Below are 57,671 nucleotides of genomic sequence, written 5' to 3' on the forward strand. Positions count from 1 at the left end.
CTCGCCGTAATGGTTCAGTACAAGCTGATGCCCATTCTTGTGAAATAAGGGCGTTTCCAGCGATTCTTCCATGGTCTTGATCTGCTGTCCGACTGCGGCAGAGGTAAGGCCGATTTTCTTGCCGGCACTCGTATACGAGCCGCATTCAGCGACCGCGACAAACACCCTGAAAGTACGCAACGTAATCATGATATTTAAAATTTAATTTTAAATTATTAAAAAATTATTGCTTTTACTTTAAATTAAATTTAAAGAATAATCAAACAAAAAAACGACACACCAGGGCATGAAAGTGAAATATCACGATGCCGATTTTTCTGCCAACCCTGGCGCCCTCACTGCGTCAGACAACAAGGAAGAGACAAATGAAAACCCTATTGAATGGAGGTTGTTTTTTAATCAGATGTGCAGGGCTGATACTTGCCTGTACCCTGGCCACATCGGTACACGCCGCGCAGTGGCCACAACAACCCGTGCGACTGGTTGTGCCATTCGCTGCCGGTGGCGCCACCGACATCATTTCCCGTGTCCTGGGGCAAGAGCTCGGAGAACAATGGAAGCAAAGCGTGGTGGTCGAAAACAAAGTCGGCGCCGGGGGGGCGGTAGGTGCTTCGCAGGTGGCACGCAGCAAGGCTGACGGTTACACCCTGTTGATGATTTCCGGCAGTATGTTTACGGTTAACCCGTATCTGTACAAAAAACTTCCATATGCAGTCAAGGATTTTCGGTCGGTAAGCGTGGTCACCACCGGGCCATTGCTGCTGGGTGTCAATAAAAAAGTGCCCGCCGACAATCTGAAGACATTTCTTGCTTACGCAAAAAAGAACGAACCGGCAACCAATTTCGGTTCTGCAGGCGTCGGCAGTCAGGGACATATGGCATCTGAAGCCATTATGAATGCCACGGGGGCCAACATGACGCACATTCCATACGGCGGTGAATCGGCTGCACTGACGGATCTTGTGGCGGGTCAAATCCAGGCCATTACAGCCAACCTGTCCGCAGCACTGCCGTTTGTGCGCTCGGGGGATATCAAGGGTATTGCCGTTACGGGCAGTGAACGCTCCAAAAGCCTGCCGAACGTTGGCACCGTCAAGGAGCAGACAGGCAAGGATTTTGACGTGATCGGCTGGTTTGGCATCGCCGTGCCCAAAGGTACGCCCGACGATATTGTCCAGCGGATTGAGAAAGGCATTGCCACTGCTATTGCCTCAGATCGCATGAAGAAAAAATTTGAAGAGCTTGGATTGGAGCCGGCAACCACCGGTCCGGATTATATGAATGAACGAGTGGAAACAGAGTCGGTTTTCTGGAAGAAGGTAATCGCCGAGCAAAAAATCGATTCGATGTGATTGTTTGGAAAATGGATATCAGTGTTTGAACGGGTGGGATATGGAAAAGATGCTAGCGGTAAAGATCTGGCGTGGTGAAGAGGATGGAGAATATGTCACTTATCATATTCCGTCCAGAGAAAACCAGACGGTATTGGACGTGGTGACAGAAATCCAGCGACAGGTTGATCCGACGCTGGCCTACCGTTTCTCCTGTCGTGTCGGCGTCTGTGGCAGTTGCGCCATGACTGTTAACGGCAAGCCGAGATGGACCTGTCGCAGTCATGTAAAAAATGTAGTTGAAAACGGCGTCATCCAGCTGGAGCCGTTAAGAAATATGCCGCGCATCAAAGACTTGGTGGTGGACATGACCGAGTTTTTTGACAAATGGAAAAATGCAGGAGGGGAGTTCATCGGAACCCGGACCCGCCAGGACAGGCCGGCGCTGGTAGATCCCGCGAGCAAAGCCAGGAAACAGGCCGATGCCGCCATTGAATGCATCAATTGCGCCGTATGCTATGCCGCCTGTGATGTTGTTGAATGGGATAAGGACTATCTGGGACCCGCTGCACTGAACCGTGCATGGAGCCTGGTCAATGACGAGCGTCATGCCGACCCCAAAGGCGTACTCAAAAAGGCCATGGCTGATGGCGGGTGCAACTCCTGTCATACGCAAGGCAGCTGCATGAAACATTGCCCTGTCGGGTTAAGTCCCACCGGCAGCATCGCAGGACTTAAAAAACGCTCGCTGTTTGAGCTTTTGAGCGGGAAGTAGCCATGGAGATGAAATTATTTCTGTTGCAACGGCTCACCGCCATGATCATGGTGCCGTTCATCTTTGTTCATATCGGCGTCATCGTCTATGCAGTGCGCGGTGGCTTGAGTGCCGAAGAAATTCTGGGTCGCACGCAAGGCAACTGGCTGTGGATCGCCTTTTATTCGCTGTTTGTCATCAGTGCGTCGATTCACGCTCCCATCGGGATCCGCAAGGTGCTCAAGGAATGGGCCGGCATGCGTGGCCGGACGTTGAATCTGGTGGCGTTGGTACTGGGGCTCCTGTTTCTTGTTCTGGGCCTGCGTGCCGTGATTGCGGTAGGAGGTTTGTAATGGTCAAGAGCGTTCATCGCCATAAAGCCTATTTCGCTTTTTTGGGACACCGGATATCGGGTTTGCTGCTGGGCATCTTTCTTCCTGTGCACTTTTATGTTCTTGGATTGGCATTGGGGCAGGTCGATAAGTTTGACGGTTTTCTCAAGTTTTCGGAATTGCCCGGTGTCAAGATCGCCGAATGGGGCCTGGTTCTGCTACTGGCGATCCATCTGGGATTCGGCTTGCGCATCCTCGTTATCGAATTTGTACAGTGGCCAACGCCAGCGTCTATCCGTCTGAACTGGATCAGCTGGAGTGTGGTATTTAGCGTCGTGATCGGCGCAGTATTTCTTGCGGGAGTATTCGGGTCATGACAATTGAAACTTTAAGGACGGATATTCTTATCCTTGGCAGCGGTGGAGCAGGATTATTTGCCGCATTACATGCCAAACAGGCCAATCCGGCTCTGGATGTGACCATTGCCGTCAAAGGTTTGATCGGCAAAAGCGGCTGTACACGGATGGTGCAGGGCGGATACAACGTGGCCCTGGCCGAAGGCGACTCGATAGAGCGCCACTTTATGGACACCATTGAGGGCGGCAAGTGGCTGCCACGGCAGGACCTTGCCTGGCGACTGGTCACTGGGGCAGTGGAACGTGTTCAGGAACTGGAAAACGAAATAGGCTGTTTTTTTGACCGCAATCCCGACGGCACGCTGCATCAGAAGGCCTTCGCGGGCCAGTCGTTCGATCGTACCGTGCACAAGTCGGATCTGACCGGTATTGAAATTATCAACCGTCTTATGGAAAAAGTCAGGGCACTGGATGTCAATCGCCTTGAAGAGCATCGCGCCATTGAACTGATTCCCGCCGCCGATGGCTCAGGTATTGCAGGTGTGTTATTCATTGATATGCGCACCGGCCAATACCGTTTCGTGCAAGCCAAGGCCGTCCTGTTGAGTACCGGCGCGGGTCCGACCATGTATCTCTATCACACGCCCTCCGGGGAAAAAACCTGCGACGGCCTGGCCATGGCATTGCGCTACGGGCTCAAACTGCGTGATATGGAAATGGTGCAGTTTCACCCGACCGGCTTGCTGGGCGGCCCCGGTACCCGTATGACAGGAACCGTGCTTGAAGAAGGTTTGCGTGGAGCAGGCGGCCACCTGATCAATGGCGCCGGTGAACGCTTCATGAGCAATTATCACGAACGTGGCGAGCGGGCCACCCGCGACGTAGTCAGTCGCGGCATCTATGCAGAAATGCGCGCCGGCCGCACCAGTCCCATGGGTGGGGTCTATATACAAATGTCGCATCTGGGTGTGGAACACGTTCGCCGGTCATTCCCAGGCATGGTCCAGCGGTGTGCCGATTGCGGCTTTGATCTGGCGGGCGGGCGCGTAGAGGTGGTGCCTACCGCGCATTACCTGATGGGAGGGGTGGAGTTTGAAGTGGATTGCTCCACCACGTCTGCGGGCCTGTATGCGGCGGGAGAGGATTGCGGCGGCGTGCACGGCGCAAACCGGCTGGGAGGCAACGGCGTGGCCAATTCGACCGTCTTTGGCGGCATTGCGGGTGACTCCATGGCTGAGTATGTCAGAAAGCACGGGGCCTGGAAGGATGCAGACCAATCGGTCATTGAAGCGGGTATTGCCCGTGCAGAGCAGCCTTTTTCCAGAAAGGCGGAATCGACATTGCCCCTGCGCGAAGCGCTTGCCGAAACCATGTGGAATGACGTTGGCATTTTGCGCAATAAAGCAGGTATTGAAAAAGGGCTGCTGAGTATCGATGGTCATCTTGAGGCGCTACGCACGATTGGTGTGGCTGACGGGCAGCGCCGGTTCAATTTGAGCTGGCATGACTGGCTCAATCTGGACAGTCTGACAACGATTTCAAAAGTGATTGCGACCTCGGCACTGGCGCGCTGTGACAGCCGTGGTGCGCATTTCCGGGAAGATTATCCGGAAACGGGAGATCTGAATACGACGGCCTATACGCAAGTCGGTGCACGTGACGGTGATATCACGCTTGAGATGGTGCCGGTCAAATTCGATATTGTCTCTCCGGGTCAGACACTGATCAAGGAAGAGGCAGAACAATGCGTGTGATTGCAAACAGATATGCAGGAGGCAAAATATGGCAATTGATATAAATACCGTCGAGGAAGCGGCGCTGGAGATTATGAAACGTGCCGCCATTGATATCCCCGAAGACTATAGTAATGGTATCTCAGCGATGCAAAAAACCGAGACCGGCAAGCTGCCGCGTTTCGTGCTGCATGCCATGGTTGACAACTGGGAGGCAGCGAGCAAAGACCGGCGACCCATGTGCGCGGATACCGGCGTGCCGCGCTACTACGTGAAAATGGGCAATCACGCCAGCGTTGAAACCGGCTTCATCGGCATAGAGCGTGCCCTGCGCAAGGCGACGGCTGATGCTACAGTTGCCATTCCATTGCGTCCGAACCGCGTGCATCCGCTGTGGCGCACCGAGCACAACAACAACGTGGGCATCAACGCGCCGGAAATCGACTGGTCATTCGAGCCGGATGCCGACTGGATTGATATCACAACCGTGCATAAGGGCGGTCTGTTCGGGACAGACTATCGCATGCTGTTCCCGGGCGATGGCATTGACGGCATCAAGCGCTTTGTACTGGACGGCCTGATCGCATTCGGCAAGCGCGGACTGGCGTGCCAGCCCGCGATCGTCGGCATTGGTATTGGCGGCTCCAAGGACACCTGTATGCAACTGGGCAAGCAGGCTGCATGCCTGCGAACCGTGGGTGACCGCAATCCAGACCCGAAAATCGCGGAGCTGGAAATGGAGTTGAAAAAACTCGGCAATTCGATCGGCATGGGTGCCATGGGGTTCGTGGGTTCATCCATGGTGGTCGATTGCCATATCGAGGTGGGCTATACCCATACGGGTGGAATGCCGGTCAGCATCCACACATTCTGCCTGTCATCGCGGCGGGCGACCGCCAGAATTCACGCAGACGGGCGCATTGAATATCGAACCGATCCGCAATGGTTTACGCCCTATACACGAAGGGAGACAGTCGAATGGAACCGATAAGCAGTCAGGATAAAGACAGCAGTCAGGACGAAGACCTGAAGGTCTTCAGAATCAACCTGCCAGCCACGCCCGAAGATATTGCCAGTCTGGAAATCGGGTCGGTGGTTTATATGAGCGGGGTAGTCTACACCGCCAGGGAAGGCGTCTATCAAAAGGTGTTGGGTAACGGCGAAGCCTTGCCCGTCGACCTGAAAAAGCTCAGCAACGTCAATTTTCATTGCTCGCCGGCAGCGGCGGTGACGCCCGACGGAGACTACAACGTAGGCGCCGTCACCGCCACGGCCAGTTTCCGCTTTTCCAAATGGATGAGCAATTGGCTGGAAATGACGGATACCAGGATTGTGATTGGCAAGGGCGGTATGCCGCATGATGATTATGCCAACATCATGGTGCCCCATGGCGCAGTGTACCTGACCACCGTCGGTTACGGCACCGGTGCCTTGCTGGGCCGTGGCATCAAGCGCGTTCGCGATGTCTTCTGGCTGGACGAACTGGGCATCGCGCAAGCCATGTGGCTGTTTGAAGTGAAAGACTTCGGCCCGTTCATTGTTGAAAGCGACATTAATGGGAACTCGCTTTTCCATCAGCATGGCGAACAGGTCAATGCCCGGATCGATGAACTCTACGCGGGACTCAAGGAGCCGGCACTGCACCGGTTCGGAGAAACCAGCGACCGTAAAAATGAAGTGATGTAGGAGAATAATGCATGACAATCATAGACTTTCGCTTGCGTCCGCCCGTTGGTCAGTTTTTATCGACGTTGATGTATGCTCAGGGAGAGCGCCGCGATGGTTTTACCAGAACGGTTGGCTTTGAACCGTCACCGGCAGCGCAGCAACAGTCCATGGAGATGACGCTTGCTGAAATGGATACCGCAGGTGTGGGCCAGGGAGTTGTGGTCGGCCGGCTCGCAGGCATGCTGGGCAGTATTTCAAATGACGATGTGCTGGCACTGATGAACGGACACGGTGATCGGTTTATTGGGGCGGCCTCCATTGATCCCACTAATAGAATCTCAGCTTGCCGCAGTATTGACGATTCAATGGCAGCGGGATTCCGGCTGATCAATATTGAGCCGGGCGCTTATCCTGTGCCCATGTACGCCGACGATCGGCGCCTGTATCCCATCTATGCGCACTGCGAGGACCGAAATATCCCCATTATTCTGATGGTGGGTGGCACGGCTGGCCCCGATCTGAGTTATTCGGACCCCATCCGCACAGACCGAATGTTGGCCGACTTCCCCAATTTGAAAGTGGTGCTTGCTCACGGTGGATGGCCCTGGGTAACGCAGATTTTGCACATTGCGTTTCGTCGCAGCAATGTCTACCTCTCACCTGACATGTACTTTTCACGAATGGCGGGATGGGAAGAATATGTGAAGGCGGCAGACGGGTTCCTTGCAGACCGCATGCTTTACGCCAGCTCCTTCCCGTTTTGCCCGATAAAGGGGTATAAGGAATGGTTTGAGAGCTTGCCCATACGGCAAGAGAATCTCTGCAAAATTATGGGGGGGAACGCGAGCCGATTGCTGGGATTGGGCAGTTAAACGACTCCACCAAACTCAAGGGGGGCAGGATGCGTCGAACCTGTTGCGCCCCGATTTTTGTCAGTATGCTGGGAAGCTGTGCGAGTCAGAGAGTTTCTTTTTTTCTGACAAATTCCTTAATTGTTGATTTTTCAACTTTTTTCCTTGTGCAACAATAATCCCCGGACTGGGAGTATCATAATCACATAAAATTCACATCTGTAATGTATTCTTTCCGCTCGTATGAACATCACCGACACACCCTTGCTTGAACAGTTAATTGTTATCTCAACGTATCCTGCAGCAAGGAGCTATCATGATTAATAAGTTAACAAGCATCGTCATCGCGCTCGTGGGTCTGGCGATGTTATACATGGGCGGTCAACTGCTGATGGCAGGCGGCTCGCCGTTCTACGCCATCCTGGCAATCGGGCTTCTGATTACCGCTTTCCTGCTTTTTAAAAATCGCGCCGTGGCCTTAACGGTCTATGCAGTCATCATGTGGATCGTGATGGCCTGGATTGTCTACGAAGTCGGTTTCGATAAATGGCAGTGGATTCCGCGTGGCGATATTATCGGTCTGATCGGTCTGTGGCTGGCATTACCGTGGGTGGTGCGTCCTCTGTTCAGGAAACAGGACCCGGCCGCTGACCGCGTTTTTCATCCCTTCCTTGGTGGCACCGTCATTTTTGCGATCATACTTGTGATTGGCATGATGTTCTACGATCCGTATCCGCAGCAAGGCAATCTGACAAGCAACCGCAATGTCGCCGATGTTGCCGTCGCGCAGAATGACTGGACGGCCTATGGTGGTACAAACAACGGCTTGCGGTTTTCCGCACTCAAGCAAATCACCAAAGACAATGTCGGCGATCTGGAAGTGGCCTGGACCTATCACACGGGTGATCTGCGTCAGGACAAAGACGCCAGCGAGTATACCTTTGAGTCTACGCCGCTGAAAGTCAACAACACGGTATACCTGTGTACCGCGCATAATGAAGTCCATGCCCTGAACCCGGAAACCGGTGAACTGAAATGGAAATATGCGCCGGAAAAAGATCGCTCTTATTTGCAGCAGCACCAGACCTGCCGAGGCGTAAGTTACTACGCTGCTAATAGCGTTGCAGGCACATCGCCTGCCGATTCAACACCCGCGGCCGCACCCGCTCAGGCCCAGGCAGCCGTATGCAGCAAGCGCATCCTGAGCGCCACGGCAGGTGCCGACCTGATCGCGCTGGACGCCGATACGGGCAAGCTTTGCGCGGATTTCGGCAAGGATGGCGTAGTTGATCTGCGCGCCAATATGGGCGAAGTTCGTCCGCATGCATTGATGCAAACCGCGGCGCCGCTGGTAGCCGGTAACCTGGTCATTGTGGGCGGCTCTGTCATGGATAACGGATATGACAAAGGCAATCCTTCGGGCGTGATTCGGGCCTATGACGTAACAACCGGGCGCCTGGTATGGAACTTTGATCCGGCCAATCCCGACAACACGCAGCCTATTGCTGAAGGTCAGACTTATCCTCAGGACACGCCAGTAGCCTGGGCGACGCTGAGCGCAGACACCAAAAATGGCATTGTGTACGTGCCATTCGGTAACGCGTCCCCGGATCTGCTGAGCGATCAGCGTGACCCCAATAGTAATACCGAGAAGTTTCGTGATGCGTTGGTTGCCCTGGATTTGAAAACCGGCGCACTTAAATGGCGCTTCCAGTCCTCTGCGAACGATTTGTGGGATCGGGATAATCCATCGCAGCCCTCGCTGCTGGATATCGATTACCAGGGCCAAAAGCAGCCAGTTGTCGTGTTGCCCACCAAAGTCGGCAATCTGTTTGTCCTGAATCGCCTGACCGGCGAGGCCGTGTATCCCATCAAGCAGGTTGATGTTTCGACCAAAGGTCTGACAGGTGAAACCTATGCGCCAACGCAGCCGGTGTCGGCCCTGAATTTCATTCCTGAGCCGCTGACTGAAAAATCCATGTGGGGCATGACCCCATTCGATCAGATGGCGTGCCGTATTGAGTTCAATACATTGCGCTACGATGGCAACCCCTGGACGCCTTCCACCGAAACCGGTTCCCTGATTTTCCCAGGTAATATCGGCGCCTTCAACTGGGGCTCAGTGGCTATTGACCCCGAGCGCCAGATTCTGATCGGCGCACCGGTCCGTCTGGCCTATAAATATAATCTCATCAAGCGTACGCCCGAAACGGCCGACAAACGTTTGTTTACCAAGGATGATACCCCGTACTGGAACGAGAATTTTGAAGGCACGTACGCCACCCAGATTCGGCAGTTCGCCTCAGCTCTTGGGGTGCCGTGCATTGCACCGCCGTGGGGTCGCATGGTCGGGGTTGACTTGACCACCGGCAAAACGGCCTGGATGCGTCGCATCGGCAATACCAAAAATCTGCAGACCACCTTTCTGCCCATGCGCTTTCCCATTGGCTTTCCGATGGGCATGGTGGCGCACGGCGGTCCGCTCACAACAGCGGGTGATATCGTGTTCCATGGCGCAACGGCAGATAATTTCTTCCGTGCTTATGATATCAATACCGGCGAGATGCTTTGGGAAACCGAATTGCCGGCCGGCGCCCAGGCCACGCCATCTACCTACATGGGAGCGGATAACAGGCAGTACGTGATTATCGCAGCTGGTGGTCACGGTTCGCTTGGCACGCAGCAGGGCGATGTGGTGGTAGCGTTCCGATTGAAGAAGTAGTATTTCAGGCGCGATTGCGGGTCATCGACTCCAATACTCCATCGCGCCTGATCAACCCATGGAACAACCCTGCCGCCAGATGCAGCAATACAGTCGCAAACAATAAATAGGCCAGGTATCGATGGGTTGAACGCAGCACGGCGAACACATTTGCATTATCTGGTGCGATGGGCGGCAATGTCCAGCCGCCGGCCAGGGTGACGGGCGTACCGCTGGCCGAAACCATCGCCCAGCCGATGAGTGGCATGGTGAACATAAGCAGGTAAAGCAGCCAATGTGAAGCGAGCGCTGCGCGTTTCTGCCACCCTGGCAAATCCGCCGGCAATGGTGGTGTGCCCTTGATCATGCGCACGATGAGTCGCAAACACACAAGTAATAGCAGCAGGGCGCCCAGCGGTTTGTGGACGGCCAGCAGCCAATTGTGTTTTTCGGAAACGGACGTGACCATGCCAACGCCGATAAAGAGCATTGACAGAATGCCAATGGCCATCAGCCAGTGCAGCATTCTTGCGATGAGACTGAAGCTCGTATTCTGTGTTTGATTCATAGATTGATTCATCTTGAGTGCTCCGAAGCGGCTGACGAAGAGGATGGCATGGGGCGGCTCAGTCCTTCGTGGGTGCGCCGGTCGACCGAGACGGCGTACACGGAAGATCGTGCAGGCAACAATGGATCGTCCGAGATGGCCATGCCTTGCGGCAAAACGGTTGGGTCGAAGTTGATATCGCGACAAGGTCCGTTGTCCTGGGGCTGACTTTTATCGATCACAATTGTGCCTGCCTCAACCTGCCGGCGTGATGCCGGCCATGGTCGGGTAGCGTCGTTGCTTGGGTCGCCGGGATCGGCCACGGTGACAATCAACTTCCAGCGCAGGGGGCCCGCTGACAGGCGCTGATTCAGATCCTTGTCCAGATAGTTCTGATCATGCTCCGGGGTGGCATCGGCCGCAGCGGGTTCGCCCACGGGCACCACGCGCCAGCGCACGTTCTGGCGGGTGCCTGCATCATTGATAAACACAAATGCATTCAGACTGTAATAGGCTTCGGTGGCAAAGCTGGCCGATGGCCGTGCTGTCTTGACCCACTCGCGAAAATTGGCCGTTTCAGGATGCGAGGCAAAAAAGGCCTTGATTCTGGCCGGATCCGGCTTGCCTGTTTTCGGATCGGGTGCGCCGGCCAGTTGTTGTTCATAGAAGCTTTCCGGTGTTGCAACCGGGAAAACAGGCATGCTGTTCATTGCGGCACGCCATTGCTGACCGTCGGGCATGGTGAAACGCAGTGCGAAGCTGCGGATAGGGACACTGGAATCAGGTGCATAGGGGTTGGGTCCGGGTAGTGCCAGCCGCCCAACTAAAGGGGTGGTGGTTCCGGGTGAAAATAGCGGCGCGCTCGACAGCGCCTGCGCCTGGCCGCTACTTTCAAAGTGACCGGTCACACAAACGCCTTTGGCGTGATTGCGGCGGAAACCCGGGTGGCTCTTGCCGCCGGGTTCGAATGTATTGGCAATACGATCCGCTGTCAGGCGTTGCGGGGCCAGCCAGCCCCCGGTATAGCCAAAGGCGGCGCCAATGCCCAGCACAGCAACGCCGATCACGGCGAGTCGCATCAATTTTTGCCCGGTGGTCATCGCGGGCGGACGAGATCCTTTCTTTTCCAGCATCGTACTTCTCCGGCCTGTCGGCCTGTTGCACATGTGGATAAAGACGTTCTCGCATTTTTTTTATTCCGAAATGGAATAATATCGAATCACAAACGTCTTACAGGGGCCTTGCATTGTTTGCAATCACCCGGGCAGGACATGAACACGCACTCTATTTTCAACCAAAAGGACGGGCAATATGATCTGCCCGCAGAGGATGTACCGCTGATGCCGGATACCAAAAGCGAAGGTGATATCACGGATGACATGTCCGATGCATCGCTGCGCGAGTTGTTGCCCCGGCTGTATCGTTTTGCGCTGTGGCTGAGCAAAGACCCGTCCACTGCCGATGATCTGGTGCAGGCGAGCATCGAACGCGCCCTTAAACACCAGCATACGCGCCGGCCGGACGGGGATTTGCGAGCCTGGCTGTTCTCGATCCTGTATCGGCAGTTCATTGATACCACGCGTAATGCCAGGCGCTACGCACGTCTATTGGAATGGTTCCGCAAAGCCGATGATGCGCCATCGGCCGAACGCCACGTGCAGGCGCGCGCTTCGCTGCAGGCATTCGAACAGTTGCCCGAAGCGCAGCGAACCCTGTTATGGCTGGTCAGCGTCGATGGGCTCAGTTACAAGGCTGTCGCCGATATGTTTGATGTCCCGCTGGGAACAATTATGTCTCGCCTTTCGAGGGCGCGCGGCGCGTTGCGCGATGCCTGTGACGGTGAATCCAGGCCACATCTGAGGATATTGAAATGAGTAACGATCTACGCATTGATGAGAGGATGCGACACGCCTATGTAGACGGACGGTTGAGCCAGCAAGAGCAGAAAGCGATGGCCATCTATCTGGCTGCCCATCCGCAAGAGGCTCGGGAACTGGACGCCTGGCGCAAGGACGCCGCTCAATTGCGGGCGGCATGGCAAACGGCCGAGCCTCCGTTGAGTCCTGCGCTGGATCCGGCCGCGATCCGTAAGCGCATGCAAGAACGCAACCACATGCGCTGGAAACTGGCAGCCAGCGTTTTCGTGGCCCTCTGTGTCGGCGGCTTGACGGGGTGGCAGCTCAATCCTGGAACCGCATCGCAATCGAGTCTGATCGCGCGCCCGTTGCCTATGCAGGACGCGATCCAGGCATACCGCGTCTTCGCCGACAATCCGGCCCTGCGTGCCGATGCGCTGGCGACTGAGACCGATTTGCAACAATGGATGGCAACGCATTTTTCAAATGCGCAACGCCTGCCTGACCTGACCAGCAAGGGCTTTTATCCTGCCTCTGCCCGTATGCTGGTGACCGAAGAGGGGCCGGCCGCCGTTGTAATGTATAAGAATGACGTGGGCCGGCAAACCGGATTCTACATCCGGCCTCCGGGCCCGGGAAACAAGCTGCTCCCGGAAGGGCAACGACAGGAAGGGGCGCTGCTTACGCGCTACTGGTCGGACAAGGGCTACAATTATGCGCTGGTAGGCAGCGATGCTGTGGTGATGAATGGGGCGGGCTGAATGGAGAGGGTTCTGTCATTCAAGGAACTGCAACGTTCGCATTCTCGCCGTAGATGCAGTAGTGGGTGGCCGACCGAAACTATAACTCACCAAAAATAAAGTGCATTTAATTGAAAAATACAATCATCTGTGTTCGAATGATATAGATGGTTCAATAGTCGCGCCCATTCCTGCTTTCGTTTGCCACGCTATAAAACAGCGGCTAAAACTTGTAAAGAGGAGGTGTTTATGACTGCCCCGATACAGCGGCCACGGTCATCATTAGCTCATTCCATATATCAGTTGCTCAATCCCATTCCGTTCGGATTCTTTGTCGCTGCATTGATATTTGACATCGTCTATTTCCAGACGGCAGAAATGATGTGGAGTAAAAGTGCTGCATGGCTTATCACAATTGGCTTGTTTTTTGCCATCATTCCACGCCTGATTAATCTTGTCCAAGTGTGGATTCCCCGGGGGCGTGTGGTACCGGGCGCCGAAAAAGCGGATTTCGGCCTCAATTTCATTGGCATCCTGGCCGCCATTCTCAATGCATTTATCCACAGTCGGGACGCCTATGCAGTCATGCCGTCAGGTTTGATTCTGTCTGTCATTACGGTCTTATGCATTGCTTTGGCCACCGTCATCGCGTCGACGTTCTATGTACCAGGGAGGCAGAGTCATGTCTAAGATCAAATGGCGTTTACCCCTCGCTTTGGTACTCGGCGCCTTGCTTGCGGCATGCGGTGACAAAGCATCCATGGGTCCGGACGATCAACTTGGTGCCAATCCTTCGCTTCCTGAGCCGAAGAATTTTTTCTCTCCGCCCATGCAAGTGCCTGACGGTGTCGGCTGGCCTGCCGACAAGACCCCAACCGTTGCCAGCGGACTGAAGATCGAAAAGATAGCAACGGATCTGGAACATCCCAGACAGCTTTATACGCTGCCCAATGGGGATGTATTGGTTGTAGAGACAAACTCACCAGGAACGGCCCCTGTGACAGCACCCAAGAAGCTCTTCGCCAGCCAGGTGATGGGGCGCTCGGGCAAGGGCGGCAAAGGAGGGAATCGCATCACGCTTCTCAGACAGAAAGGTGGGTCCGGCGAGTGGGAAAAGCACACTTTCCTGGAGAACCTTGATTCGCCCTTCGGCGTTCAACTCATTGGCGATACCTTGTACGTTGCCAATACCGGCAACATCATGAAGTACCACTATGTGTCCGGCGAGACCCGCTTGTCGGATCCAGGTACCGAGTTCACCGATTTACCGAATACGATCAACCACCATTGGACCAAAGCACTGCTGGCTAGTCCGGATGGCTCAAAACTGTACGTCGGTGTGGGCTCGAACAGCAATATCACCGAGAACGGGCTGGCCGTCGAGTATCGTCGCGCGACGGTGCTTGAAGTCGACGCAAAGAACGGTGCAAGCCGGATTTTTGCTTCTGGACTGCGCAATCCGACCGGACTGGACTGGGAACCCCAAACAGGCAAGCTCTGGGCCATCGTGAACGAACGCGACGAGATCGGGCCTGATCTGGTTCCGGATTACATCACGTCGGTGAAGGACGGGGGCTTTTATGGCTGGCCTTATAGTTATTACGGCCAGCATATTGATACGCGGGTCAAGCCGCAACGTCCGGACCTTGTCAGCAAGGCAATCGTTCCGGATTACTCCCTGGGCTCGCACGTGGCACCCCTTGGTGTGCATTTTTACACCGGCCAGAACCTGCCGGAGAAATACCGGGGCGGCGTCTTTGTAAGCGAACATGGAAGCTGGAACCGATCGCCATTGAACGGCTATCGGATCAGCTACATCCCGTTCAGCGACGGCAAGCCAGCCGGAAAGGCGGAGCCTGTTGTGTCCGGCTTTGTGTCTGAAGACGAAGAAAATCTTTTTGGTGCACCGGTTGGTTTGACTCAGGGCAAGGATGGCGCACTTCTCTTTGCTGATGATGTGGGCAATACTGTCTGGCGGGTTACGGTCGCGGGTCAGTAGTGTTTTTTGTCTTGTGCGGGCACGTCAATGACGTGTCCGCAGCAAACGGGGCAAGTGATTATTCGAGCCCCGTAGCAGGCGACCGCTGTTCATTGAATGCTTCGATAAATTGAACACTTGGCAATTTTTGCCAATTCCTGGGCAGTAAAGTATTGCGTCAACTAAATATACTGATTACTATTCGCATTTAGCCAGAATTCAGAAACTGTAAAGTAAAATTACATTTTCCGGTTTTCATCAGGAATCGTCAGTGTTCATTCCATTTCTGATCATGTTGCGCGAAGGTATTGAGGCTGCGCTCATTGTAGGTATTGTGGCGGGCTTTTTAAAGAAAGGCGGCCATGGTAATTTGATGCCGGCGGTCTGGATCGGCGTTTTGCTGGCCGTCGCGCTCTCGTTGTTTGTCGGAGCGGGCCTGCAACTGTTTGCTGCCGAATTTCCGCAGAAACAGCAGGAACTGTTCGAGGGCGTGGTCGGACTCATCGCCGTCATTATGATCACCTCGATGGTGTTCTGGATGCGCAAGGCGGCACGCTCCATCAAGGGTCAACTGCATGCTTCCGTGGATCATGCCCTGGCGCGCAGCCACGGCCAGGCCTGGGCGCTCATCGGCATGGTCTTTCTGGCTGTTGCGCGGGAGGGTCTTGAATCGGTCTTTTTTCTGCTGGCCATTTTCGAGCAAAGCGCTGATTGGCAGGCCCCTGTTGGTGCACTGGCGGGTATTGCACTCTCAGTTGCCGTTGGCTACGGGCTGTATACCGGCAGTGTGCGTCTGGACTTGCGCCGATTCTTCAAACTGACGGGTATATTTCTGCTTTTCGTGGCAGCAGGCTTGCTTGCGGGCGCTGTGCGCAAATTTCATGAAGCGGGTATCTGGAACCAGTTGCAGCAGGTTGTCTTTGATTTCAGCGACACCTTGCCCCTGGACAGTCCGCTTGGCGCGCTCCTCTCGGGATTGCTCGGCTACCAGGAGGCACCTGTGCTGGGCGAGGTGATTGTCTATTTTGGTTTCCTGTTCATCAGCCTGTTTATTTTCCTGCAGTCGCAGCCACAGGCATCCGCTCCCGCACCGGCCCGTCCGTAAGTCAATCATAGGTCCATGATGTCGAATTCATCTCCCCGTTTATCACTCTGGATGCGTCTGGCAGTAATCGGTTCTGCTGTTCTGGTCGTTGTCGCACTGGCCGCATTCTGGTATGCGTCCCGTCTTGCCGGAAAGTCACCGACCAAAAAGAATGGCGACGCGGTGGTCGTAACAATCCGCGACAACGTGTGTGATCCCAACGAAATCACCGTCCCCGCCGGTCGCACCACGTTTACCATCGTGAACCAGTCCCAGCGGGCGCTCGAATGGGAAATCCTGGATGGTGTCATGGTCGTCGAAGAACGCGAAAATATTGCGCCGGGCTTTTCGCAAAGTATGACGGTCAAGCTTGAGCCTGGCAAGTTTGATATTACCTGCGGTCTCCTGACCAATCCTCGCGGCGTTCTTCACGTGACGCCGTCAGAAGCGTCTGCAGCCGAAGCAGCCCGTCCTTCACTGGTCAGGTATGTCGGTGCGCTCGCAGAATACAAAGTATATATGGCGCTCGAATCCAAAGCGCTTGCTCGGGCTGCAGAAGAACTGGCGGCGGCGATCAAGGCCGGCGATTTGTCGCGGGCGCAGGCTGCGTACCCGCAAGCCCATCAGGGCTATAAGCGCCTGGAACCCGCGGCTGCGCTTTTTTCTGATCTGGATACCCGTCTGGAAGCGGGGGCGCAATATTTTGAAAAGCGGGAAAGTGATCCCCAATTCATGGGTTTTCACCGGATCGAATATGGCCTGCAGGAAAGCAGCTTGACGGATCTGGCTCCGGTGGCCGACCAGTTGACTGCAGATCTTGGCACACTGAGCACACGTCTGCAAAGCCAGGGCCTGCAACCACAACAATTAATCGGTTCGGCCGCAAAAGTGCTGCGGCGTAACGCGGATGATCTCGCAACACAAGGGAACAAGACCGATGACAGGTATCGCGTGTCGGACCTGCAAGGTACGCTGGAGGGGACCCGGAAAATTGCCGACCTGCTGCGTCCGTTGCTGAACAAGGCGGCGCCGGCCCTGCAAAAAAACCTCGATCAACATTTTACTGAGCTGGACGCAGCCCTGGGCGCACAACGCAAGGACGGACAGCCCGACCCCGTCGTGCTGTCCAAAACGCAGCAGGACACCTTGTTACAACCCCTGCGTGCGTTAACCGACGATTTCGAGCGGATGAACGCGGCGTTAGGACTTGAGTAGTCATACTGTCATGGCAACAAAAAATCACCTTACCCACAATGTCAATGAAACCGAACCGACATCTCGCGCGCGTCGCCGCGTGTTGGGCGGACTTGGCGCGGCCGGGGCTGCTCTGACCGGCCTGTCGATCGCCAACGCCCAGACGGCCGCTCGTTCAGACAACGCGCAGGCGGCCGATGCGCCGCAGATTACACACACAGAAGACCGGGTTCCGTACCTGGGCCAGCATCAGGCGGGTGTGGTTACCCCGCATCCGGTGGCCGGTATGGTCGTCTCTTTCGGCGTGCTCGCCCAGAACCGGGACGAACTGGAACAGATGTTTCGCACGCTCACCCAGCGCATTGCCTTTTTGACACAGGGTGGCACGCCGCCTGCGCTGGACCCGAAACTGCCGCCGGCTGACTCCGGTATTCTTGGGCCCGTCGTGCGCCCGGCAGGCCTGACCATCACGGTTTCGGTCGGCGCATCGCTCTTTGACGAGCGGTTTGGCCTGGCAGCGCACAAACCCCGGCACCTGCAGGCGATGACCGGTTTCCCCAATGACGCACTTGACGCCTCCCTGTGCCACGGAGATTTGTCCATACAGTTCTGTGCCAATACGGGCGACGTCATTCTGTACGCATTGCGCGATATCATCAAAACCATGCCCGGGTTTCTTCTGGTGAACTGGAAGCAGGAGGGCATCGTGCCGCCGGTCAAGCCGGTCGCAGGCAAAAGGCCCGGCACAGCACGCAATTACCTGGGATTCCACGATGGGTCGGCCAATCCTAATTCCAGCGATGCAGAGCAGATGGACAAAATCGTCTGGGTCCAGGCCGACAGTGGGGAGCCCGGCTGGGCGATCGGTGGCAGCTATCAAGTGGTGCGGATCATTCGCAACTTCGTTGAGCGCTGGGACCGTACTCCCTTGCAGGAGCAGGAAGTTATTTTTGGGCGGGTCAAAGCCACAGGCGCCCCTCTTGATGGGGGTAGCTCTGAATTCGACGTGCCCAATTACGAAAAAGACCCCAAGGGGCAGCTCACTTCGTTTGATTCCCATATCCGGCGCGCCAACCCCCGTACAGCCGAATCGCAGGCCAATCTGATCCTGCGTCGCCCCTTCAACTATTCCAACGGCGTGACCAAATCAGGCCAGCTGGACATGGGGTTGCTGTTCATCTGCTACCAGGCAGATTTGCAAAAAGGGTTCATTACTGTGCAAAAGCGTCTGGATGGCGAACCACTGGAGGAATATATCAAACCGGTAGGTGGAGGCTATTTCTTCACCCTGCCGGGCGTCCGGGACGAGCAAGACTGGCTCGGCCGGGCGCTTTTGGAAAAAAGTCGTGTTTCTTAACGCTCCTTCGGAGCAATAACCCATATAAGGACGTATGATCGCCATGAAGACATCCCATACCTTACTTGCCACGCTTTCGGCCATCAGCCTTTTTTGCGGCAGCGCGTCGGCTGCCGTATCACCGCTGGACCTGGTCGCCCCTATTTCCGATTACAAGATTTACGTGATCGAAAATGTGCAGACGCTGGTAAAAGATACGCAGGCTTTCACAGATGCCGTCAAGGCCGGCGACGTGGACAAAGCCAAAAATCTGTTTGCCACCACGCGCATGAGCTACGAACGCATCGAACCCGTAGCAGAACTGTTCAGCGACCTGGATGCGTCAATTGACTCACGCGCTGACGACCACGAAAAAGCGGAAAAGGACCCTGGTTTCACCGGATTTCACCGTATCGAATACGCATTGTGGGAGCAGAAAGATACCAAGGAAGTGGGTGCGGTTGCAGACAAGCTTCTGAAGGATGTTCAGGAATTGGAAAAACGCCTGACCGGACTGACCTTCCCACCTGAGAAAGTGGTTGGGGGCGCAGCCGTCCTCATGGAGGAAGTGGCAGCGACTAAAATTTCCGGGGAAGAAGATCGCTACAGCCATACCGACTTGTACGATTTTCAGGCCAACTTCGAAGGCGCGTACAAGATCGTACAATTGTTGAAGCCGCTTATCGAAAAGGAAGACAAAGCTTTTTATAAAAAGGCCGATGGCAACTTTAAAGTCGTTTTTGATACCCTGAGCAAATACAAAAAATCGGATAAGGCGTTCGAAGAGTACTCCAAGCTGAGCGAGAATGATCGCAAGCTGCTGGCCGGCCGGGTCAATGTATTGGCTGAGGATTTGTCTCAGTTGCGCGGTATGATGGGTTTGAATTGATTCTCTTGTGACTATAAAGATTGTGACGTCAGCATTATTTTTTTGAAGAATAATGCTGACGATTGGCTGGGCGAGGGACAGAGCCAGGAATTCATTTGAATTATCCTGTGCGCATTCAGAGGCTGCACGATGCGCCCGTAATTCACTTTGCGCTGGCCATGTGCAAGCCTGATGCAGAAAATCGCCCGCTTGAAACCATGCAGGCAGTGCTTTCGGAAATAATCCATGTTTACGTTGAGAAACGTTATAAAAGTGCGGAAAAGGGAGCGCTGATTCACCGCATTCCGCGTCAAGAGGAAGAGCGGTGAACATGAATGTTCAAACTTCAATCGCCAGCATCGGATCGAAGCATTTGTTCTCCTGCGTATTTTTCTTTTTCGTATAACCACGAGGGTTTGCGATGACCCGGATCGGATGCCCGGAATCCCCCAGCGTGTAGTCGACCGAGTCGTGAACGTGTCCGTGAATGACCAGCCGGGGTCGCCCCGCCATAAGCAGCTCGGATAGATCGCTCACGAACGCGCCATTTGTGGGACTGCCAATAAATTTCTGGTTGACGGAATGGGGCGCAACACCGTGGTGGGTGACGATCACCATTTTCCTGCCTGCGGCGCCTATTTCTGCCATGCAGTCGGCCATCCACCGGCAGGATGCACGGTGTTCTTCCAGAGCGTCCTTAGGGGAAAAACAGTCCGTATCTGAAAATGGGCGATATGGTCCCGCCTTCGCATGCGTGCCAATCATTCTGAAGTCATTGATATAGCGCTGGCAGTGCATCATCGAAAGCGGGTTTTCGTTCTCGAAATCAGACCACAGTGTCGCACCAAGAAAAACAACATCGTCGATTTCGATGCTGCTTTTTTCCAGAACATGAAAATTATCCGGCAAGGTCCAGCGTCTCAAATCATGCAGCGCATCCGGCCAGACGGACCGGTAGTATTCGTGGTTGCCAAAGACCATGACGACGGCCTTGAATTGAGTCGCAGCGAGCTGCAAAAAAGACTGCAGCGGCTTCTGGTCGGCAACTACGCCGATATCGCCTGCCAGCACCAGGACTGTCTCCAGATCGTCGGGCAGGCGAGGGATATCGAAGGGAAAGAATTCGATATGAATGTCAGAAAGAATGCGGATTTTCATGTCGGTGGTCGCGGTCCGCTAGAACCGCATCGTGCGTTCGATTTCAGTCATCAAATAATCGCCTGCCATTTTGACCTTGAGCGGAATCGTTTTGGAGGCAGGCCAGATCAGGAATGTTTCTACAATATACGGTGGAACCCTTGGCAGCACACGTTGCAACCTGCCGTCCTGCACATAGCGGTTGACAAGCCATTCGGGCAGCCAGCCGATGCCGACGTCGTCGCAGACGGCATCGCAGAGTGTCTCGACGCTATCGACCATAAAAGCAGTCGGCGGATCCAGTTTGATGGTTTCTCCGCCGTAATTCAGATACCAGCTGCGGGGGCGGCCATGGCGACTGTATCGCACCGTTTTATGAAATCGGATATCGTCAATTGTCTTTGGCGCACCGTTGCGGCTCAGATAGCCGGGTGACGCCACCAGGAACAGTTTTTGGCGGACCAGCAGGCGCGCAATCAGGCTGGCTTCGTTGCCCAGCAAGGGTCCGCTGCGCACCGCCAGGTCGTATCCGCCCCTGACCATGTCTTCCAGTTTGTCCGAGAGCTGCAGATCGACCTGCAGGTTTTCATGCAGAGCGGCAAATTTCCTGAGAGCCGGCGCGATATGGTGCCGGCCGATGCCCAACGGTGCGGAGATATGCAATACGCCGCTTAGCTGACTCTTGCGGCTGGCAAGATTATCCAATGCCAGCATGCTATCGAGCACATCGGCAGAACGCTTGGTCACCTCGTGTCCCAGGTCGGTCAGTGTCTGCTGGCGTGTGGTGCGCAACAGCAGCGGTGCGCCGAACCAGGATTCAAGTGCACGGACATGATTGCCGACCATGGCAGGTGAAATGTCCAGATCGCGTGCGGCCGCTGCGAAGCTGCCCAGTTCCACCACACGCGTGAATACGGCAAGCGAGTCAAAGCGGTTCATTCGACACTCACATTAATGAATGAAATTATTGTACCCCCATTTATCTTAACGCGTCTCCCTCCCTATAATGCGTGTCATCAAGCCCAACTAACAGGGAGCAGCAAATGAACCGAATCGAATTTGTCATGGCCGTGGCCGTCGTCGTGTTGGGGAGCGTGTTCCCGTTGTCTGAAGCCGTGGCCGGTACCGCCTCGCCCGCGAAGACGCAGTTGCACTCTTCACCGCAGTCCGGGAAAGCCATGCCTTTGCAGAACCTTGAAACATCGTTTTCGGCCATGGCGGCGAAAGAGAATCCATCGTTGCGGGTCTATCCGCTGGATTGCGGCCGAATCCGGATCAAAGACATGGATATGTTTGCCGATGACGGCTCTTACAAAGGGGTGTCAGCGCAATTGGTCGTGTCGTGTTATCTGATTCGTCATCCCAAAGGAGACTTGTTGTGGGATACCGGGATAGGCGATCAATTTACGGGTCCCAAGGGGGTCGAACTGATGCCGGGAAACGTGGCGTACATGCCGGTCACCTTGCGCAGTCAGCTTGCCTGGCTGGGAACCCGTCCCGGGAAAATCCGCTATCTGGCCTTTTCCCACGAACACATTGATCATATCGGTAACGCCAACTTGATGACAGGTGCAATATGGCTGCTGAACCCCAAGGAACATCAGTGGACGGTGCGCGAAGAAGGACATGACGGGGCGCCTCCGGCATTGCTCGCGGAATCGACAAAAGCAAAGATTCAATGGGTGAAGGATGACTATGACGTGTTCGGCGACGGTACTGTGCGCATCCTGCAGACGCCAGGGCATACTCCGGGACACCAATCCCTGTTTGTCAGGCCTTCAGGGGAGCAACCGTTGATTCTGGCCGGCGATGTATGGCATTCCCGTGTCAATTTCCTGCATAATCGCGTGCCGCGTTTTAACACCAGCCGTAGCCAGACGATTGCTTCCATGCAGCTGTTACGGGATCTGGCACGCAAGACCGGCGCTCGTATCGTGATTGGTCACGCGCCGGAAGATTTCGCGCCGCTCAATATGGGCAGGTAAAAACGGCGCATTATTTCTGCTCGGGGTCCTTGTGGCTGGGGCTCAATCCCATACCCATTCCCATGCCGGCTCCGCCGCCCATGTTTCCTCCGCCACCGCCACCGCTGCCTTTATTGCCTTCGTTCCTGCCCCGATTCCCGCCGCCTTGCACCCGCGTCGGCCCTTGAAGGGGGATGTCAACCTCGCTGGGAATGACGCCCAGATCGAGGGCGGTACGAATAAAATTGCGCAACGACACTACCAATTCTGCGGTATGAATCGGGCGACCGGCGACCATGTCGACAGCGGCCTGGCTGGCCAGACGAACGTGCTCCTCGGTGCCTAACAGGATAATGTCCGATAGTGCTGCTTCCACCGCATCGCGGACGCGGCGGGAACGCTCAGAATTGCCCATTTGGGACTGATCTGATGCGTCTTCCTGTTCCGTCGCCCGAAAGTCGCGAAGATGCGCGGGCGAGACCGTGAGCCGGCCGGTAAAGGAGCCACCCAGTACTTTATATGCTGCGATCAGGGTTCTGAGCCGTTCATTGATCTGGCGGTTCATGCGTTCGCGGCGCTGCTGGATGGTTTGCATCATCAGCATGCGCAGCCCCACACCAAGCAGGGTGAAGACGGCCAGTCCCACAATCGTTGTCAGGATGCCGTGCCATGAGTTGAAATCGATATAGCGCATACTCACCTTCGAAACGTACAGTGAACGATAGGCCAGCATCCGCGTCAATGGACTGAACCATCCTGCGGGATATTATATCAACTCTGTCCAATCCGGCATCCGACCTGCATTCGGATCGTATTCTTAAACGCGAAGGGAAGCCCAGGCCCGGCATTCGCCAGGGCAGGGCGATCATTTATCAACCCTTGATATCGTAGGTTTTGATCATGTTTTTCATAATTGAAAAGCCGTTGTCGATATAGGTTGAGAAATCCGCCGCACTGGCAGGATAGCTTTTGATACCGAATCTGCTCACCAGGAATTGTCCGTATTCCCCGCTAGAGACAACCTTGTGGATCGCTGCCTGCAGCCGGGTTTTCACGTTCTCGGGAATTCCTTTTGGTGCTGCAATACCAATGATGCCGGTGATGCCGAAATCATATCCCTGTTCTTTGATGGTTGGCGTATCAGGAAACCACGGCAGCCGATAATTGCTCGCGGAGGCAATGACTTTGAGTTTGCCTCCTTTTACAAGTTCAACATATTCAGAGGGTCCCTGAAGAGCGACATCGACGAATCCGCCGATAACGGCATTGATTGATTCTGCCGATGATTTGTAGGTGATCTGATCAAACCGGCCGCCCGTCACTTTCTGCAGCTGCAAAAAAGGGAAGTTGTTCGGCGCGCCCGTGACACCAAAGAACACGCCAGACTCAGACTTGGCTTTGCTGACCAGATCCTTGATATTGTTAATAGGGGATTCGGGTCTGACAACCATGCCATAGCTGAATTCAGCGACACCACCCAGCAGTTCGAAATCGTCTCTCTTGTACGGGACCTTCAATAGCTGCGAAGTGAATGTTGCGGTGCTGTACGAATAAAAGCCGATGGTATAGCCGTCGGGCCTGGCTCGGGCCAGATTGCCCAGTTGCAATGTGCCCGTTGCACCTGGCTGATTGAGAATGACGACAGGCTGGCCTAGTTCGGCTTCCAGAAGCCTGGCAAATTGTCGCGCAATACCGTCTGTGGAGCCGCCGCTGCCGTAAGGAACGGAAAGGGATATGGATCTTTCGGGATAGTCGGCGGCCTGGGCGTTAACGGCGACCGCAGTCATCATGCACGATATGCCGAATATCATATGGCTGAATTTCATTACTTGTCTCTTCACTGTGTTCTATTATGTCCAAATTAGCACTCAATCATACGTGGACACTCTAAGCTTCACAATGTAAGAAACTGAATATCTGAACTGCAGAAAATGAAGGATACGCCGTTCGGTGTCGACATTGCGACCTCCCGGCGGGTCGCGTAGCACGTGTGCCCGCCGGAAGATAATGACCGATGGCCTGAGAGAATACGGTCTGTTGGTTTTGCGGCGTTTTTCACAAGCTCCGTCAATGGGATCGCCATGAAGGTGATCTCGGCAGACAAACAGAGTAAAACCGATCATTAACGCGGGCTGGCTTCCATCCTGGCTTATCTATTTCTCACCGCCCGTTGCATGGACAACATAGGCCGCAATAGCATCGATGGATGCCTCATCCAGGGAGTCGGCAAAGGAGGGCATGGCCCCCATGCCTTCCTGCAATACTTTTTTGATCCGTGCCGCATCGGGTTTCAGTTCATCCAGGTCAGGGCCGATGGTTCCGGTTGAGCCCGAATCTTTCAGAGTATGGCACACGGCACAGGCAGGAGCTGCCTCCGATATGAACAGGGCTTTCCCCTTTTCCAACTGGGGATCGGCTGCAAAACTGGCGCCTGCCACGCCCACCCATAAGACTGCCGCTGCAGCCGACGATACAACGTGCTTCATTTTTTTCCTCAGGCGACTTTGACTGACACCATGTGGTCGCGCCAGCTATTGTTGATATAACCGCGATTATTTTCACGGCGTGCTTCGGGCTGGCTATCTCCAGCTTCATTGGTGGCGCGGCAGGCAAGTTCGTGCGTGCCAGCAGCCAGGTCGGCGCTAAAGACGAATTCACGCCAAGCGTACTTGCCCAGATCAGGTCCGACGAACTCGGCCTTTTGCCATTCTTTACCACCGTCGACGGAAACTTCAATCGACTTGGCTGCGCTCATCCCGCCCATGGCAATACCACTGATCTGTACACGCCCGGCCGTAACGGTTTGATCCGGGTCGGACGGGAAGTTGATCCAGGACTTGACCGGTAATTCCCAAATGGAATCCTGGCTGGGACTGGGCTTCTCGCCTACCGGCGTCCATCGATAGCTGGTTTGCTGTATTTTGGCTGGCGACTGCTCTTTGGTGAATGCCAAGTGCTTGATGTACTTGATCGAGTTCACGCCGGTATAGCCAGGCACGATGATGCGCAACGGTCCGCCATGCGCCAGCGGCAGGGACTGGCCGTTCAGTTCCCACGCCAGAATGGCATCTTCGACAGCGGAAATCGGCACCGAGCGTTCGACGCGGATAAGGTTGGGATCCAGGCCTTGCGGAATGGGTTCGCCACCTGTACTGGTCATGTAGACCATGCCGTCCGCCATGCCTCCCACCGCTTCCAGCAGTGCCTTGACAGGAACACCGGTAAAAATGACACAACCGGCGGCGCCTACGGTCCATTGGGTGCCGCTGGGCTTGTGTGGAAACCAGGCCCGGCCGTTGCCTGAACACTGCAGAACCATGGGTACGGCCGCCAGGCCCAGGGTTTTTAGCTCGGCTACGGTGAAACTGCGTGGCTTGGCAACGCCGCTGACTTCAAGCGTCCAGCTGTCGGGCTCTTTCATCATGCTGGCGTCGGTCGGAGGTGCCACGTTGTTGCGGACGAACAGGCGATCTGTTGGCGTGATAACACTGTTTCCAAAGGCAGTACGCCGGGTTTCTATCGTGTTCGCGCTATGGACGATCATGCTGTCGGCATCTTTCCAGTTGGCGTAGCCGGGCAAGGGTTTGGCGGTTGAGCTCTTGGCGGCACCGGCGTCTGCGGTGCCGAGATCGGCGCGGGCTACACCGGACAGCCCCGCCATTGCAGCAATACTACCCGCTGATATCAGCATTTGACGGCGGCCTGCATTAGTCAGTTTTTCCATTGTCATCCTCCTGATGTTTTTATATCTATGAGTTATATGTTTATGCTTTCTTAAAAGATAATAGCACAAATGAAATAAATATCAGCTAAATGTAAGGTTATGGAGGAACTGCAGATGGGAGGAGCATCGCGCGATTATTTCGCCTCCTTATCGGAATTATGATCGGCAGTGAAACTTGCATGGATCTTAAAACCAGCGGCATGTCGTCGCTATACCAATTTTCAAATGACATACAATATGCCGCTGTGGTATCCAAAGGCCTGTTTATGAAAAATTGTTATAGAGCGTTTTTTTTCTGAGGTATCCTTCGATCCCGTGTTTGCCGTCTTCTCCCCCGATGCCGCTGAGCTTGTAGCCTGCATGAAAGGCATGTACGCTTTCTCCAGCGCCGCGGTTTATAAATATTTCGCCAAACTGCAGCTCTGCAACACACCGCATAATGTTTCGGTTGTTCTGCGTAAACACGTAGGCGGACAAACCATATTTGCTTTGGTTTGCATAGGTGATCGCCTCGGTCAGGGAAGATACTTTCATGATGGGTGCAATGGGCCCGAAGGTTTCTTCCTGCATGATTTCCAGATCGTTCGATGTGACTTCCAACACTGCCGGATAAAACCAGTTTCCATTGGTGTGTGCGGGGTCAGGCCCGGAACTGTCGTTTAAGTTCAGTAATACCTTCGCCCCCGAGCGACATGCACGCTCCAATATTGCATGCAGCTTGCTGACCTCAGGCTGGCTGGCTCTGGGTCCCAAATCCACTTGTTCCAGGGGATCACCAGTCCTCAAATTGCGAACTGCCTCGGTAAACTTTGCTACAAATTTGTCATAAATTGCCTCTTCTATATACATACGATCGTTTGCGGTACACACCTGACCGCCATTGACAAATTTCGCTTGAATTGCGGCCTGCACGGCCTTGTCCAGATCTGCATCCGCCAATACGATAAAAGGGGCTTTTCCACCCAGTTCCAGACGAATGGTTTTTATATCATGGCTGGCGGCCGCGTAAATTTCGCGACCCGCCCTCACGCTTCCTGTCATGGAAATCAGGCTGACGTCCGGGTGTTTCACCAGATGCTCGCCAACTGTGCGGCCTGCTCCGGTGACAACGTTCAGGACTCCGGCCGGGAGGCCAGCTTTGCGGGCAAGTTCCGCAAGGACGAGCGCGGTCAGAGGGGTCAGTTCATGCGGCTTGATGACAATTGTATTTCCGGTGACTAATGCGGGGCCCACCTTTCTGGTAAACAACGCTACGGGGAAATTCCAGGCTGTGATTCCTGCGACAACTCCATAAGGAACACGATGAATCATAATGTGTTCATCCCTGGCGTCGCCAGGCAGTATTTCTCCTTCCAGGCGACGAGCTGCTTCGGCCGCGTGGCGCAGAAACGCGCTGGAAAAAGATACTTCTGCCCGTGCTTCGAGTAGTGGTTTCCCCTGTTCTTGCGTGAGAAGCAGGGCAAGATCCTCAAGGTTTGCATCAATGAGGTCGGCAAAGGCATATAGATAGCGTGCGCGTTCGGGAGCAGGCGTTGCAGACCATGCCGGAAATGCAGTTAGAGCCGCAGAGACCGCCGAATCTGTCTGGGATACTGAGGTTTCATTGATTTGACCAATTTCTTTGCCATTGACCGGATTGCTCACTGCAATGGTGTTGCCGCTTGCGTATATCCATTCGTTCTTGATGAAAATATGCTGTTTTGCAATACCGAAGCGTTCCAATAATTTATTCATGACTCTCTCCTGATTTATCGCCCCTCGAAGGCCGGCTTGCGTTTTTCCTGAAAGGCTTTGCGTCCTTCGATCCTGTCATGACTGTCTCGAAGAATGCCAAATACAAAAGCTTCGTGCTTCACTGCGTGATTCAACGGCATATCCATTCCATCTTCCACCAGTTTTTTAATTGCACGTACCGAAAGCGGCGCATTTGCAGCAATGCGCTCCGCAATGGCCTGTGCCTCAGACATCAAATCGTTTTGCTCTACGAGATGACTGATAAGCCCGATACGATGAGCCTCGCAAGCGTCTACGATGGAGCCGGTCAGGAGCATATGCATGGCGTTGGCTAAGCCGATCATTCTTGGCAGACGCTGTGTCCCGGCCCCTCCCGGAATACTGCCGATACACACTTCAGGCAGGCCGAATTTTGCGTTTTTACTGGCAATGCGAAGATCACATGCCAATGCCAATTCAAGCCCTCCACCGATGGCAAAACCGTTGATGGCACACACGATGGGGATTCTTACCTGGTCCATTCCATCGAGCAAGTGCGGGGTTGTTTCGGCGCCAAATGTCAACTGCGCAATGCCTTCTTTTGGGGGCATGGTTTTTTTCAGGTCGGATCCCGTGCAAAAGGCCCGTGCTCCTGATGCGGTCAGAATCACGCAACGCAAGGCCGGGTCCTGGCTGATTTTTTTCCAGCAATCGTGTAACTGCAACAAGGTCTCGGGGTCGATTGCATTCATGGCCTCCGGACGATTTAATGTGATAATGGCAATTGCATTCTTGACTTGATAAAGTAAGCTCATTGTTTCTCCTTGATATCGGACTATTTGACAATGTTCGTTGCGTAATAAGTTTCAATTTCCTCGGCAGAAAATCCGCTTTTTTCAAGGATTTCTCTTGAGTGTTGTCCGCAGAATGGCGGCATATCATGTGGTTCTGCATTCGATAACATGCTGTTTACCGGAAAACCGACTGTTTTGATGTGGCCGAAATCCGGATGGTCGAAACTGGTATAGATATTGTTGTGAAGGGCTTGCGGGTGGGTTTCGACATCCGCATATTGCGCGACCTTTGCGCAGAGGATGTCGGCACTGCGCAATCGCTCCATCCAGTACGCGCTTTCTTTCTTGAGGAAGGCGTCATTCAGAATTTGTCTCATGAATTGTCGGTTTTCCACTCTCGACGACGAGCTGGCCAGCCTTTCGTCATGTGCAAGTTCGGCAATGTCCAACGCATCACACAAGCGAGCCCAGCGGTCGCCGTTGTAGGCGGCGACCATGATCCAGCCATCTTGCGTCTGGAATGATTCGTTGGGGGCCGAGTAGGGCGCTGCGCTGCCGAGGGGCTGCGGCAGGCTTTGCTCATGGAAAAAATTTGTCAGCGTCGTCTGTTGCAGCACCAGAGCGGCGTTCATCAGGCTGATGTCTATGTGTCCGCCTGCTCCATTTTTTTGTTTTTCCAGCAGTTTGGCCAGAATGCTCATGCAGGCGACATAACCGGTTGTCACATCGACGATTGGTGCCTGCACTTTGCATGGCTCCTGTACATCCGGATGGCCTATCAGGCTCATGAGGCCCGTGTCCGCTTGCAGAATCCCGTCTACGCCCGGGCGCTCGGAATAGGGACCAGATTGTCCATAGGCTGAGACGGAACAATAAATCAAATCCGGCCGGGTTTCGGCCAGTCGTTCGTAGCCCAGTTCCAATCGATCCATCACGCCGGGTCTCAGGCTCTCAACCACGATATCTGCCTTCGTGGACAGTTGTCTGGCCAGATCGCGTCCCTCTTCTTGTTTCAGGTCAATCACAATGGACTGCTTGTTGCGATTGAATCCGTAATAAGCAGTGCAGTCGTCTCCGATCCAGCCTGGCCCCAGTTTGCGTCCAAGTTCTCCGCCCGGGGGTTCTACTTTAATGATTTCTGCTCCCATGTCTCCCAGCAGCATGGTGCACATGGGTCCGGCTCCTACGTGAGTAAAGTCAAGTACTTTGACGCCTTCAAGAATCTTCCTAAACATACATGCATTTCCATTCAATTGACTTATTACTGGGAGGACAAATGATTGTCTTCAGCGACTTTCTTCCATAAGGCAAGATCGCTGTCGACAATTTTTCCGAGTTCTTCTGGCGTGCTTTTGCTGATTTCAAACCCTTGTTCCGACAGTTTTTTCTTTACGTCTGGCGTATCCAGGGCATCATTGATCGCGGCGTTCAGCGAGTTAATTTTGTCTCTTGGCGTGCCGGCCGGTGCCATGACGCTAAACCACAGAGATGCGTTGTATTGATTCATATTCCCTTCTTTGACTTCGCTGAAGGCGGGGACGTCTGGCAGTACCGAAGTCCGTTTGCTTCTCGCCGTGCCCAGGGCGCGCAGAGTACCGTTCTGGATTTGAGGAAGGACGGACCCCATGGAGCCGAAAGTCGACTGGATCTGCCCCCCGATGACGTCGGCTACCGATGGGCCTGTACCTTGGTAGGGGACATGCGTGATATCAATTTTGGCCAGACCTGCCAACAATTCTCCTGCCAGGTGCTGGGGCACGCCAATACCCGGACTGCTATAGTTGATTTCGTTTGGATGTTCTCTTGCGTATTGAATGAATTCTTCCATTGTTTTGTAAGGCATTTTCGGATTCACGACAAAGATCATCGGAACTTCGGCAATCATGCCGACAGGTGCCAGGTCTTTCTGAATGTCGAATGACGTTTTCATTCCCAATGCGGGTTGCGTGGTGATCTGGCTACCTGCAATCAGTATGGTGTTTCCGTCCGGCTTCGCATTGGCGACGAATGCCGTACCGATATTGCCGCCGGCACCTGGTTTGTTATCAACAATCACATTACGATGAAGTTTTTCTGCCAGATGGGGAGCTAGCGTACGCGCGAGAATGTCGTTTCCCCCACCCGGCGTGAACGGCACAACAAATCTTACGGGGGCGCTGTCCTGCGCAAAGGAAGGGGTAAGTGGTGTAAGAAAAGTGGTTATTACAAATGCAGCGCGCAACAGTCCCACTCGAGAATGATTCCCGATCATTTTTGTCTCCTGTTTGGTTTTTAGGCTAAGGGGTTACCTGATGATAGTCAGGGAGTTTCATAGAGCCGTCTTCGGCCCGCTATCAGGTGCTGTCTGAAGCTTTCGATCACACCTGGAGTATCATGATTCAGTATTTTTTCCAGGATTTCGCTGTGTTCATCATGGATTTGATGGAAACGGGCGGGTTCGCCAAGGTCCTGAAAGTTAAATGGCGTTTTGGCCCACAGCACGCGTACAAACTGCAAGGTTTGCGGGCTGTTTCCGAGCTCGTACAGTCTGAAATGAAACTTGACGTTGGCTGTGCGGATCGCTATATAATCCCGGGCCTCAAGCGCTTTGACATATTGCTTATGCAAAGACGTCAATTCCAGCAGGTCGGTATCCTGAATGTTATCCATGGCTCGTTCCACAAGAAATGTCTCAAGCATCAATCGCAGTTCATAAATTTCCAGTACGTCAGTACGTGATTGCTCGGGAATGTAGATCCCCTTGTTCGGGTATACCTTCACATACCCTTCCATTTCAAGCGCTTTCAACGCTTCACGCACCGGCGTAATCGATACGCCAAGTCTTTCTGCAATATCCTGCTGCCTGAGGCGTTCCCCCCGCTGGTATTCGCCCGCAATGATCTGTTCGCGTATTTGTTCGATAACCTGATCTTGCTTGGTCAGAATTGGGCGGGAGTAGTCCATAAAAATTGAAATCCTAGTCGGAAAGCTCGAATCGAGGGAGCACGAATCCGTCCGGCATCGTTGCGTAGACCAGTCTGACTTTACGACCAATCCAGGATGCTTCAGGTTGTCGGCCTTGCAAATTCGAGATTATAACTGGACCTTCTTCCAAACGAACGGCAATTACATTGTGCGGCGCCGGGTACGCTTCTAGGTACTGGCGGTGGAAGATGACCCAGGACAGAATTTCTCCTTTTCCCGAGACGGGCACCCAGTCGAGGTCGTCAGACAATGTCTGATCGCATACGGGGGTGGGTGGGTACAGATACTTTCCCGAGGTCCGACTGCGCTGTAATTTCATGTTGCCATCTCGAATGCTTTCCCATAGCGGCTCATCGTATAGCCCCATAACGGGGGGGGGTGTTTGTGCAATAACATTCGTCATAATCATTTCCCGTAAATAATGGAGACCGCCTTGCCGGCGACGTCTGACGTGTAATGAACCCGATTGCAATTATTGACTTGACGATCACCGCATTCACCCCGCAGCTGCCGTACCGATTCAATCTGGTGAGCCCATCCTTGCATATAGCTTTCCGACAAATGTCCACCGCTCGTATTGATGGGAAGCTTACCGCCTGGGCCCATACCGCTCTCAGCGAGAAACTTTGCGGCTTCACCTTTCCTGCAATAGCCATACCCTTCCAGGGCCAGTGGGATATGCACCGAAAAACTGTCGTAGACCTGCAGGATGTCTACGTCTTCGGGTCCGATGCTCGCCATGGCGAAGGCCTGTCTGGCGCAATCTTCCTGAGCAGGGTGATAGAACTCGGTCAGTCTGGGCTCCAGACTGGTCGCGTTGCTGTTTAAATCCCGGCGGCCCAGGCCGTCGATATATACGGGCTTTTGCTTCATTGTCTTGGCTTTGTCTGCAGTTGTTACTATGAGCGCCACTCCGCCATCATTGATCATGCAATAGTCATACAGGCGCAGTGGTTCGCAGATATACGGTGCTTCAAGATAATCTTCGATTGTTATTCGCTTGCGCATGACCGCATTGGGGTTTTGGGACGACCATTCGCGTTGCGCGACGGCGACTCGAGCCAGATCCGATTCATCGAATCCGGTGGCATGTTTATATGCCTGAAATGTGAGTGCATAGAGCGCTCCCTGAGAGGTCAGCCCCCAGGGCGCATGGTAAATATAGGAAAGAAATGCATCCCCGCCCATTGCCTGAGGCCCGCCGTATTGAATTTGGCCGGAACGTTGATTGTTTCCGTAGACCAGGGCAATCGTTTCTGCCAAGCCCGATTCTATGGCCGTTACTGCCTGCGCGACCGATAGCACCGCATCTGCCTGGTCTCCCCATCTGGGATCAATACCAAGAATTTCAGCCATTCTTTCATAGGCAGTCGTAGGCCCAACAATCAGACCGTCCAGTTCAGTTTTCTCAATTCCTGCATCGTCCAATGCATTGGCTAGCGCCCCGGCGGCATATCCGTAGCTATCGCTGGGTTTTTCATTGTTACGCACGCGCGCCCAATCGTTTACCCAATCCGTGTGTCCGATGCCGACGATGGCGGCGGAGCGGCGCGCCGGGGTTGTATCTGTATCTACACTTTGATTACTCATTGTCATCCTCCGTGTCGATACTATGCCATGCATTAGGTATTTTATAAAATATATTATAGTAACAAAATGTTTTTTAGTAGAAAGACGTCAAGCCTATGTGTACGCCAAAAGCAGAGAACGGACATTTTCCTTTCCGTCAACACTCATTTAACGACAGTCGGGCATAGTGGAATTTCTTGATGATAAAAATGCTGCGCAATCGCGCGACAGCAACAGGAGACAAATAATGAATGTTGGCCGATTCACAAAGAAAGCCGTGCATATTTTTGCCATGTTTTTTGCGATGGGAATGCTGTCTCATGCTCTGGCTCAAAGTCCGTATCCGGAGCGGCCCATTCGATTAATCGTACCGTTTACTCCCGGCGGAGGGACTGATGCGATTGCAAGGAGTCTGGGCGAGAGGCTCGGGGAAACGCTGGGTACAACAGTTGTCATAGAAAATAGACCGGGAGCCGGTTCGACAATAGGGAGCGACGCCGTCGCCCGCAGCAAGCCAGATGGCTATACCTTGTTGTTGGCGAGTACGGCGCATGTTATTAATCCCACGTTGATGCCCCATTTGCCTTATGACACCGGCAAGGCATTTTCAGCCGTCGCTTTGGTCGGCAAAGCGCCAAATGTCATTATCGTCAGACCCGACAGCCCACTGAAATCTTTTGCTGATCTTATTCAGAGCGCCAAAAGCGCGCCAGGGAAATTAACCTATGGTTCATCAGGCAACGGCACCGCAGTGCATCTTGCTGCTGAAATGCTCTCGCGGCAGGCTGAAATCTCCCTTACGCATGTTCCTTACAAAGGCGCAGGCGCCGCATTCAACGATTTGATGGGAGGGCAAATCAACATGTTGTTTGCAACAGCAAGTGCCGTCGCCCCGGCGGTACAAAGGGGGCAGGTGCGTGCGCTGGCATTGACGGTGCCAAAGCGCTCGGCAGCCTGGCCTGGCGTACCCACCGTAGCAGAGTCTGGATATCCCGATTATGCCGCCGAGGTCTGGTATGCGATATATGCTGCGGCAGGCACGCCCCCCGAGATTGTCGAACGATTGAATAAAGGCATCAACGACGCCATCCAGTCTCCTGAGTTCAAACGCCGCACCGAGAGTGAAGGTCTGCAAAGTCCGATTCTGACACCCGCTCAGGCAGAGGCATTTACAGCTGAAGAGCTTGAGAAATGGAGCAAAATCGTGAAGCAGGCCAACGTGCACAATGGTTGAGAGGGGTGGGCCTCTTTGAGAGGGGGCCTCTACCAGGCATGCATCGGTCTAAATATTTTTTAGGTCGACAATATTGGGAGCAAGCAGGATGACCGGCAGATTAGACGGAAAAATTGCAATTGTAGTGGGCGCCGGGCAGCAGCCTGGTGAAACGGTTGGAAATGGCAGGGCAGTCGCGGAGTACTTCGCCAGGGAAGGTGCACGTTTGTTATTGGTAGATATCAATGACGAGTGGAATCACAGCACCCTGGCTTCAGTCCAGGGCCAGGGAGGTCAGGCCAGCGTGTTGGCCGCCGATATTACCCGTGAACAGGATTGCGCGGAGATCGCCCGAGTGTGTGTGGAGAAATATGGCCGAATCGATATTCTTCATAATAATGTGGGGCGTTCACAAGGTGACAACGCGACGGAAAAATTGTCAGCCGATGCATGGGATGCCATTATGAATATGAACTTGAAAGGTATGTTCATGACATGTAAGCACATACTGCCTGTGATGCGCGAACAGGAATCAGGAAGTATTATCAATATATCGTCTACATCGTCACTTTCCGCCAGGCCGACGCTGGCCTATAAAACCAGCAAGGGTGCCGTCAATACAATGACCCAGCACATTGCGATGGAGAATGCCAAATATGGCGTGCGAGCCAATGTCATACTACCGGGGCTGATGGATACCCCGATGGCGATCGAGCGGCGCGCGCGTGAAACAGGTCTCGATAAGGCATCCATCCGGGCAACGCGTGATGCATTGGTCCCCATGGGGCGGATGGGGACGGCATGGGATGTTGCTGCGGCTGCAGTATTCCTGGCTTCAGACGAATCCAACTATCTTACAGGCGCGCTGTTACCGGTCGATGGGGGATTATTGCTTAAGCGCGGATGAGGGTGCGCAGGTACTCAGATGCGAGAAGAGATCGCGAACCTGGCTGGATGCGCTGGAAAGATCGCGGACGCAAACATACATGTTCCGTTCTGCCCAGTGATCACGCAGGCCTATGATGGCAAACTGCATCATGGCAAGATAGTTGCGGGCGATGATTTCCGGAATGATGGCGATCCCCAGTTCCTGAGTGACCATTCTGCAGCGCGCTTCGTAATTGGCGATCTCGCTGAGTACTTTTGGCGGGTGGGGGATCGTTTCGCCGGCAAGTTCAAGAAAACTGGCCATGTCATGACGGGGGAAGTAGCCAAGAAATGTTTCGTCAATCACTTCCTTCAATGCGATGTCTTTTCTATCCGCAAGCGGATGGGAAATGGGAACAACAAGACAAACGCGATCTGATCGATACAGCGCCGACTTCATGCCCACCGCAGGATAAACAGCATGATAGATACCAATATCCGCTTCGCCTTCGTGTATCCTGCGGGGAATATCCAGGCTATGACCGTCGGCCAGGTGAATATGACAGTCGGTATGTGTTCTCAGAAAGGGAGCCAGGTCCTTGTGCAGAAACTGCACTGTCGTTGAAGGGTTCGCCAGCAAACGAAGTCTTGAAGCACCGTCGGTAGCATAGGCCGACAGGGCATCTTCGGCTGCGCCCAGGGCTTTGAGAATGGATTTGGCGCGTTGGTAGAGCATCGTGCCAGCCGGAGTAGGACTCACTCCCCGCCCGTGGCGTCGCAATAATGTGACGCCACCTTCACGTTCTAGCTCGGCGATGCGCTTGCTCATCGCCGATATAACGATGTCTTCCCGGAGCGCCGCCCGGGACAGGCTTCCTTCCTCTACAGCGGCAACAAACGACTTCAGATAGTTTGTGTCCATCGCTTCATCCTGCCTCGATCAGTTCAAAACAATAAAAAACCAACGGAAATGTTTACAGCAAAGACGAATGCTGATTTGGTGCAATGGTACACGCACCTGGGACGACAGGTGTAAAGGAACGCTGGAAGCACCGTAAGCTGTTTACCAGCATATAAAGGTTATAAGTATGATTTATTGACATTTAAAGATAAAGCATCTTAGAATCGGAGCAGGAGACAACACCTCGACTCTGGCGTGCCCGGCTACGAGGCCAACTTCTGGTATGGTGTTTTCGTGCCGGCGGGCACGCCGACTCCCCTCATCGACAAGCTCAATGCCACGATTGTCAACGTCATGGGGCAGCCCGATATGGTCCGGCAACTGACGCAGTCCGGCGTGGAACCCCATACGACAACGCCGAAAGAGCTGGGGGAGATAATGAAGCGGGACACTGAGAGTATGAGAGAGGCGATGCGGGGAGCCGGTATTATTTCGCAATAAAGCGATAAGATCGCATTAAATTCGGCAAACAAACTCTGTAAGCGGGTTTTGGCGTATTAGAATGTGCCTATCGCCGAGTGCAAAAATAATCGGAACCGGGAGTCAGGATGTCTACGCCAAAAATCGCTGTTATTGATGATTATCAGAATATTGCTTACAAGTGCGCTGACTGGGAGCCGGTCCGGTCCCAGGCACAGGTAACTGTCTTTAACAAGCCTTGGACCAGCGAAGATGACCTGGTCGATAAGCTCGGGGAATTCAATATTATTATGTTGTTGCGCGAGCGCACCGCTTTCCCGGCGCGAGTGCTCGAAAGGCTGCCGAATCTCAAATTTATTGCCATGACGGGGGCGCGAACCAGCACGCTGGATCTGGAGGCGTGTGCCAAACTGGGCATCCTGGTGTCCTACACCAGCTCACACCCATCCACACCAACGGCTGAATTGGCCATTGCCTTGATGCTCTCGTGTGCAAGAGCGTTGCCTCAGGCAATGCAAAATATTAAAGACGGGCGCTGGCAGGAAGATCTACCGCTCGGTTCGGCATTGGAAGGCAAATGCCTTGGGATCGTCGGACTTGGCAAGTTAGGATCCCGGGTCGCCCGTATCGCCCAGGCCATTGGAATGGACACGGTGGCCTGGAGCCAGAATCTGACAACGGAAAAAGCCAGTGAGCACGGGGTCAAACGTGTTGAAAAATCAGAACTGTTCGCGCTTGCCGACGTAGTCTCGGTCCATTTGACGCTGTCTGACAGAACGCGCGGCGTGATCGGGCGGGAAGAATTGTCACAAATGAAGCCGGGAGCAATTCTCGTGAATACGTCGCGCGGACCTTTGGTAGATGAAGCGGCCTTGCTGGATGCGCTTGAATCCAAACGCATTATCGCGGGGCTGGACGTGTACGACGTTGAACCTTTGCGAGAGAACCACCCGTTCCGGTCGCTTCCCAATGTCATCGCGACGCCGCACCTGGGATACGTTGTGGACGATGCGTTGCGGCATCTCTATCAGGAGAACGTGGCGAACGTTCTTGCTTACCTTGCCGGTACGCCGCAGAGGCTGAAAAATCTGGCTGCCGGCTCGTGACACGTGTCCGACGTATTTTTTAACTGACTTCCCATGATAAGCACCAGGCGACGACAATGACCTCTGACGCATCTTTATCACAAGAACCGCCAGCGTCCCCTGAAAAATGGTCATTTGCGGCGTTATTCACCATTGCCTATATGGGCGTGGTCTCGGGCCTGCAATTGAGCGATCTTGGCCTGCAGGCGATTTCGCTCTCGGCCATCCAGCGCAGTTTCGGTGTCGGCGACGCCACCGTAGGTCTGTTGCAGGGGCTGGGCAATGTTCTGATCGGCAGTGTGCTGGCTATCCCGCTGGCGCGGCTGGCGGATCGTTTCTCCCGCAAGAGGCTGCTGATATGCCTGGTGGCGGCGGCGACCGGACTGACGGTCTGCAGCGCCCTGGCACCAACCTTCCCCTTGTTTTTCCTGTTCCGCTCCGCTGCCGGGGTGACCGACTTTGCCATGATCCCGCTGGTCTATTCCATGATTCCGGATTTGGCGCCAGAGCGGCATCGTGTCGCTTCGAACCTGAGTTTTGCCGCGTTGATGGCGGTGGGGGCCAGCGCAGGATTTTATTTCAGTGGTGATCTTATCCGCGTCGCCACCGGTCTCATCACACTTGACATCGAACCATGGCGCAAGGCATTCCTGCTGCTCTCGAGTGCCGGCGTACCACTGTTCTTTCTCGGATTTCTGACAAAAAACCCGCCGCGGCATCTGTCTTTGTCGAATGAGCCGGGGACAGAGTCGCTAAAGGCGTTTTTTCTTGAAAACTGGCGGATGATCGGTTTGTTCGTGGGAACGGCAGGGTGCCTGATGATTGCCGTCCAGGCGCCCAACCAGCTGATTGCGCTGGCGTTTGAGCGTCGCTTTTCGGCAGAAGTCGGTGTTATCGGTCAGGCCATGGGCATTATCGTGCTATGCACCAGCCTCGCTTGTTTGCCTGTGGCCGGACTGCTGGATAAATTTTTATCGCGACGACTCGAACGTGCGGCACGGCCCCTGATCATGGGAGCGGGCGCCTTGATTGCCATTCCCGTGCTTGCGCTGCTGTCGACCACCACGACGATTTATCCTGCGTTTATCGTGATCGGGGCATTTCTGTTCGTCACCAGTACGGCAAACGCGCTGGTGCCGACAATGTTGCAGGATCTGACAACGCCGGCGCTCAGAGCCCGCTGTTTCGCCATCTGGAGCTTTGTCGTTTCGGTCTTCAGCGCGACCGGGCCCATGATCGCGGGCTCGCTATCCGAGTGGTTTCTACAACATTCGCTGATGAGCGCAATCATATTGACTGCCGTACCCGGCTTGTTTCTGTCGGCGTTCTTTGCTGTACGGCTGTTTCAGCAATTCCGGCGAACGCGACTGAGCGTATCCGATCCGCTGACCGATCAGGCTTGACCGAGCATGGCACCGTTTGCCTGGACACATTGCTGCGCAAATGCCCAGAACAGGGCGGCTTGTGAATATTCGCTGCCTTGATCACTACTGGATTGATGACCGCTTTCAAGATCCAGCTGCAGAATGGCAGGGTTACCGGATGTTGAGCAGTGGCGGATGTGGGCAAGCAGTTTGGCTGGCTCCCAGTACGGAACCCGGTCATCCTTCAGACCTGCGGTGCACAGGACAGGCGGATAGGGCGCGACCTGCACGTTCTCATACGGTGAAATCGAAGCAATATAGTCATAAGCGTCTGGATCCGCCAGCGGGTCGCCCCAGTCAGGCCGGAAAAGCGGGACCAGAGGGTGGTCGGCGTCGCTCATGGTATTGAGCATATCGACAAATGGCACCTGTGCAATTACCCCTGCCCAAAGCGTCGGTGCAATATTCATGGCGCCCGCCACCAGCAGTCCGCCGGCCGATAATCCGTGGGCGACGATCCATCTGCTGTCAGTGTAGCCGGTCTGAACCAGGTGATTGGCACAGGCAATGAAATCGGTCATGGAGTTCTTCTTCTTCATGGCGCGACCTTCCAGAAACCACCGCCGCCCCTTTTCCGAACCGCCGCGAACATGGGCAATGGCATAACGGAAACCGGCATCGACCAGTACGGTTGCGGGCAGCGAAAAGGCCGGTTCGCTGCTGATGCCGTAGGCGCCGTAACCCGTCAGCAACAGGGGAGCACGTGTATCGTTTGCCATGTCGCAACGAGAAAGCACCGTCACAGGAACCTGTTCTCCGTCCGGGGCGCGTGCATACAGGCGTTCCACCCGGTAATTCTGCGGATCGAACTGGTCAAAACGGGTTTGCGCCACCACGGTCATGTTTCCCGAATCAAATTCCAGATCGATCCACCGGGGCGGACTGGCCGGTGTCTGATGGACAAATCGCACTTTCCGAGCGTCATAGGCCTGGCCGGTTACCAGTTCGATGACATAGGCGGGTTCGTCAAATGTGATCGGTCGAACGGCTCCCGTCGGGTCACGCAGGACCAGTCGATGCTGCCCGTTCTCGCGCTCGAGTGTGACAAGGGCTGCGGCGAAGGGCATGACCGAAATAATGGACACGCCTTCGCAGTGGGGAACGAGTTCGGATTCAATCACAAACGTATTGGGATCCATGGCCAGCAGCTTACGGTCGAGGGCGCCGTCGGCGTTGGTCAGCATCAGTAGTCGTCCGGCCCACTCGCTGATTTCGTAGCTGATGCCTTTGTGGCGCGGCTGAATAACATGAAGCTGACCAGTTTCATTGTCTGAGGCCAGAACACGCACCTCGCTTGTTTCCGGCCCGGCCAGTGTCAAGGCAATAAATCCGCCAGCAGCGGTGCGGGCTAGTTGCATGAACATGGCCGGATCGTGTTCCTCATAAATCAACACCGTTTCCTGAGTATCGACTGTGGTCCTGTATAACCGTGTCGGCCGACTGTGGGCATTGCGCCAGATCCAGAATAAGTACTTTGACGAAGCGGAAAACGTGAAGCCACCATAGCCGAACGCGTCTGCAGGCACAATCGTCTTGATCTGCTCGTGCTGCGCATCGTATATACAGATTTGGTGGCGATCATCGCCAATAACGTCTTCGGCCCATGCGAAATAGCGATCATCGGGACTGGGCTGATGGTCAGTTGCCCGGTAATAATGGGTCGAGGCGGCGCGTTCGGCTTCGTTGAACAGAATCTGTTCCTGTCCCTCCGGTGAAATGCGATAGAAGACGCGGCGCGTTGCCCCCTCGGGCACTCTGTGGCCATAATGCCAACCGTGCGAATCGGCGGGTAAACTGACCGCTTCATGCATCGCGCGCGCGTGCATCAGGGATTGATATTGAGCGACCAATGGTGCAAGCGGCGACAGGATATCCTCTGCGTATTTCATCTCGGTAGCCAGATGCGTGTGCAGCGGCGCTGGCAAGGTGTCAAGTGAACGGGTGCCTGACCGAGGGATGTATTTCATCCATGCGTAGGGGTCGTTGCGGGTGCGGCCCAGTTGTTCGATGACATGGTCGTGCCGCTGCGCCAGAGGAGCGGTTACAGGGGGCCAAGTGAATGCGTGCGGGGGGAGGGCAGGAGTGGGCATGGGGCTTTTCTATCCGCAATTGAGCTACAACATATCAAAAGGGGTAATATAGCGCCTTGCTTGACGTAACGCCACTTATTGAATGCGCCTGCGGTTGTTTGGCACTCAGTTTGAGATCGCTGGCGGTTCTAGCCAGGCGCGCATTTTCGCTCGTGATGAACGCCTGACATTCTGAAGGGGGCAGGGGTTACGTCAGAACCTTGATAAAAAACAAAAAATATTACGCGATTCGTTTAGTCAACTGCTCCTTAATATAAGTAATATTGACAGATTCCGGTAACTCGACTCCATTTTTCTCTGCAATGACTTCCGCCATTACACTGATTGCAATTTCGGCGGGTGTTTTACTGCCGATGTAAACGCCAATGGGTCCGCGCAAGCGTGAGAGCTGCTCGCCGGTCAGATCAAAGTGTTCCATGAGTCTTTGACGACGGGCCCGGGTGTTGCGGCGCGAGCCAATTGCGCCTACATAAAAGGCCTTTGATTCCAGTGCTTCCATCAGAGCCAGATCGTCCAGCTTTGGATCATGTGTCAGCGCAATAATGCAGGTGCGGGCGTCAGCCTGAAATCCTTTTACAACGTCGTCGGGCATATGAGATAACAATGTGACGCCCTGTATCGACCAGTCTTTTCGATATTCGATACGCGGGTCGCATACAGTCACGGCAAAGCCGCTGAAAAGCGCCATGGTAGCCACATATTCGGTCAATTGGCCCGCACCAATTAATAACATTCGAAATTCTGGCCCAAACGTGTTGCTAAGAGCGGTTTTGTCAAAATAGAAAGCGGTGGGATTGTCGACGGGTTGCTGCTTCACTGCCCCGGTTTTGACAGTCACTGTGCGTTGCATGAGTTGCCCGCGGTCCAATGCATCAACAAGGGACTGGAGTGCCTCCGGCTCTGGATTGAATTCGAGCAGAATTTCCAAAGTGCCCCCGCAGGGCAAACCGAATCGAAAGGCCTCTTCTGCGGTCAATCCATACTGAACCAGACAGGGTCGCGAACTGTCCTGAAGCGCAGATTTTTCTTCGCCCGCCGTATAGCGATAGAACAGGTCATCTTCAATGCATCCGCCCGACACGGAACCGACCACTGCCCCGTCTTCACTTAAAGCCATGATCGAGCCGAGCGGGCGCGGAGATGATCCCCAGGTACGGGTGACGGTAGCCAATAGCGCCTTTTTCCCTTCAGCGCGCCACGCACTCAGTCGGCGCAGTACGAGAACATCCAGATTTTCCATGATTCATGCCTTTGATTAGTTATTTGTCTCTCCATATGCGAAATAGCATTGCATGGCAGCAGTGAACGATATTTCAGAAGTCATTATGTCGTAAAAACCCACTCTTCAGCTGCATCGGAAAAAAATAATCAGACTCAAAGGTAATTGATCCGACTTCTGGGTAAAGGGTCTGCTGAGGGTCGTTTCTATACTGTTTCGCACAGGTTCATTTTCAGCCGCTCTCACTTCCGTGAAGTGAAAAATTCAGTAGACGTAGCTGGACGCTTAATGAACAGGAGCCATCGTCCCACAGTCAATTGCGCTGTTTAAGTCAGACTGACCGGCTCTCATAATAGGATTTCAGGAGGCAGTGCATGAGCACCGTGGAAAGTGCAACAACCAGCGGCGCGAGAAAATTTGTCGGTCAGCGCGTTGAGCGATTTGAAAGCATACCTCTGCTGACAGGAAGAGGTCGCTATGGCGATGACTTGGGAGTCAAGCCGGGCACCCTGCATGCCGCCGTCTACCGCTCTGACTATGCTCATGCCCGCATCAAGTCCATTGATGTCACCCAGGCTAAGAAGATGCCAGGCGTCAGGGCGGTGCTGACGCCAGAAGATGTTCGGGCATGGTCGCGGCCATTTATCAATGGGGTGAAGATTCCCATGGAAATGTGGGCCGTGGCTATGGATAAGGTTCGCTATGTCGGGGAGCCGATCGTTGTTGTCATTGCTGAAAGCCGTTATCTGGCTGAAGATGCCTTTGACGGAATAAAAATTGAATTTGAAGCGCAGTCGGCCGTCAGCAGTATTGAAGGCGCCATATCCAAAGATTCTGCGATTTTGCATGAAGCCGTCGGAACGAATGTATTGCACGAACGGGAATTCAATTATGGCGATCCACAAGCCCGTTTTCAGGAGTGCGAGCATAACCTGGAGATGACAATTGAATACCCACGCAATTCCTGTACGCCGATAGAAGGCGGCGTGGTGATTGCTGAGTATTTGCCGGGTGATGAGGGCTACGAAGTCTGTTCAAATTTCATGGGCCCATTTTCCATGCACGCTGTCATGTCGCTCGCTCTAAATGTACCGGGCAACCGTCTGAGGCATCGGTCAGCACCAGACTCCGGTGGCAGTTTTGGGGTCAAGCAAGCGGTCTTCACGTCCGTCGTTTTGATGTGCCTGGCCTCACGCAAGGCAGGCGGTGCACCCGTGAAGTGGGTGGAGGATCGGCTGGAGCATCTGAGTGCGGCGACCGCCGCAAACGGACGAATTGCCACCATCAAAGCCGCCTTTGACGGCGATGGCCGAATTCGTGCGCTCGACCTTGACCAGATGGACGACGTCGGAGCATATCTGAGAGCGCCGGAACCCGCCACTTTCTACCGCATGCATGGAATACTCACCGGGGCCTATCGTATTGATGATTTGCGTGTACGCAATCGGGTGGTGGTCACCAACAAGATGCCTTCGGGTCTTGTTCGGGGATTTGGCGGACCGCAGGTCTATTTTGCGCTCGAGCGCATGGTCCAACGCATTGCGTTGCACCTGAACATGGATCCGCTGGATGTCTATCGACGCAACTTCATCCAGTCCGACGCCTTCCCGTATCGCGCAGCAGCTGGCGCCTTGCTCGATTCGGGTGACTATCCCAAAGCCATGGCTGCGGCTATCGAAGAGGGGGGGCTGCAAGAGCTGCTGCGCAGACGAGAAGAGGCGCGCGCGCAGGGCCGCCTGTATGGCATCGGCTACGCGGCGGTGGTTGAGCCATCCATCTCCAACATGGGGTATATCACCATCGCGCTGACACCGGAGCAACGTGCCAAAGCTGGACCGAAGAATGGTGGCATTGCAGCGGCTACGGTCAGTATCGATTTGCTCGGCGGCGTTACGGTGATAATCGCCTCTTCACCGGCAGGGCAGGGTCATATTACGGTGTGTGCACAGGTGGTAGCAGATGTTTTCGGACTTCAGCCTAAGGATATCAATGTCAATGTCGATTTTGATACGGACAAGGACGCCTGGTCCGTCGCTGCAGGTAATTACTCCAGCCGGTTTGCCGGTGCCGTGGCGGGGACTGTCCATCTGGCGGCCACCCGGCTGCGAGGGAAATTGGCTGACGTGGCAGCTCATCAGCTTAAATGTCCGGCCAACGAGATTGTTTTTGACAGCGGAAAGGTCTATCGCGAGCATCATGCGGACAGGGCAGTGCCTTTTGCGCGTCTTGCCAGCAGCGCACACTGGGCACCGGCCGAACTGCCTGAGGGTATGTCGCCTGCTATGCGGGTCACGGAGTTTTGGACGCCAGAATCACTGGGTGCGCCCACCAAGGATGACCGAGTCAATACGTCGGCTGCGTACGGTTTCGCCTTCGATATTTGTGCGGTGGAAATCGACAGGAGAACCGGAAGTGTCAGAATTGATCGATATGTGACTGCACATGACGCAGGGAAAATACTGAATCCCGCCATGGCGGACGGTCAAATTCGAGGCGCTTTCGCTCAGGGACTAGGGGCCGCATTGCTGGAGGAGTTTCGCTATGGCGACGATGGGGCGTTTCAGTCGGGCACTTTTGCCGATTACCTGGTTCCTACCAGCTATGAAGTGCCTGATCCCGTTATTGTCCATTTGGAGACGCCGAGCCCCTTCACTCCTTTGGGTGCAAAAGGTCTCGGCGAAGGCAACAATATGAGTACGCCGGTATGTATTGCGAATGCTGTGGCGGACGCATTGAGCCCGCTCGGCGGCACGCCGGATATCCGGCTGCCCCTGAATCCGAACCGGGTACTCGAGCTGATCGGATTTGAGGATCCGGCTCCTTCGGGAGATGTGCAGATTCAGAAACCGGCGAAAAAAGCCGGCAAGGGGCACGCCCTGTCGGCATCGGGCAGCACACAAATTCCCGCGCCGCCAGAGAAAGTGTTCGATGTGCTTATGGATCCGCAGGCACTGGCCAGGGTGATTCCGGGCTGCCGCGAACTGCAGCGCATTGGAGAGAACCAGTACAGGGCCGACGTCGCGATCAGCATCGGGATGATTAAGGCCCGTTATGAAGCCACCATTTCCCTGTCCAATATTGATAGGCCAAACTCACTGCATCTGCAGGGTATCGGTGTGTCATCTCTGGGCGGTGCGGAAGGTGGCGGCGACATTGTGTTGCAAGCCAACGAGCAAGGCACGCTGATGAAATATCAATACGAGGCCGAGGTACAGGGGAAGGTGGCCGCTGTCGGAGGCCGCATGCTGGAAGGGGCTGCGCGTATGGTGCTGGGCCAGCTGTTTGAACAACTTGGCCGCCAGGCATCGGGTCGGGGCGGGGGTGGCAGCACCAGTTCTTTCTGGCGTCGCGTTTTGCGCTTTCTGAGGATAGGAAAATGAAGCCACACGCGTTTGAATACCGGCGGGTCGAGAAGGTCTCCGAGGCGTTGCAATGGTTGCGTGAAGACGGCGAGAACGCGCGCATCCTCGCCGGCGGGCAATCTTTAGTTATTCTGCTGAATATGCGGTTGGCTCAGCCCGCCAGATTGCTGGATATATCACGGTGTGCCGAACTGAACTACCTGAGGCAGGAAAAAGGCATGCTGTGCATTGGCGCCAGTACAACCCAAGCGCAGTTGCAATACTGGCCCGATCTGCCCAGAACCGTGCCTCTTCTGGCTGAAGCCATCCCCTTCATTTCTCATTATCAGATCCGTAATAGAGGCACCGTGGTTGGCTCGATTGCGCACGCCGATCCCAGTGCGGAGTTGCCTTTGTGCCTGGCGACGCTTTGTGGCCGCGTCGTGCTGCGTTCCCACAAAAAATCCCGTGTGCTGGACGCCGCACAATTCCAGCAGGGCATGCTGACGACGGCCAAAGAGACCGATGAACTGCTCACTGAGGTTCGTTTTCCTGTGGCAGGGGAAGGGCATGGTTATGCATTTGATGAATTTGCCCTGCGCCGTGGTGATTTTGCCATCGTCGCCTGTGCTGTCGATGTTGGACCGGAAAAAGTACGACTCGGCATTGGTGGCGTGGCGGACAAGCCGATGGTGGTCGAATGGGAACGCAGGGACTCCGCTTCCTTCGGACAAAAACTTAATGACCTGGCCTGGCAGCTGGATGCCCAGGACGACCAGCATGCCTCGGCAGCCTACCGTCGCCATTTGGTGCGGGAACTGGGACAGAGCACCATTGATACTGCGCTTTCCCGTTGTGCAAAAAAAGAGGACTAAACCATGTCGGAAGAGCTGATCAGACATCCGATTCGACTTACGCTCAACGGCGTTGCACGTAGCAGCCATGCCGAAAGCCGCTTGTTGCTGTCGGATTTTATTCGTCACGAACTGGGGGCCACGGGCACCCACGTGGGTTGCGAGCATGGCGTATGTGGCGCATGTACGGTGCAAATCGACGGGGTCGCCACCCGTTCCTGTCTGTGCCTGGCGCGACAGGTCGATGGCTGCGACTTGCGTACCGTGGAGGGCCTGGCTAATGAGGATGGAACGCTGAGCATTCTGCAGCAGGCATTCAAGAAACACCATGCACTGCAATGCGGCTTTTGCACCGCGGGCATTCTCATGTCCTGTGTCGATTTTCTGGGGCGCTTTACTGACCCGTCTGAAGAGCAGGTCCGGGATATGTTGTCAGGGCACCTTTGCCGCTGTACCGGATACACACCTATCGTAGAGGCCATCCTTGACGTGGCTGCCCAATTGAAAACTGAAAAATCGGAGACTGAAAATGCTTGATCTGGGAAGCACTTTTATACAAAGTGTTGAACGCAACCCCAACGCGCCGGCACTGGTGGCTGACGAAAAACGTCTGACGTATGCGCAATGGTTCGATATTATAAAAACGGTCGCGGGCGGTCTGGAGGAACGTGGGATTGGGCATGGCGATCATCTCTTGATTGTGATGCAGAATCGCTGGGAAATGGCCACTGTTCACTGGGCCTGCCAGATGCTGGGTGTGATCGTCACCCCCCTGAACTGGCGTTCCAAACCCGATGAAATTGATTATTGTTTGGCCGATTCCAATGCAAAAATTATTATGTATGATGACTCCTGCATTGAGGCCGTGCGCGAGGCAAAAAATGTATCGAATATAGGGATAATTGCCGTGGGCGATACCCTGCCAGGCAGTCATCGTTTCGAAGACCTGCTGGCCGCAACGCCGATAGATGGTGTTTCCCGCGCGACCGCAGAGGATTTCTCGCTCATGCTGTATACCTCGGGAACCACTGGCAAACCCAAAGGCGTACCACGTCGACATCGACACGAGCGGGCCGCTGCGTTGGCTCATGTCGCACAGAATCTGTATGCCTGCGGGGAGCGTACTTTAGGTGTCATGCCGCTTTATCACACGATGGGTGTGCGCTCTTTACTTTCGATGGCGCTTATTGACGGATGTTTCGTGTGTATGCCCAGGTTCGATGTGGAACAGGCCCTGACCTTGATTGAGCGCGAGGGTGTCACTAACTTGTACCTGGTGCCGACGCTCTATCACGATATGTTGTCCCATCCGCGCTTTCCTGGAACAGATGTCAGCCGCGTGCGCAAACTGGGCTTTGCAGGCGCTCCCATGTCCGAAGCGTTGCTGCGGCGACTCGACAAGGCGTTTTCGCCAGATCTCTTTGTCAATCATTATGGCAGTTCCGAGGTCTACACCATGGCCATCACGCAGAACGCGCGCACAAAAGCGGGGTGTTGCGGACGCGCGGCCATCAATTGCCGCTTGCGGGTTATACAGCTCGGCAGTGATAACCCCGACAGTCTGGTTAATGCCATGGAAGAGGGGCAGATCATTGCTCATCTGGATGGTGACGAAGCCTTCGAGGGTTACTGGAATCGCCCTGATGCGAATCAGAAGTCCCTGATTGGCCGGTGGTATTTCACTGGTGATATCGGTTATTACGATGCCGACGGCGAATTGTTCGTTAGTGGTCGGGTCGACGACATGATTATCAGCGGCGGAGAAAACATTTCACCTGTGGATATTGAGTCTGTGATATCGCTGCACCCGGCGGTCGACGAAGTGGCTGTTGCCGGAATCAAGGATGAACGGTGGGGGCACCGGGTGGTAGCTTTTGTAAAACGTCAGGCCAGCGTAAATGCCGAGGAACTGGACCGATACTGCCGCTCGACTGATCTTGCCAATTTCAAGCGGCCGCGCGAGTATGTTTTTGTAGCGGCCTTGCCCAAATCGCCCGTCGGAAAAATTCTGCGCCGCAAGCTGGTCTCCGGCGAGTACGAGATCGACGCCAATTGTGAACCTGCTATTAATCTTGCTAACTGAACGACACATAAGGATTACAGAATGAGTCAAATTAAACACCCTGCGCACGACTTGCTGCAGAACCTGGATGGTTTCAGGGTCGAAATCGATCCAGCAAAACATCGCGCTGATATCGTGCTGGATCGTGCGCCTTTTAATATTATTTCCATGCCTGAACGAGAACAGCTACGACTGGTTTTTGAAGCCCTGGATGCTGATGATAATGTCCGTGTCATCGTCCTGCGCGCCGAAGGCGAGCATTTTTCAAGCGGTGGCGATATTCGCGGTTTTCTTGAGGCGTCGCCCGAACACGTGTCAAAGCTGGCGTGGAATATTGCCTCGCCGGAGCGTTGTTCCAAACCGGTCATTGCAGCCAATCGGGGTTATTGCTTTGGCGTCGGCTTTGAGATTTCACTGGCCTGCGATTTTCGAATTGCGACTACCACCACAGAATACGCTCTGCCGGAACAAAAACTCGGACAGATTCCGGGTTCTGGTGGTTCGGCTCGTCTGCAGAAAATGGTAGGCATCGGGCGTACCAAAGATATTGTGATGCGTTCGCGCCGCATTCCTGGCCCGCAAGCATATGACTGGGGATTGGTGCTGGAATGTGTTGAGGATGAACAGCTTGAATCCGCAACTGACAAATTGGTGGCTGAGTTGGTGAAATTCTCGCCGCTTGCTCAGCGAACTGCGAAAAAATTGCTGAATGACAGCGAAGACGCATCCCTAGCCGCCGCGATTGAACTGGAAGGTCATTGCTACAGCCGGCTACGCAGTTCGGAAGACTTTCGCGAAGGTGTGGAAGCTTTCCACGCCAAACGCAAAGCCAATTTCACAGGAAAATAAAACCGCTGGCATGCACGCATTCACTCCGCATGCGTGCCGGCATAACAACGACCGCCGAGCATTTTCGGCGACCGATAGGAGACAATTATGAATATACAACAATCGGTGCCCGCACAAGGCGACGGGCACAAGGACCCGGCGGCGTCAGGATGGATGGCCGGTTTACGGGGCCTACCCTCCGCACTGAACCTGAACTCGGTCAGCGCAGGCTTGGTTGCTGCCATTTTTGGATGCTCCGGCCCGGCCCTGATTGTGATCGGCGCGGCTCAGGCTGGAAATCTGAACAACGGGCAAACTGTGGCATGGCTGCTCGCGATTTATCTTCTGGGCGGCATCATCAGCCTGTTTATGGGTATGCGCTACCGCATGCCGATTACCGGTGCCTATTCGATACCTGGGGCGGCAATCATGACTGCTGCCTTCGCAACGTTTTCATATCAGGAGGCCATCGGTGCGTTCATTATGGCGGGCGTCCTTGTGTTAATTCTGGGTGTCACGGGTGTGATCGGTCGCATCATGCGATGGGTGCCTATGCCAATTGTTATGGCCATGATAGCGGGTGCAATGATCCGGTTCGGTGTAGCTGCGGTCGATGCGGTCAGCGCTGCGCCGCTGATTGCGGGTCTGGCGGCGCTCGCTTTCTTTCTCACTGGCCGATTGACGCGTCGTGTACCTCCAGTACTGGCCGCATTGATTGTCGGGTTGGTTGTCACCCTGGCTACCGGACAACTGCAAATGGGGACATCTGAACTTGCGTTTGTGATGCCGCAGTTTACGGCGCCGTCATTTACCTTGGGTGCTTTCTTCGGCATTGCCGTCCCATTGGCTGCATTGGTAATCGGAGCTGAAAACGCCCAGGCAATTGGCGTGCTGATGGCAGAAGGTTACAAACCTCCGATTAACGCCATGACCATCGTCAGCGGCGTGGGCGGCATAGTAGCGGGCATGATGGGAGGGCACAATGCCAATATTGCAGGACCGATGACGGCAATTTGTTCTTCTGAGCAGGCCGGGGAAGACAAGGATAAGCGCTACGGCGCAACCGTTGTCAATGGTTTGCTGTTCGGCGCATTCGGCCTGATTGCAGGGCTTGCGGTCCCATTTGTGATGGCCTTGCCCAAATCATTGATTGGCGTAGTCGCGGGCTTGGCTATGATCGGCGTCCTGCTCAGTTCGTTGCAGGGCGCGTTTGGTCCACGACTCGGGAATCAGGTGGGTGCCTTCGTCGCTTTTGTGGTTGGCATGAGTTCCCTCAATCTCTTGGGGATCAGTGCGCCGTTCTGGGCGTTGGTATTCGGTGTAATAGCCTCGGCGCTGGCAGATAAGTTCAGCCTGGGTCAGCGCGACCGCGCAGACAAGTCTCCGGAACAACTGACCAAAGTATCCGGTGAGCGTGGGACAGCCTAGTGATTGAATGGCCAAATTATTGATATAATTGAAGAATGCTGCGAGACGGGCCCGGATGATGCAGCACGGGCTCGTCTCCACCCGTCCATCCGGGCGGGTGTCTCCATTTGGGTACCATGTCAACGGCGATTAAAATATTCCAAGGCGCCTTTGGCCGCGTATCTTTGCTCGATATGAGCAAGCCGCTGGTCATTCATGCCCATCATCACTGTCACGCCCTGATCAAAGTAAGCGGTGTAGACAGTTCATTTTTGGTCAAAGGCAAAAGCCAGCCCTTGACTGAAGAGAGCGTCGTTCTTATCAATGCGTGGGAGCCACATGCTTATGAGCATACGCCCAGCGGTGAAGGGCGTTGTATCTTGCTGGCGCTTTACCTTGAAACAACCTGGCTTAGTCAGGTGTTGCACTCCCTCACGGTCAGCGGTCATCCGCAGTTTTTCCCCAAACCCTGTGCCACACTTCCTCCTGGCGCACGCCATCTTGCCAATGCGCTGGCAGCCGAAATGCTGGTATCTCAGGATATTGCATCTGATATTCTTGAAGGTAAGATCTTTGATCTGTTCATGGCCACGGCGGAGCGACATTCTTCACTCAGAGACTCTTCTCCGTTGTTCAGCAGTTTACGGGCAAACACGATGGACCCCCGTATTCGCCGTGCCATTGGGAGAATTCGCGAAAACTTGCGCTACGGTGAAAACTTCTCAGAACTGGCAGCAGAAAGTGGATTGTCACGTGCACATTTTTTTGAACTGTTCCGCCGTAGTACCAATCTGACACCGGCTGTATATGCAAATGCGCTAAGGGTAGAAGCGGCAATCGCGGAACTGTGTCAGCCACAATTGCGTATCGGTGAAATTTCATACAATGTCGGTTTTTCTGCACCGGGACATTTCACTCGTTTTTTTCGGCAGCATTTAGGTATTACGCCAGGCGAGTACCGGCGGGTTGTCGATCTTATGGATGACGACATTGATTTGCTGTTATAAATGTCCAATTGTGTTGCATTATAAAAATAGTCGCCTGGCTGATCGCTTCTGATATATATGGTGGTACATTCTAATCCGGCACGCATTTATCAGGTTTGCAGAGTGTTGGAGAATCCAGACGCTTTCATTCGGACGGATACGTGAACAGCCTGGTTTTCTCTGTCATTGGTCATCCAATGTCGCTTTGAAAGCCTCTTTCATACAGTCCACGAAAAAATCCGTATGCATATCCTGCTGTGCCAGCTGAGGCTTGAGCATGTAGCTTTTGAACGGAATGTCCGGCTTGAACGGAATGGAGACAATCCCCGGAAATTTCGTGGTACGGCTGACAATGGGATTCACCAGGCTGATACCCAGGCCTTCGTTCACCATCCGGCATATGGTAACAGCGTAGGCGGTTTCAAGAACCATCGTGCGTTGTATCGCGCCGAATGCTGCGTCAACCGCAATGCGTGAAGCACTGCCGGACGGCAGGGAAATGAAGCGCTCTCCCTCAAGGTCTCTTGGCGTCAGGTGGCTTCTGCCGGCAAGACGATGCCCGGATGGCACAATACACGTGGCGTTCTCCGCGTGAATTAACGACGTAATAACACCTGGCTTGTCGGGCATATAGGCTACGAATCCGATGTCGGAGTGCTGCGTCGCGATCCAGTTCGCGACGACGGAAGATTCGCCAGTATCAACAATCACTCGGATACGCGGGTGGCGCGCATGGAACAAGCGGATTGCAATCGGCAATGCACTCATCACAATGGATGCCGCTGCCGCCACCCTGAGCGCCCCCTGGCCAACGTCCCTGATGACCCGCGCTGACTCAGCCATGCTATCGAGTCCGATGAATGATCGTTCCACTTCCCGGAAAAACGCTTCCCCCGCTTTTGTGGGCTGAATACGTCCTGCGAAACGATCAAAGAGCGCGAAACCCGCTTCCTCTTCGAGCTTGCCAATGATGCGAGTGACATTAGGTTGTGACGTATGGAGCTGCCTGGCGGCAATTGTCATTGAGCCGGTGAGCATGACGGCCCGGAATGTTTCAAGTTGCTTGAAGTTCATAAGCGTCCAATGAAGAGCATCATTTTTACACAATCATGTTGTCCAAACGCGAATATCCAAATGTGTATTCGCCTCAGGCCTCCCTGCATGATACTGGAGGTCATATCAAAAATGTATGAACTCGCGTGAATTTGTGATTTGACGTGATGATGTGCTGCGTCGATACTGGTTTCCATATCAAATGGAGTAATAAAAAATGGAATCAAAAGTGAGCCGACGGCTGAAAGAGCCTCTCGCCCAGGAAATCTGTGAACTGATTTATGCGCCGCGCATAGGACGGGACTTTCTCAAGGTCTTTCCCCATATGACAAGTGTGAACAAGGCACATCTGCTGATGTTGTACAAGACGGGGCTGATCGCACCTGATAGCGCCACAAAACTTGCCAGAGGCTTGCTGCAAATAGAATCGGAAGGTCCGTCCTCGGTTGAGCTGGATCCGGCCAAGGAGGATCCCTATTTCAATTACGAAGCCAGGCTGATGGCGATCACCGGCAGGGATATCGGGGGGCGGGTCCATATGGCGCGCAGCCGTAATGATATTAGCGTGACCACGGACCGCATTCGCGCCCGCGATGTCGTCCTCGATATTCTGGAAGCAGTTGGCCGGGTTAGAAAGAATATGCTTGAACGCGCAACAGGTTTTGCCGATACGATCATGCCTGGCTACACGCATCTGCAGCCGGCGCAACCCATGACCTTGGGCTTTTATATGTCAGGTGTCGCCGAGCATCTTGGACGAGATATGGACCGTCTGCTAAACGTTCTGGTACGCATCGATATATGTCCATTGGGAGCAGGGGCCTTTGCAGGCACACGATTCCCGATTGACCGGAGCATAACAACCAGGCATCTGGGGTTCACAACAGTCCAGGCCAACACGCTGGACTCGGTCGCATCCCGGGATTTTGCCTGGGAAGCGATGTCTGCCATGGCCTTGCTTGCCATTACCTGGGGACGGGTTGCGCAGGATCTGCATGTTTGGTCTACACCGGAGTTCGGACTTGTATTCTTTCCGGACCGCGTGGCCAGTACATCGAGCATCATGCCGCAGAAAAAGAATCCGGCGGTGCTGGAGTATTTGAAAGGCAAGAGTGCCCATGTTCTTGGCTTGCTCAATACAGCGCTGGTGACTGTAAAAGGTACGCATTACACACATGCCGGCGATAGTAGTCGCGAGAGCATGAGAAATTTCTGGGAGTGCGCGGACGAAGTCCTTCGCAGCCTCTCCCTGTTCGGCCTGGTTATGGGCAGCGTAGAACCACGAAAGCAGCATATGTTGGAGCACGTCAACAGGGATTTTTCAGTGGCAACCGATTTGGCAGATGGCCTCGTCGCTGAAGCGGATATGCCCTTTCGTGATGCTCATCATATTGTCGGCGAACTGGTGCGACTGGCCATGGATGCTGCAAAAACCGCAAATGAGCTGACCAGCGAAATGCTGGATCAGGCTGCGATTGAGGTGACGGGGACGCCTCTCGGATGGTCCGAGGATAAGCTGCGCAAGTACCTGAATCCGGTTGACAGTGTAATTGCCCGCAAGAGTGGGGGGCCGGCACCAGACTCCACACGGGAGGCAGCGCAAAGGCAGTTGCAGCACATTGATCAAGCTCTGGCGGTCGTGGCATCAAACCGATCAAGGCTGGAGGCCGCGAGTCGGGAGATGAATAACGAGATCAAGGCCCTTGCATCGCTTTGACGCATCAATACAATAACTTTGGAGGAAGGTGGACATGAAAAAATTCAATATCAAGCTATTTGGCATCAGATTTATTTCGGGCATCATCATGGCATGCTCCCTGAACATTGCCGCAGCAGCTTCTTACCCGGAAGAACGGCCGATTAAACTCATCGTGCCATTTGCGCCTGGCGGCTCTGTGGACATTATTGGCAGGTTGCTGGCAGATAATCTCTCTAAAGTCCTGGGGCAACAGGTGATCGTCGAGAACAAGTCCGGAGCTGGCGGAACCCTGGGAGCAGATGTCGTAGCCAAGTCTCCTCCCGATGGATACACCTTATTGCTGGCCGCATCATCACATCAGGCATTTCACCCCTTATTGTACAAGCGACTACCCTATGATCCTCGCAAGGATTTCACACAGGTTGCCCTTTTTGCCACGGTACCCAACGTGCTAGTGGTCAACAATAACGTACCGGTAAAGAGTGTCCGGGAACTGATCAGCCTATCCAAGTCCCGGGGACAGAAACTCTTCATGGGCTCCTCCGGAGCTGGCGGGGTCAATCATCTTATTGGCGAATTTTTTCAGTTCAGAACGGGCGTCAAGTTCGAGCATGTTCCCTACAAAGGGGCAGGCCTGGCCAATAATGACCTGATTGGCGGCCGGATCGACCTGATGTTTGTGAATATGCCCACGGTCCTGGCGCAAATCAAGGCAGGCAAGCTTCGCGCCCTGGCTGTTGCGAGCGACAAACGGTCTCCCTTGCTTCCCGATGTACCGACCATGGCTGAAGCGGGTGTTCCTGACTTTGCAGTGGATTCCTGGTCTGGTGTCCTGGCCCCGGCGGGCACGCCCGCTCCGATAGTCGATAAGCTTTCGCAAGCTATCACCGGGATAGCGCACAGCCCGGACGTTGCCAAAAGCCTGGGCGGCATCGGGGCCGAACCTCGTGCTGGAAACAGCAAGGAATACAAGAATCTGGTCGACTTCGAGTTGAAACGGTGGACCGAAGTGATCAAGTCGGCGAATATCTCCCTTGATTGAAGACCGGACCTGATTCGCATTCATTGTATTCAGGCGCAGGTCACACTGGGGATTATCTGGCGCTCAGGTTGAGATCGCTGATGGTTTTTGACCAGCGGGCATATTCGTCCTTGATGAAGGCCTGACATTCCGAAGGGGGCATATGCATGATGTCGGCACCCTGATAATGCAGGCTTTTGAGAACTTCCTTGTCCTTCAGGGCGGATTGCACGCCTGCATCAAGTGCTTTCAGCACGTTTGCCGGGGTATTTTTCGGCGCCAGCAATGCTTGCCAGGTGCCGGCATCATAACCCTTGAGTTCGTTCACACTTTCACTCAGAGTCGGAACATCAGGAAGGGCACCAGAACGTTTCGACGATGTGACCGCAAGTGCCTTGATCGTCCCTTTCTGGATGAACGGCAGAGCGCTGTTGAACGAGCCCGAGTACATGAAATTTACATTGCCTGCCGCCAGATCTGTCAATGCAGGCCCATTTCCCTTATAGGGCACGAGTTGAAATTTCTGCCCCAGCTTGCTGGCAATTTCCATCGCGACCAGATGATCGATAGACCCGTTTCCTGAAGAACCCATAAAGAATTTGCCCGGGTTATCCTTGATCTGTTTGTAGAATTCAGCGACGTTGTTGGCAGATATCTTGTTGTTCACCAGCAGTATCAATGGGACTTTGGTTGTGCATGCGGCAGCATCAAACGCTTTCTCCGGATTCAGATCATCACGTTTGAAAAGAGGTGGCGCCGTGGTGACCGACGAGGTGCCGTACATGGTTGTATAGCCATCGGGCTTGGCCCGGGCCAGGTCCTGGGAGCCGATGTTGCCGCCGGCGCCAGGGCGATTCTCTATCACAAACGGGGTTTTCATCACCTCCGCCACTTTGCGGAAGAGGACACGGCCGATAGCATCGGTTGGCCCGCCCGGTGAAAAGCCGATGATGACGCTCACTGGCTTGTCCGGATATGTCGGTTCGGCGTGCGCCGCGGTTATGTTAAAAAGGCTGGCCAGTGTGACGGCCGCTACGGCAGGAACTGTTTTCATCATTTGTCTCCGATTTCATTATTCGAATATTATTTTCCTGAATATTCAGGATTGCCAGCGGGCAGGAAACGCTCCGGTTGGGGAAGGGGGAAGTGACCACTTTGCAGGGGTATGAGAAAACCGGGCAACAGGTCCCAATTGTTCCAGGATCCCGTAGGGAGAGTCACGACGCTCCAGTACAGGCCGCAACTGGGTGGCAAAATGCTGGCCGCGGATGGCGGCATCCGGTATGGCAAGCAGCCCGAGGTCCTGTACCCACATTGAGGTACGCGTCAATGAGACTTTGACATGGTAGCTGCCGCCTTCCCGGGCCCGGCGCATAAGCGCCATCATCACACCTGTGGCACCCAGATAGCCGGTCAGATAATCATTGAGCAGATAGGTGGGGACAAGACGGGGCCGGTCGGCATCGCCTTCATCCATGGCGATACCGCTGACGATTTGTCCCAGTTGCTCGAAACCGCCACGTGTGGCCCAGGGGCCGCTGTCTCCATATGCACTCACTGAAACATAAATAATACCGGGCCGGATCGCTGCTGCCTGTTGTGCTCCGAAGCCGCGTCCTTCGAGACTGCCAGGCCGCCACGACTGGACCATGACATCTGTGTTTGCAATCAGTGTTTGCAGACGGGTGCGGTCTTCGTCCCGATCCAGATCGCAGAAGGCCGAACGCTTGCCGATATTGGTATCGATGGTTTGGCGGAAGGGATCCTGACGCAGCGGGGGGTCGAGCCTGAGCACTTGCGCACCGTGCTCAGCCAATGTGCGTGCGACGACCGGGCCGGCAATGACATGACCCATATCCAGTACACGCAGTGCATCAAGCGGGCGTTCGCCGGCGCTGGCAGGAATAACCGGGCTGTCGTCGATTCTTTCAATCTGTATGGGAGGTT

General features: G+C 54.4%; 55 protein-coding genes (2 of these 55 cut by a window edge). 33 read left to right on the forward strand and 22 right to left on the reverse strand.

All coding sequences use genetic code 11. The annotated features are described in order from the left end of the window. Nucleotides 1-189: the beginning of a LysR family transcriptional regulator gene (locus W822_RS32330; protein WP_024004750.1), read on the reverse strand. It extends 726 nt beyond the left edge of the window; only the first 189 of its 915 coding nucleotides appear in the window; it begins with the start codon at nt 187-189; its stop codon lies beyond the left edge, outside the window. 176 nt (nt 190-365) lie between these two features. On the opposite strand from W822_RS32330, the gene W822_RS32335 reads away from it, so the two are divergent. The 9 genes from W822_RS32335 (at nt 366) to W822_RS32375 (ending at nt 9,747) form a co-directional block, all read left to right on the forward strand. Then, on the forward strand, nt 366-1,352 hold the full coding sequence (locus W822_RS32335; protein WP_024004751.1) for a Bug family tripartite tricarboxylate transporter substrate binding protein: 987 nt from the start codon (nt 366-368) through the stop codon (nt 1,350-1,352). Between the two features lie 40 nt (nt 1,353-1,392). Further along, nucleotides 1,393-2,106, forward strand: a complete 714-nt coding sequence (locus W822_RS32340; RefSeq protein ID WP_024004752.1) for a succinate dehydrogenase/fumarate reductase iron-sulfur subunit — start codon at nt 1,393-1,395, stop codon at nt 2,104-2,106. Nucleotides 2,107-2,108: 2 nt separating this feature from the next. Beyond that, a complete protein-coding gene (locus tag W822_RS32345) occupies nt 2,109-2,438 on the forward strand; it encodes a succinate dehydrogenase membrane anchor (RefSeq protein WP_024004753.1) in 330 nt (109 codons plus the stop codon). Continuing rightward, nucleotides 2,438-2,794, forward strand: coding sequence for a succinate dehydrogenase/fumarate reductase transmembrane subunit (locus tag W822_RS32350; RefSeq protein ID WP_024004754.1), 357 nt, complete (start codon nt 2,438-2,440; stop codon nt 2,792-2,794). The genes W822_RS32345 and W822_RS32350 overlap by 1 nt, the downstream gene beginning before the upstream one ends. After that, complete coding sequence (locus W822_RS32355) at nt 2,791-4,527, forward strand: L-aspartate oxidase (RefSeq protein ID WP_024004755.1); 1,737 nt, start codon at nt 2,791-2,793, stop codon at nt 4,525-4,527. Before W822_RS32350 ends, W822_RS32355 begins: the two co-directional genes overlap by 4 nt. Nucleotides 4,528-4,555: 28 nt before the next feature. Beyond that, the gene (locus W822_RS32360) at nt 4,556-5,497 is read left to right on the forward strand and encodes a fumarate hydratase (protein ID WP_024004756.1); all 942 of its coding nucleotides are present in this window, start codon (nt 4,556-4,558) and stop codon (nt 5,495-5,497) included. Beyond that, complete coding sequence (locus tag W822_RS32365; protein WP_034279519.1) at nt 5,485-6,192, forward strand: fumarate hydratase C-terminal domain-containing protein; 708 nt, start codon at nt 5,485-5,487, stop codon at nt 6,190-6,192. The genes W822_RS32360 and W822_RS32365 overlap by 13 nt, the downstream gene beginning before the upstream one ends. An 11-nt stretch (nt 6,193-6,203) precedes the next feature. After that, nucleotides 6,204-7,046: an amidohydrolase family protein gene (locus tag W822_RS32370; RefSeq protein ID WP_024004758.1), complete on the forward strand. Its 843-nt coding sequence runs from the start codon at nt 6,204-6,206 to the stop codon at nt 7,044-7,046. Nucleotides 7,047-7,341: 295 nt separating this feature from the next. Beyond that, on the forward strand, nt 7,342-9,747 hold the full coding sequence (locus W822_RS32375) for a membrane-bound PQQ-dependent dehydrogenase, glucose/quinate/shikimate family (RefSeq protein WP_024004759.1): 2,406 nt from the start codon (nt 7,342-7,344) through the stop codon (nt 9,745-9,747). A gap of 4 nt (nt 9,748-9,751) precedes the next feature. Here the strand turns inward: W822_RS32375 and W822_RS32380 are convergent, their stop codons facing one another. Both W822_RS32380 and W822_RS32385 read right to left on the reverse strand, forming a co-directional pair. Further along, the gene (locus W822_RS32380) at nt 9,752-10,294 is read right to left on the reverse strand and encodes a cytochrome b (protein ID WP_031242488.1); all 543 of its coding nucleotides are present in this window, start codon (nt 10,292-10,294) and stop codon (nt 9,752-9,754) included. 8 nt (nt 10,295-10,302) lie between these two features. Continuing rightward, nucleotides 10,303-11,406 (reverse strand): catalase family peroxidase, encoded by a 1,104-nt coding sequence (locus W822_RS32385; RefSeq protein ID WP_024004761.1) that lies wholly within the window; start codon nt 11,404-11,406, stop codon nt 10,303-10,305. Nucleotides 11,407-11,652: 246 nt separating this feature from the next. Between W822_RS32385 and W822_RS32390 the strand changes: the two genes are divergently transcribed. The 9 genes from W822_RS32390 to W822_RS32430 all read left to right on the forward strand — a co-directional run bounded on the left by W822_RS32390 (nt 11,653) and on the right by W822_RS32430 (nt 19,658). Beyond that, on the forward strand, nt 11,653-12,147 hold the full coding sequence (locus tag W822_RS32390; protein ID WP_024004762.1) for a sigma-70 family RNA polymerase sigma factor: 495 nt from the start codon (nt 11,653-11,655) through the stop codon (nt 12,145-12,147). Beyond that, nucleotides 12,144-12,890, forward strand: coding sequence for an anti-sigma factor family protein (locus tag W822_RS32395; protein ID WP_024004763.1), 747 nt, complete (start codon nt 12,144-12,146; stop codon nt 12,888-12,890). The genes W822_RS32390 and W822_RS32395 overlap by 4 nt, the downstream gene beginning before the upstream one ends. Before the next feature lie 228 nt (nt 12,891-13,118). Next, nucleotides 13,119-13,559, forward strand: a complete 441-nt coding sequence (locus W822_RS32400; protein WP_024004764.1) for a DUF2231 domain-containing protein — start codon at nt 13,119-13,121, stop codon at nt 13,557-13,559. After that, the gene (locus tag W822_RS32405) at nt 13,552-14,868 is read left to right on the forward strand and encodes a PQQ-dependent sugar dehydrogenase (protein ID WP_024004765.1); all 1,317 of its coding nucleotides are present in this window, start codon (nt 13,552-13,554) and stop codon (nt 14,866-14,868) included. The genes W822_RS32400 and W822_RS32405 overlap by 8 nt, the downstream gene beginning before the upstream one ends. Before the next feature lie 250 nt (nt 14,869-15,118). Next, entirely contained in the window at nt 15,119-15,952 is an 834-nt protein-coding gene (gene efeU / locus W822_RS32410) for an iron uptake transporter permease EfeU (RefSeq protein ID WP_024004766.1), read from the forward strand. A gap of 15 nt (nt 15,953-15,967) precedes the next feature. Beyond that, entirely contained in the window at nt 15,968-17,146 is a 1,179-nt protein-coding gene (efeO, locus tag W822_RS32415) for an iron uptake system protein EfeO (RefSeq protein ID WP_024004767.1), read from the forward strand. 10 nt (nt 17,147-17,156) lie between these two features. After that, nucleotides 17,157-18,482 (forward strand): iron uptake transporter deferrochelatase/peroxidase subunit, encoded by a 1,326-nt coding sequence (gene efeB / locus W822_RS32420; protein ID WP_024004768.1) that lies wholly within the window; start codon nt 17,157-17,159, stop codon nt 18,480-18,482. A 43-nt stretch (nt 18,483-18,525) separates the two neighbouring features. Next, entirely contained in the window at nt 18,526-19,350 is an 825-nt protein-coding gene (efeO, locus tag W822_RS32425; RefSeq protein WP_024004769.1) for an iron uptake system protein EfeO, read from the forward strand. Between the two features lie 95 nt (nt 19,351-19,445). Next, the gene (locus tag W822_RS32430; RefSeq protein WP_024004770.1) at nt 19,446-19,658 is read left to right on the forward strand and encodes a hypothetical protein; all 213 of its coding nucleotides are present in this window, start codon (nt 19,446-19,448) and stop codon (nt 19,656-19,658) included. 10 nt (nt 19,659-19,668) lie between these two features. Here W822_RS32430 and W822_RS45810 read toward each other — a convergent pair whose 3' ends face one another. Next, on the reverse strand, nt 19,669-20,487 hold the full coding sequence (locus W822_RS45810; RefSeq protein WP_024004771.1) for a metallophosphoesterase: 819 nt from the start codon (nt 20,485-20,487) through the stop codon (nt 19,669-19,671). Between the two features lie 18 nt (nt 20,488-20,505). Then, the gene (locus W822_RS32440; protein WP_024004772.1) at nt 20,506-21,405 is read right to left on the reverse strand and encodes a LysR family transcriptional regulator; all 900 of its coding nucleotides are present in this window, start codon (nt 21,403-21,405) and stop codon (nt 20,506-20,508) included. A gap of 104 nt (nt 21,406-21,509) precedes the next feature. On the opposite strand from W822_RS32440, the gene W822_RS32445 reads away from it, so the two are divergent. Further along, nucleotides 21,510-22,451, forward strand: coding sequence for an N-acyl homoserine lactonase family protein (locus tag W822_RS32445; protein ID WP_024004773.1), 942 nt, complete (start codon nt 21,510-21,512; stop codon nt 22,449-22,451). A 10-nt stretch (nt 22,452-22,461) separates the two neighbouring features. Here the strand turns inward: W822_RS32445 and W822_RS32450 are convergent, their stop codons facing one another. The 11 genes from W822_RS32450 to W822_RS32490 form a co-directional block, all read right to left on the reverse strand. Continuing rightward, nucleotides 22,462-23,124 (reverse strand): hypothetical protein, encoded by a 663-nt coding sequence (locus W822_RS32450; RefSeq protein WP_024004774.1) that lies wholly within the window; start codon nt 23,122-23,124, stop codon nt 22,462-22,464. A 178-nt stretch (nt 23,125-23,302) separates the two neighbouring features. Then, the gene (locus W822_RS32455; RefSeq protein WP_024004775.1) at nt 23,303-24,256 is read right to left on the reverse strand and encodes a Bug family tripartite tricarboxylate transporter substrate binding protein; all 954 of its coding nucleotides are present in this window, start codon (nt 24,254-24,256) and stop codon (nt 23,303-23,305) included. A 327-nt stretch (nt 24,257-24,583) separates the two neighbouring features. Then, nucleotides 24,584-24,916, reverse strand: a complete 333-nt coding sequence (locus W822_RS32460) for a SorU family sulfite dehydrogenase c-type cytochrome subunit (RefSeq protein WP_024004776.1) — start codon at nt 24,914-24,916, stop codon at nt 24,584-24,586. An 8-nt stretch (nt 24,917-24,924) separates the two neighbouring features. After that, nucleotides 24,925-26,154, reverse strand: a complete 1,230-nt coding sequence (locus W822_RS32465; protein WP_024004777.1) for a SorT family sulfite dehydrogenase catalytic subunit — start codon at nt 26,152-26,154, stop codon at nt 24,925-24,927. A 264-nt stretch (nt 26,155-26,418) separates the two neighbouring features. Next, nucleotides 26,419-27,888: an aldehyde dehydrogenase family protein gene (locus W822_RS32470; RefSeq protein ID WP_031242496.1), complete on the reverse strand. Its 1,470-nt coding sequence runs from the start codon at nt 27,886-27,888 to the stop codon at nt 26,419-26,421. Between the two features lie 14 nt (nt 27,889-27,902). Beyond that, nucleotides 27,903-28,682 carry an enoyl-CoA hydratase/isomerase family protein gene (locus tag W822_RS32475; protein ID WP_024004779.1) on the reverse strand — a complete coding sequence of 260 codons (780 nt, stop codon included), beginning with the start codon at nt 28,680-28,682 and terminating at the stop codon, nt 27,903-27,905. Between the two features lie 20 nt (nt 28,683-28,702). Continuing rightward, nucleotides 28,703-29,896, reverse strand: a complete 1,194-nt coding sequence (locus W822_RS0123445) for a CaiB/BaiF CoA transferase family protein (protein WP_031242498.1) — start codon at nt 29,894-29,896, stop codon at nt 28,703-28,705. A gap of 26 nt (nt 29,897-29,922) precedes the next feature. Continuing rightward, entirely contained in the window at nt 29,923-30,912 is a 990-nt protein-coding gene (locus W822_RS32480) for a tripartite tricarboxylate transporter substrate binding protein (protein ID WP_024004780.1), read from the reverse strand. A 47-nt stretch (nt 30,913-30,959) separates the two neighbouring features. Further along, the gene (locus W822_RS0123450) at nt 30,960-31,604 is read right to left on the reverse strand and encodes a GntR family transcriptional regulator (RefSeq protein WP_024004781.1); all 645 of its coding nucleotides are present in this window, start codon (nt 31,602-31,604) and stop codon (nt 30,960-30,962) included. Between the two features lie 13 nt (nt 31,605-31,617). Continuing rightward, nucleotides 31,618-32,028 carry a Zn-ribbon domain-containing OB-fold protein gene (locus tag W822_RS32485; RefSeq protein ID WP_024004782.1) on the reverse strand — a complete coding sequence of 137 codons (411 nt, stop codon included), beginning with the start codon at nt 32,026-32,028 and terminating at the stop codon, nt 31,618-31,620. A gap of 2 nt (nt 32,029-32,030) precedes the next feature. Continuing rightward, nucleotides 32,031-33,215, reverse strand: coding sequence for a thiolase family protein (locus W822_RS32490; protein ID WP_024004783.1), 1,185 nt, complete (start codon nt 33,213-33,215; stop codon nt 32,031-32,033). Between the two features lie 226 nt (nt 33,216-33,441). Between W822_RS32490 and W822_RS32495 the strand changes: the two genes are divergently transcribed. Both W822_RS32495 and W822_RS32500 read left to right on the forward strand, forming a co-directional pair. Continuing rightward, nucleotides 33,442-34,428 (forward strand): Bug family tripartite tricarboxylate transporter substrate binding protein, encoded by a 987-nt coding sequence (locus tag W822_RS32495; protein ID WP_024004784.1) that lies wholly within the window; start codon nt 33,442-33,444, stop codon nt 34,426-34,428. 88 nt (nt 34,429-34,516) lie between these two features. Continuing rightward, nucleotides 34,517-35,314, forward strand: coding sequence for an SDR family NAD(P)-dependent oxidoreductase (locus W822_RS32500; protein ID WP_024004785.1), 798 nt, complete (start codon nt 34,517-34,519; stop codon nt 35,312-35,314). On the opposite strand, the gene W822_RS32505 is transcribed toward W822_RS32500, so the two are convergent. Further along, the gene (locus tag W822_RS32505) at nt 35,294-36,196 is read right to left on the reverse strand and encodes a LysR family transcriptional regulator (RefSeq protein WP_024004786.1); all 903 of its coding nucleotides are present in this window, start codon (nt 36,194-36,196) and stop codon (nt 35,294-35,296) included. The genes W822_RS32500 and W822_RS32505 overlap by 21 nt on opposite strands. Before the next feature lie 234 nt (nt 36,197-36,430). Here W822_RS32505 and W822_RS32510 point away from each other — a divergent pair, with 234 nt between their 5' ends. The 3 genes from W822_RS32510 (at nt 36,431) to W822_RS32520 (ending at nt 39,143) form a co-directional block, all read left to right on the forward strand. Then, the gene (locus tag W822_RS32510; RefSeq protein WP_024004787.1) at nt 36,431-36,676 is read left to right on the forward strand and encodes a tripartite tricarboxylate transporter substrate-binding protein; all 246 of its coding nucleotides are present in this window, start codon (nt 36,431-36,433) and stop codon (nt 36,674-36,676) included. Nucleotides 36,677-36,783: 107 nt separating this feature from the next. Further along, nucleotides 36,784-37,761 (forward strand): D-2-hydroxyacid dehydrogenase family protein, encoded by a 978-nt coding sequence (locus W822_RS32515; RefSeq protein WP_024004788.1) that lies wholly within the window; start codon nt 36,784-36,786, stop codon nt 37,759-37,761. Between the two features lie 56 nt (nt 37,762-37,817). Then, nucleotides 37,818-39,143 carry an MFS transporter gene (locus W822_RS32520; protein ID WP_024004789.1) on the forward strand — a complete coding sequence of 442 codons (1,326 nt, stop codon included), beginning with the start codon at nt 37,818-37,820 and terminating at the stop codon, nt 39,141-39,143. On the opposite strand, the gene W822_RS32525 is transcribed toward W822_RS32520, so the two are convergent. Together W822_RS32525 and W822_RS32530 are read right to left on the reverse strand one after the other, a co-directional pair. Then, nucleotides 39,134-41,254: a S9 family peptidase gene (locus W822_RS32525; RefSeq protein ID WP_024004790.1), complete on the reverse strand. Its 2,121-nt coding sequence runs from the start codon at nt 41,252-41,254 to the stop codon at nt 39,134-39,136. The two genes, W822_RS32520 and W822_RS32525, sit on opposite strands and share 10 nt — an antisense overlap. Before the next feature lie 220 nt (nt 41,255-41,474). Continuing rightward, a complete protein-coding gene (locus W822_RS32530; protein ID WP_024004791.1) occupies nt 41,475-42,494 on the reverse strand; it encodes an XdhC family protein in 1,020 nt (339 codons plus the stop codon). Nucleotides 42,495-42,847: 353 nt separating this feature from the next. On the opposite strand from W822_RS32530, the gene W822_RS32535 reads away from it, so the two are divergent. The 7 genes from W822_RS32535 to W822_RS32565 all read left to right on the forward strand — a co-directional run bounded on the left by W822_RS32535 (nt 42,848) and on the right by W822_RS32565 (nt 51,972). Beyond that, complete coding sequence (locus tag W822_RS32535; RefSeq protein ID WP_024004792.1) at nt 42,848-45,853, forward strand: xanthine dehydrogenase family protein molybdopterin-binding subunit; 3,006 nt, start codon at nt 42,848-42,850, stop codon at nt 45,851-45,853. Next, complete coding sequence (locus W822_RS32540) at nt 45,850-46,689, forward strand: FAD binding domain-containing protein (protein WP_024004793.1); 840 nt, start codon at nt 45,850-45,852, stop codon at nt 46,687-46,689. Before W822_RS32535 ends, W822_RS32540 begins: the two co-directional genes overlap by 4 nt. Nucleotides 46,690-46,692: 3 nt before the next feature. Next, nucleotides 46,693-47,205: a (2Fe-2S)-binding protein gene (locus W822_RS32545; RefSeq protein ID WP_024004794.1), complete on the forward strand. Its 513-nt coding sequence runs from the start codon at nt 46,693-46,695 to the stop codon at nt 47,203-47,205. Next, nucleotides 47,198-48,751 carry an AMP-binding protein gene (locus W822_RS32550; RefSeq protein WP_024004795.1) on the forward strand — a complete coding sequence of 518 codons (1,554 nt, stop codon included), beginning with the start codon at nt 47,198-47,200 and terminating at the stop codon, nt 48,749-48,751. Before W822_RS32545 ends, W822_RS32550 begins: the two co-directional genes overlap by 8 nt. A 21-nt stretch (nt 48,752-48,772) precedes the next feature. Further along, complete coding sequence (locus W822_RS32555) at nt 48,773-49,579, forward strand: enoyl-CoA hydratase/isomerase family protein (protein ID WP_024004796.1); 807 nt, start codon at nt 48,773-48,775, stop codon at nt 49,577-49,579. A gap of 87 nt (nt 49,580-49,666) precedes the next feature. Continuing rightward, nucleotides 49,667-50,986 (forward strand): benzoate/H(+) symporter BenE family transporter, encoded by a 1,320-nt coding sequence (locus tag W822_RS32560; protein WP_024004797.1) that lies wholly within the window; start codon nt 49,667-49,669, stop codon nt 50,984-50,986. Nucleotides 50,987-51,159: 173 nt separating this feature from the next. Then, nucleotides 51,160-51,972, forward strand: a complete 813-nt coding sequence (locus tag W822_RS32565) for an AraC family transcriptional regulator (protein ID WP_253272253.1) — start codon at nt 51,160-51,162, stop codon at nt 51,970-51,972. Between the two features lie 162 nt (nt 51,973-52,134). On the opposite strand, the gene W822_RS32570 is transcribed toward W822_RS32565, so the two are convergent. After that, nucleotides 52,135-53,025, reverse strand: coding sequence for a LysR substrate-binding domain-containing protein (locus W822_RS32570; protein ID WP_024004799.1), 891 nt, complete (start codon nt 53,023-53,025; stop codon nt 52,135-52,137). Nucleotides 53,026-53,221: 196 nt separating this feature from the next. On the opposite strand from W822_RS32570, the gene argH reads away from it, so the two are divergent. Then, nucleotides 53,222-54,721, forward strand: coding sequence for an argininosuccinate lyase (gene argH / locus W822_RS32575; RefSeq protein WP_024004800.1), 1,500 nt, complete (start codon nt 53,222-53,224; stop codon nt 54,719-54,721). 34 nt (nt 54,722-54,755) lie between these two features. Next, a complete protein-coding gene (locus W822_RS32580; RefSeq protein ID WP_024004801.1) occupies nt 54,756-55,745 on the forward strand; it encodes a Bug family tripartite tricarboxylate transporter substrate binding protein in 990 nt (329 codons plus the stop codon). 52 nt (nt 55,746-55,797) lie between these two features. Here the strand turns inward: W822_RS32580 and W822_RS32585 are convergent, their stop codons facing one another. After that, a complete protein-coding gene (locus W822_RS32585; RefSeq protein WP_051401649.1) occupies nt 55,798-56,781 on the reverse strand; it encodes a Bug family tripartite tricarboxylate transporter substrate binding protein in 984 nt (327 codons plus the stop codon). A 42-nt stretch (nt 56,782-56,823) separates the two neighbouring features. Next, nucleotides 56,824-57,671 carry the 3' portion of a CoA transferase gene (locus tag W822_RS0123455; RefSeq protein WP_024004803.1) on the reverse strand. Its footprint extends 577 nt past the window's final position, so the window shows 848 of its 1,425 coding nt (coding positions 578-1,425); its start codon lies off the right edge, out of view; its stop codon occupies nt 56,824-56,826.

Origin of the sequence: Advenella kashmirensis W13003 (assembly GCF_000506985.1) — a bacterium.
Taxonomy (GTDB): domain Bacteria; phylum Pseudomonadota; class Gammaproteobacteria; order Burkholderiales; family Burkholderiaceae_B; genus Advenella; species Advenella kashmirensis_A.

Bases quoted from the DNA above. Each gene is read 5' to 3' on its own strand.
- W822_RS32335 (WP_024004751.1), top strand. From the start codon at position 366: ATGAAAACCCTATTGAATGGAGGTTGTTTTTTAATCAGATGTGCAGGG.
- W822_RS32340 (WP_024004752.1), top strand. From the start codon at position 1,393: ATGGAAAAGATGCTAGCGGTAAAGATCTGGCGTGGTGAAGAGGATGGA.
- W822_RS32345 (WP_024004753.1), top strand. From the start codon at position 2,109: ATGGAGATGAAATTATTTCTGTTGCAACGGCTCACCGCCATGATCATG.
- W822_RS32350 (WP_024004754.1), top strand. From the start codon at position 2,438: ATGGTCAAGAGCGTTCATCGCCATAAAGCCTATTTCGCTTTTTTGGGA.
- W822_RS32355 (WP_024004755.1), top strand. From the start codon at position 2,791: ATGACAATTGAAACTTTAAGGACGGATATTCTTATCCTTGGCAGCGGT.
- W822_RS32360 (WP_024004756.1), top strand. From the start codon at position 4,556: ATGGCAATTGATATAAATACCGTCGAGGAAGCGGCGCTGGAGATTATG.
- W822_RS32365 (WP_034279519.1), top strand. From the start codon at position 5,485: ATGGAACCGATAAGCAGTCAGGATAAAGACAGCAGTCAGGACGAAGAC.
- W822_RS32370 (WP_024004758.1), top strand. From the start codon at position 6,204: ATGACAATCATAGACTTTCGCTTGCGTCCGCCCGTTGGTCAGTTTTTA.
- W822_RS32375 (WP_024004759.1), top strand. From the start codon at position 7,342: ATGATTAATAAGTTAACAAGCATCGTCATCGCGCTCGTGGGTCTGGCG.
- W822_RS32380 (WP_031242488.1), bottom strand. From the start codon at position 10,294: ATGAATCAAACACAGAATACGAGCTTCAGTCTCATCGCAAGAATGCTG.
- W822_RS32385 (WP_024004761.1), bottom strand. From the start codon at position 11,406: ATGCTGGAAAAGAAAGGATCTCGTCCGCCCGCGATGACCACCGGGCAA.
- W822_RS32390 (WP_024004762.1), top strand. From the start codon at position 11,653: ATGTCCGATGCATCGCTGCGCGAGTTGTTGCCCCGGCTGTATCGTTTT.
- W822_RS32395 (WP_024004763.1), top strand. From the start codon at position 12,144: ATGAGTAACGATCTACGCATTGATGAGAGGATGCGACACGCCTATGTA.
- W822_RS32400 (WP_024004764.1), top strand. From the start codon at position 13,119: ATGACTGCCCCGATACAGCGGCCACGGTCATCATTAGCTCATTCCATA.
- W822_RS32405 (WP_024004765.1), top strand. From the start codon at position 13,552: ATGTCTAAGATCAAATGGCGTTTACCCCTCGCTTTGGTACTCGGCGCC.
- efeO (WP_024004767.1), top strand. From the start codon at position 15,968: ATGATGTCGAATTCATCTCCCCGTTTATCACTCTGGATGCGTCTGGCA.
- efeB (WP_024004768.1), top strand. From the start codon at position 17,157: ATGGCAACAAAAAATCACCTTACCCACAATGTCAATGAAACCGAACCG.
- efeO (WP_024004769.1), top strand. From the start codon at position 18,526: ATGAAGACATCCCATACCTTACTTGCCACGCTTTCGGCCATCAGCCTT.
- W822_RS45810 (WP_024004771.1), bottom strand. From the start codon at position 20,487: ATGAAAATCCGCATTCTTTCTGACATTCATATCGAATTCTTTCCCTTC.
- W822_RS32440 (WP_024004772.1), bottom strand. From the start codon at position 21,405: ATGAACCGCTTTGACTCGCTTGCCGTATTCACGCGTGTGGTGGAACTG.
- W822_RS32445 (WP_024004773.1), top strand. From the start codon at position 21,510: ATGAACCGAATCGAATTTGTCATGGCCGTGGCCGTCGTCGTGTTGGGG.
- W822_RS32450 (WP_024004774.1), bottom strand. From the start codon at position 23,124: ATGCGCTATATCGATTTCAACTCATGGCACGGCATCCTGACAACGATT.
- W822_RS32455 (WP_024004775.1), bottom strand. From the start codon at position 24,256: ATGAAATTCAGCCATATGATATTCGGCATATCGTGCATGATGACTGCG.
- W822_RS32460 (WP_024004776.1), bottom strand. From the start codon at position 24,916: ATGAAGCACGTTGTATCGTCGGCTGCAGCGGCAGTCTTATGGGTGGGC.
- W822_RS32465 (WP_024004777.1), bottom strand. From the start codon at position 26,154: ATGGAAAAACTGACTAATGCAGGCCGCCGTCAAATGCTGATATCAGCG.
- W822_RS32470 (WP_031242496.1), bottom strand. From the start codon at position 27,888: ATGAATAAATTATTGGAACGCTTCGGTATTGCAAAACAGCATATTTTC.
- W822_RS32475 (WP_024004779.1), bottom strand. From the start codon at position 28,682: ATGAGCTTACTTTATCAAGTCAAGAATGCAATTGCCATTATCACATTA.
- W822_RS0123445 (WP_031242498.1), bottom strand. From the start codon at position 29,896: ATGTTTAGGAAGATTCTTGAAGGCGTCAAAGTACTTGACTTTACTCAC.
- W822_RS32480 (WP_024004780.1), bottom strand. From the start codon at position 30,912: ATGATCGGGAATCATTCTCGAGTGGGACTGTTGCGCGCTGCATTTGTA.
- W822_RS0123450 (WP_024004781.1), bottom strand. From the start codon at position 31,604: ATGGACTACTCCCGCCCAATTCTGACCAAGCAAGATCAGGTTATCGAA.
- W822_RS32485 (WP_024004782.1), bottom strand. From the start codon at position 32,028: ATGACGAATGTTATTGCACAAACACCCCCCCCCGTTATGGGGCTATAC.
- W822_RS32490 (WP_024004783.1), bottom strand. From the start codon at position 33,215: ATGAGTAATCAAAGTGTAGATACAGATACAACCCCGGCGCGCCGCTCC.
- W822_RS32495 (WP_024004784.1), top strand. From the start codon at position 33,442: ATGAATGTTGGCCGATTCACAAAGAAAGCCGTGCATATTTTTGCCATG.
- W822_RS32500 (WP_024004785.1), top strand. From the start codon at position 34,517: ATGACCGGCAGATTAGACGGAAAAATTGCAATTGTAGTGGGCGCCGGG.
- W822_RS32505 (WP_024004786.1), bottom strand. From the start codon at position 36,196: ATGGACACAAACTATCTGAAGTCGTTTGTTGCCGCTGTAGAGGAAGGA.
- W822_RS32515 (WP_024004788.1), top strand. From the start codon at position 36,784: ATGTCTACGCCAAAAATCGCTGTTATTGATGATTATCAGAATATTGCT.
- W822_RS32520 (WP_024004789.1), top strand. From the start codon at position 37,818: ATGACCTCTGACGCATCTTTATCACAAGAACCGCCAGCGTCCCCTGAA.
- W822_RS32525 (WP_024004790.1), bottom strand. From the start codon at position 41,254: ATGCCCACTCCTGCCCTCCCCCCGCACGCATTCACTTGGCCCCCTGTA.
- W822_RS32530 (WP_024004791.1), bottom strand. From the start codon at position 42,494: ATGGAAAATCTGGATGTTCTCGTACTGCGCCGACTGAGTGCGTGGCGC.
- W822_RS32535 (WP_024004792.1), top strand. From the start codon at position 42,848: ATGAGCACCGTGGAAAGTGCAACAACCAGCGGCGCGAGAAAATTTGTC.
- W822_RS32540 (WP_024004793.1), top strand. From the start codon at position 45,850: ATGAAGCCACACGCGTTTGAATACCGGCGGGTCGAGAAGGTCTCCGAG.
- W822_RS32545 (WP_024004794.1), top strand. From the start codon at position 46,693: ATGTCGGAAGAGCTGATCAGACATCCGATTCGACTTACGCTCAACGGC.
- W822_RS32550 (WP_024004795.1), top strand. From the start codon at position 47,198: ATGCTTGATCTGGGAAGCACTTTTATACAAAGTGTTGAACGCAACCCC.
- W822_RS32555 (WP_024004796.1), top strand. From the start codon at position 48,773: ATGAGTCAAATTAAACACCCTGCGCACGACTTGCTGCAGAACCTGGAT.
- W822_RS32560 (WP_024004797.1), top strand. From the start codon at position 49,667: ATGAATATACAACAATCGGTGCCCGCACAAGGCGACGGGCACAAGGAC.
- W822_RS32565 (WP_253272253.1), top strand. From the start codon at position 51,160: ATGAGCAAGCCGCTGGTCATTCATGCCCATCATCACTGTCACGCCCTG.
- W822_RS32570 (WP_024004799.1), bottom strand. From the start codon at position 53,025: ATGAACTTCAAGCAACTTGAAACATTCCGGGCCGTCATGCTCACCGGC.
- argH (WP_024004800.1), top strand. From the start codon at position 53,222: ATGGAATCAAAAGTGAGCCGACGGCTGAAAGAGCCTCTCGCCCAGGAA.
- W822_RS32580 (WP_024004801.1), top strand. From the start codon at position 54,756: ATGAAAAAATTCAATATCAAGCTATTTGGCATCAGATTTATTTCGGGC.
- W822_RS32585 (WP_051401649.1), bottom strand. From the start codon at position 56,781: ATGATGAAAACAGTTCCTGCCGTAGCGGCCGTCACACTGGCCAGCCTT.